Annotated in this window: 65 protein-coding genes (2 of these 65 running past the window's edge); 24 read left to right on the top strand and 41 right to left on the bottom strand. The window is 64.3% G+C overall.

Features of this window, described 5'->3' with window-relative positions:
• From treY to glmS, 5 genes are all read right to left on the bottom strand, one after another.
• Positions 1-1,133: the 5' portion of a malto-oligosyltrehalose synthase gene (treY, locus tag AC1DDH_RS04165; RefSeq protein WP_476954892.1), read on the bottom strand. It extends 1,204 nt beyond the left edge of the window; the window shows 1,133 of its 2,337 coding nt (coding positions 1-1,133); it begins with the start codon at positions 1,131-1,133; its stop codon lies off the left edge, out of view.
• Entirely contained in the window at positions 1,130-3,493 is a 2,364-nt protein-coding gene (glgX, locus tag AC1DDH_RS04160; RefSeq protein ID WP_476954891.1) for a glycogen debranching protein GlgX, read from the bottom strand. The genes treY and glgX overlap by 4 nt, the downstream gene beginning before the upstream one ends.
• Before the next feature lie 91 nt (positions 3,494-3,584).
• Positions 3,585-5,123: an NAD(P)H-hydrate epimerase gene (locus tag AC1DDH_RS04155; RefSeq protein WP_476954890.1), complete on the bottom strand. Its 1,539-nt coding sequence runs from the start codon at positions 5,121-5,123 to the stop codon at positions 3,585-3,587.
• Between the two features lie 68 nt (positions 5,124-5,191).
• The gene (locus AC1DDH_RS04150; protein WP_018773713.1) at positions 5,192-5,539 is read right to left on the bottom strand and encodes a holo-ACP synthase; all 348 of its coding nucleotides are present in this window, start codon (positions 5,537-5,539) and stop codon (positions 5,192-5,194) included.
• Between the two features lie 4 nt (positions 5,540-5,543).
• Positions 5,544-7,436 carry a glutamine--fructose-6-phosphate transaminase (isomerizing) gene (gene glmS / locus AC1DDH_RS04145; RefSeq protein WP_223913835.1) on the bottom strand — a complete coding sequence of 631 codons (1,893 nt, stop codon included), beginning with the start codon at positions 7,434-7,436 and terminating at the stop codon, positions 5,544-5,546.
• 145 nt (positions 7,437-7,581) lie between these two features.
• On the opposite strand from glmS, the gene coaA reads away from it, so the two are divergent.
• A complete protein-coding gene (gene coaA / locus AC1DDH_RS04140) occupies positions 7,582-8,547 on the top strand; it encodes a type I pantothenate kinase (RefSeq protein ID WP_476954889.1) in 966 nt (321 codons plus the stop codon).
• 10 nt (positions 8,548-8,557) lie between these two features.
• On the opposite strand, the gene AC1DDH_RS04135 is transcribed toward coaA, so the two are convergent.
• Positions 8,558-8,932, bottom strand: a complete 375-nt coding sequence (locus AC1DDH_RS04135; protein WP_476954888.1) for a hypothetical protein — start codon at positions 8,930-8,932, stop codon at positions 8,558-8,560.
• On the opposite strand from AC1DDH_RS04135, the gene AC1DDH_RS04130 reads away from it, so the two are divergent.
• Entirely contained in the window at positions 8,922-9,491 is a 570-nt protein-coding gene (locus AC1DDH_RS04130; RefSeq protein WP_476954887.1) for a M15 family metallopeptidase, read from the top strand. The genes AC1DDH_RS04135 and AC1DDH_RS04130 overlap by 11 nt on opposite strands.
• A gap of 178 nt (positions 9,492-9,669) precedes the next feature.
• On the opposite strand, the gene glmM is transcribed toward AC1DDH_RS04130, so the two are convergent.
• A complete protein-coding gene (gene glmM / locus AC1DDH_RS04125; protein ID WP_476887047.1) occupies positions 9,670-11,031 on the bottom strand; it encodes a phosphoglucosamine mutase in 1,362 nt (453 codons plus the stop codon).
• A 196-nt stretch (positions 11,032-11,227) separates the two neighbouring features.
• Here glmM and AC1DDH_RS04120 point away from each other — a divergent pair, with 196 nt between their 5' ends.
• Together AC1DDH_RS04120 and AC1DDH_RS04115 are read left to right on the top strand one after the other, a co-directional pair.
• Entirely contained in the window at positions 11,228-12,466 is a 1,239-nt protein-coding gene (locus AC1DDH_RS04120; protein WP_476954907.1) for a bifunctional glycosyltransferase family 2/GtrA family protein, read from the top strand.
• Complete coding sequence (locus tag AC1DDH_RS04115; RefSeq protein WP_476954886.1) at positions 12,463-14,388, top strand: glycosyltransferase family 39 protein; 1,926 nt, start codon at positions 12,463-12,465, stop codon at positions 14,386-14,388. Before AC1DDH_RS04120 ends, AC1DDH_RS04115 begins: the two co-directional genes overlap by 4 nt.
• Positions 14,389-14,469: 81 nt before the next feature.
• On the opposite strand, the gene rpsI is transcribed toward AC1DDH_RS04115, so the two are convergent.
• On the bottom strand, positions 14,470-14,979 hold the full coding sequence (rpsI, locus tag AC1DDH_RS04110; RefSeq protein ID WP_018773707.1) for a 30S ribosomal protein S9: 510 nt from the start codon (positions 14,977-14,979) through the stop codon (positions 14,470-14,472).
• 36 nt (positions 14,980-15,015) lie between these two features.
• Positions 15,016-15,459 (bottom strand): 50S ribosomal protein L13, encoded by a 444-nt coding sequence (gene rplM / locus AC1DDH_RS04105; RefSeq protein WP_015937805.1) that lies wholly within the window; start codon positions 15,457-15,459, stop codon positions 15,016-15,018.
• A 438-nt stretch (positions 15,460-15,897) separates the two neighbouring features.
• On the opposite strand from rplM, the gene AC1DDH_RS04100 reads away from it, so the two are divergent.
• The 18 genes from AC1DDH_RS04100 (at position 15,898) to AC1DDH_RS04015 (ending at position 32,177) form a co-directional block, all read left to right on the top strand.
• Complete coding sequence (locus tag AC1DDH_RS04100) at positions 15,898-16,482, top strand: prepilin peptidase (protein WP_476954885.1); 585 nt, start codon at positions 15,898-15,900, stop codon at positions 16,480-16,482.
• 268 nt (positions 16,483-16,750) lie between these two features.
• Entirely contained in the window at positions 16,751-16,957 is a 207-nt protein-coding gene (locus tag AC1DDH_RS04095; RefSeq protein ID WP_476931101.1) for a Flp family type IVb pilin, read from the top strand.
• Positions 16,958-17,099: 142 nt separating this feature from the next.
• Positions 17,100-17,828, top strand: coding sequence for a Flp pilus assembly protein CpaB (gene cpaB, locus AC1DDH_RS04090; protein WP_476954884.1), 729 nt, complete (start codon positions 17,100-17,102; stop codon positions 17,826-17,828).
• Complete coding sequence (locus AC1DDH_RS04085; protein WP_476954906.1) at positions 17,825-19,021, top strand: CpaE/TadZ family protein; 1,197 nt, start codon at positions 17,825-17,827, stop codon at positions 19,019-19,021. The genes cpaB (AC1DDH_RS04090) and AC1DDH_RS04085 overlap by 4 nt, the downstream gene beginning before the upstream one ends.
• On the top strand, positions 19,018-20,466 hold the full coding sequence (locus AC1DDH_RS04080; protein WP_476954883.1) for a CpaF family protein: 1,449 nt from the start codon (positions 19,018-19,020) through the stop codon (positions 20,464-20,466). The genes AC1DDH_RS04085 and AC1DDH_RS04080 overlap by 4 nt, the downstream gene beginning before the upstream one ends.
• 8 nt (positions 20,467-20,474) lie before the next feature.
• Entirely contained in the window at positions 20,475-21,419 is a 945-nt protein-coding gene (locus tag AC1DDH_RS04075) for a type II secretion system F family protein (protein WP_476931105.1), read from the top strand.
• A gap of 12 nt (positions 21,420-21,431) precedes the next feature.
• Complete coding sequence (locus AC1DDH_RS04070) at positions 21,432-22,313, top strand: type II secretion system F family protein (protein ID WP_476954882.1); 882 nt, start codon at positions 21,432-21,434, stop codon at positions 22,311-22,313.
• Between the two features lie 80 nt (positions 22,314-22,393).
• Entirely contained in the window at positions 22,394-22,852 is a 459-nt protein-coding gene (locus AC1DDH_RS04065) for a TadE family protein (protein ID WP_476931107.1), read from the top strand.
• Positions 22,853-22,905: 53 nt separating this feature from the next.
• Positions 22,906-24,306 (top strand): pilus assembly protein TadG-related protein, encoded by a 1,401-nt coding sequence (locus tag AC1DDH_RS04060; RefSeq protein WP_476954881.1) that lies wholly within the window; start codon positions 22,906-22,908, stop codon positions 24,304-24,306.
• 270 nt (positions 24,307-24,576) lie between these two features.
• Positions 24,577-24,795, top strand: coding sequence for a Flp family type IVb pilin (locus AC1DDH_RS04055; RefSeq protein ID WP_476954880.1), 219 nt, complete (start codon positions 24,577-24,579; stop codon positions 24,793-24,795).
• A 96-nt stretch (positions 24,796-24,891) separates the two neighbouring features.
• Entirely contained in the window at positions 24,892-25,266 is a 375-nt protein-coding gene (locus tag AC1DDH_RS04050; RefSeq protein WP_476954879.1) for a TadE/TadG family type IV pilus assembly protein, read from the top strand.
• A gap of 2 nt (positions 25,267-25,268) precedes the next feature.
• Positions 25,269-26,228, top strand: coding sequence for a pilus assembly protein TadG-related protein (locus AC1DDH_RS04045; protein WP_476954878.1), 960 nt, complete (start codon positions 25,269-25,271; stop codon positions 26,226-26,228).
• Positions 26,229-26,230: 2 nt separating this feature from the next.
• Positions 26,231-27,007, top strand: a complete 777-nt coding sequence (cpaB, locus tag AC1DDH_RS04040; RefSeq protein WP_476947197.1) for a Flp pilus assembly protein CpaB — start codon at positions 26,231-26,233, stop codon at positions 27,005-27,007.
• A complete protein-coding gene (locus tag AC1DDH_RS04035) occupies positions 27,004-28,194 on the top strand; it encodes a CpaE/TadZ family protein (protein ID WP_476851472.1) in 1,191 nt (396 codons plus the stop codon). Before cpaB (AC1DDH_RS04040) ends, AC1DDH_RS04035 begins: the two co-directional genes overlap by 4 nt.
• Positions 28,194-29,702: a CpaF family protein gene (locus AC1DDH_RS04030; protein ID WP_476873001.1), complete on the top strand. Its 1,509-nt coding sequence runs from the start codon at positions 28,194-28,196 to the stop codon at positions 29,700-29,702. Before AC1DDH_RS04035 ends, AC1DDH_RS04030 begins: the two co-directional genes overlap by 1 nt.
• Positions 29,703-29,709: 7 nt before the next feature.
• Entirely contained in the window at positions 29,710-30,645 is a 936-nt protein-coding gene (locus AC1DDH_RS04025) for a type II secretion system F family protein (RefSeq protein WP_476851474.1), read from the top strand.
• Between the two features lie 7 nt (positions 30,646-30,652).
• On the top strand, positions 30,653-31,537 hold the full coding sequence (locus tag AC1DDH_RS04020; protein ID WP_476851475.1) for a type II secretion system F family protein: 885 nt from the start codon (positions 30,653-30,655) through the stop codon (positions 31,535-31,537).
• Positions 31,538-31,664: 127 nt separating this feature from the next.
• The gene (locus tag AC1DDH_RS04015; protein WP_476851476.1) at positions 31,665-32,177 is read left to right on the top strand and encodes an Hpt domain-containing protein; all 513 of its coding nucleotides are present in this window, start codon (positions 31,665-31,667) and stop codon (positions 32,175-32,177) included.
• Positions 32,178-32,242: 65 nt separating this feature from the next.
• Here AC1DDH_RS04015 and AC1DDH_RS04010 read toward each other — a convergent pair whose 3' ends face one another.
• Positions 32,243-33,010 (bottom strand): response regulator transcription factor, encoded by a 768-nt coding sequence (locus AC1DDH_RS04010; protein WP_476851477.1) that lies wholly within the window; start codon positions 33,008-33,010, stop codon positions 32,243-32,245.
• A gap of 235 nt (positions 33,011-33,245) precedes the next feature.
• Between AC1DDH_RS04010 and AC1DDH_RS04005 the strand changes: the two genes are divergently transcribed.
• The gene (locus tag AC1DDH_RS04005) at positions 33,246-34,895 is read left to right on the top strand and encodes a sensor histidine kinase (RefSeq protein WP_476954877.1); all 1,650 of its coding nucleotides are present in this window, start codon (positions 33,246-33,248) and stop codon (positions 34,893-34,895) included.
• Between the two features lie 155 nt (positions 34,896-35,050).
• On the opposite strand, the gene truA is transcribed toward AC1DDH_RS04005, so the two are convergent.
• The 31 genes from truA to rpsJ all read right to left on the bottom strand — a co-directional run bounded on the left by truA (position 35,051) and on the right by rpsJ (position 53,767).
• Positions 35,051-35,941 (bottom strand): tRNA pseudouridine(38-40) synthase TruA, encoded by an 891-nt coding sequence (gene truA / locus AC1DDH_RS04000; RefSeq protein ID WP_476954876.1) that lies wholly within the window; start codon positions 35,939-35,941, stop codon positions 35,051-35,053.
• Between the two features lie 31 nt (positions 35,942-35,972).
• Complete coding sequence (rplQ, locus tag AC1DDH_RS03995) at positions 35,973-36,545, bottom strand: 50S ribosomal protein L17 (protein ID WP_476858992.1); 573 nt, start codon at positions 36,543-36,545, stop codon at positions 35,973-35,975.
• 76 nt (positions 36,546-36,621) lie between these two features.
• Positions 36,622-37,632 carry a DNA-directed RNA polymerase subunit alpha gene (locus AC1DDH_RS03990; RefSeq protein ID WP_018773683.1) on the bottom strand — a complete coding sequence of 337 codons (1,011 nt, stop codon included), beginning with the start codon at positions 37,630-37,632 and terminating at the stop codon, positions 36,622-36,624.
• 133 nt (positions 37,633-37,765) lie between these two features.
• A complete protein-coding gene (rpsK, locus tag AC1DDH_RS03985) occupies positions 37,766-38,167 on the bottom strand; it encodes a 30S ribosomal protein S11 (protein WP_018773682.1) in 402 nt (133 codons plus the stop codon).
• Positions 38,168-38,219: 52 nt separating this feature from the next.
• On the bottom strand, positions 38,220-38,594 hold the full coding sequence (gene rpsM / locus AC1DDH_RS03980; RefSeq protein WP_028275004.1) for a 30S ribosomal protein S13: 375 nt from the start codon (positions 38,592-38,594) through the stop codon (positions 38,220-38,222).
• A gap of 173 nt (positions 38,595-38,767) precedes the next feature.
• The gene (gene rpmJ, locus AC1DDH_RS03975) at positions 38,768-38,881 is read right to left on the bottom strand and encodes a 50S ribosomal protein L36 (protein WP_009358722.1); all 114 of its coding nucleotides are present in this window, start codon (positions 38,879-38,881) and stop codon (positions 38,768-38,770) included.
• A 69-nt stretch (positions 38,882-38,950) separates the two neighbouring features.
• Complete coding sequence (gene infA, locus AC1DDH_RS03970; RefSeq protein WP_009358723.1) at positions 38,951-39,172, bottom strand: translation initiation factor IF-1; 222 nt, start codon at positions 39,170-39,172, stop codon at positions 38,951-38,953.
• 188 nt (positions 39,173-39,360) lie between these two features.
• Complete coding sequence (locus AC1DDH_RS03965; RefSeq protein WP_476858993.1) at positions 39,361-40,395, bottom strand: P1 family peptidase; 1,035 nt, start codon at positions 40,393-40,395, stop codon at positions 39,361-39,363.
• Positions 40,396-40,516: 121 nt separating this feature from the next.
• On the bottom strand, positions 40,517-41,344 hold the full coding sequence (map, locus tag AC1DDH_RS03960) for a type I methionyl aminopeptidase (RefSeq protein ID WP_476851482.1): 828 nt from the start codon (positions 41,342-41,344) through the stop codon (positions 40,517-40,519).
• Positions 41,345-41,590: 246 nt separating this feature from the next.
• Positions 41,591-42,160: an adenylate kinase gene (locus tag AC1DDH_RS03955; protein WP_173403039.1), complete on the bottom strand. Its 570-nt coding sequence runs from the start codon at positions 42,158-42,160 to the stop codon at positions 41,591-41,593.
• Between the two features lie 5 nt (positions 42,161-42,165).
• Entirely contained in the window at positions 42,166-43,476 is a 1,311-nt protein-coding gene (secY, locus tag AC1DDH_RS03950; RefSeq protein WP_026266474.1) for a preprotein translocase subunit SecY, read from the bottom strand.
• A 187-nt stretch (positions 43,477-43,663) separates the two neighbouring features.
• The gene (gene rplO / locus AC1DDH_RS03945; protein WP_018773677.1) at positions 43,664-44,155 is read right to left on the bottom strand and encodes a 50S ribosomal protein L15; all 492 of its coding nucleotides are present in this window, start codon (positions 44,153-44,155) and stop codon (positions 43,664-43,666) included.
• On the bottom strand, positions 44,156-44,362 hold the full coding sequence (rpmD, locus tag AC1DDH_RS03940) for a 50S ribosomal protein L30 (protein WP_018773676.1): 207 nt from the start codon (positions 44,360-44,362) through the stop codon (positions 44,156-44,158).
• Between the two features lie 3 nt (positions 44,363-44,365).
• Entirely contained in the window at positions 44,366-45,046 is a 681-nt protein-coding gene (rpsE, locus tag AC1DDH_RS03935) for a 30S ribosomal protein S5 (RefSeq protein WP_173403037.1), read from the bottom strand.
• Between the two features lie 26 nt (positions 45,047-45,072).
• Positions 45,073-45,456, bottom strand: coding sequence for a 50S ribosomal protein L18 (gene rplR / locus AC1DDH_RS03930; protein ID WP_018773674.1), 384 nt, complete (start codon positions 45,454-45,456; stop codon positions 45,073-45,075).
• Positions 45,457-45,458: 2 nt separating this feature from the next.
• On the bottom strand, positions 45,459-45,995 hold the full coding sequence (gene rplF, locus AC1DDH_RS03925) for a 50S ribosomal protein L6 (RefSeq protein ID WP_011692797.1): 537 nt from the start codon (positions 45,993-45,995) through the stop codon (positions 45,459-45,461).
• 18 nt (positions 45,996-46,013) lie between these two features.
• On the bottom strand, positions 46,014-46,412 hold the full coding sequence (rpsH, locus tag AC1DDH_RS03920; RefSeq protein ID WP_018773673.1) for a 30S ribosomal protein S8: 399 nt from the start codon (positions 46,410-46,412) through the stop codon (positions 46,014-46,016).
• Positions 46,413-46,508: 96 nt separating this feature from the next.
• Entirely contained in the window at positions 46,509-47,090 is a 582-nt protein-coding gene (gene rplE / locus AC1DDH_RS03915; protein ID WP_018773672.1) for a 50S ribosomal protein L5, read from the bottom strand.
• The gene (gene rplX, locus AC1DDH_RS03910) at positions 47,090-47,449 is read right to left on the bottom strand and encodes a 50S ribosomal protein L24 (protein WP_028275000.1); all 360 of its coding nucleotides are present in this window, start codon (positions 47,447-47,449) and stop codon (positions 47,090-47,092) included. The genes rplE and rplX overlap by 1 nt, the downstream gene beginning before the upstream one ends.
• Before the next feature lie 3 nt (positions 47,450-47,452).
• Positions 47,453-47,821: a 50S ribosomal protein L14 gene (rplN, locus tag AC1DDH_RS03905; protein WP_003803789.1), complete on the bottom strand. Its 369-nt coding sequence runs from the start codon at positions 47,819-47,821 to the stop codon at positions 47,453-47,455.
• Positions 47,822-48,399: 578 nt separating this feature from the next.
• The gene (rpsQ, locus tag AC1DDH_RS03900; protein WP_018773670.1) at positions 48,400-48,708 is read right to left on the bottom strand and encodes a 30S ribosomal protein S17; all 309 of its coding nucleotides are present in this window, start codon (positions 48,706-48,708) and stop codon (positions 48,400-48,402) included.
• A complete protein-coding gene (gene rpmC / locus AC1DDH_RS03895; protein WP_018773669.1) occupies positions 48,705-49,034 on the bottom strand; it encodes a 50S ribosomal protein L29 in 330 nt (109 codons plus the stop codon). The genes rpsQ and rpmC overlap by 4 nt, the downstream gene beginning before the upstream one ends.
• 2 nt (positions 49,035-49,036) lie before the next feature.
• Positions 49,037-49,453 (bottom strand): 50S ribosomal protein L16, encoded by a 417-nt coding sequence (gene rplP / locus AC1DDH_RS03890; protein WP_018773668.1) that lies wholly within the window; start codon positions 49,451-49,453, stop codon positions 49,037-49,039.
• On the bottom strand, positions 49,454-50,296 hold the full coding sequence (rpsC, locus tag AC1DDH_RS03885) for a 30S ribosomal protein S3 (RefSeq protein ID WP_028275116.1): 843 nt from the start codon (positions 50,294-50,296) through the stop codon (positions 49,454-49,456).
• A complete protein-coding gene (gene rplV / locus AC1DDH_RS03880) occupies positions 50,297-50,662 on the bottom strand; it encodes a 50S ribosomal protein L22 (RefSeq protein WP_003803798.1) in 366 nt (121 codons plus the stop codon). It abuts the gene before it with no gap.
• Positions 50,663-50,700: 38 nt separating this feature from the next.
• On the bottom strand, positions 50,701-50,982 hold the full coding sequence (gene rpsS / locus AC1DDH_RS03875) for a 30S ribosomal protein S19 (RefSeq protein ID WP_018773666.1): 282 nt from the start codon (positions 50,980-50,982) through the stop codon (positions 50,701-50,703).
• Between the two features lie 12 nt (positions 50,983-50,994).
• Positions 50,995-51,834, bottom strand: a complete 840-nt coding sequence (gene rplB / locus AC1DDH_RS03870; protein ID WP_026266473.1) for a 50S ribosomal protein L2 — start codon at positions 51,832-51,834, stop codon at positions 50,995-50,997.
• A gap of 29 nt (positions 51,835-51,863) precedes the next feature.
• The gene (gene rplW, locus AC1DDH_RS03865) at positions 51,864-52,169 is read right to left on the bottom strand and encodes a 50S ribosomal protein L23 (protein WP_018773664.1); all 306 of its coding nucleotides are present in this window, start codon (positions 52,167-52,169) and stop codon (positions 51,864-51,866) included.
• Entirely contained in the window at positions 52,166-52,786 is a 621-nt protein-coding gene (gene rplD / locus AC1DDH_RS03860) for a 50S ribosomal protein L4 (protein WP_028275117.1), read from the bottom strand. The genes rplW and rplD overlap by 4 nt, the downstream gene beginning before the upstream one ends.
• Before the next feature lie 4 nt (positions 52,787-52,790).
• Positions 52,791-53,441 carry a 50S ribosomal protein L3 gene (gene rplC, locus AC1DDH_RS03855; RefSeq protein WP_003803812.1) on the bottom strand — a complete coding sequence of 217 codons (651 nt, stop codon included), beginning with the start codon at positions 53,439-53,441 and terminating at the stop codon, positions 52,791-52,793.
• Between the two features lie 17 nt (positions 53,442-53,458).
• Positions 53,459-53,767 (bottom strand): 30S ribosomal protein S10, encoded by a 309-nt coding sequence (gene rpsJ, locus AC1DDH_RS03850; protein WP_003803825.1) that lies wholly within the window; start codon positions 53,765-53,767, stop codon positions 53,459-53,461.
• Between the two features lie 410 nt (positions 53,768-54,177).
• On the opposite strand from rpsJ, the gene AC1DDH_RS03845 reads away from it, so the two are divergent.
• Positions 54,178-54,698, top strand: the 5' portion of a protein-coding gene (locus tag AC1DDH_RS03845; protein WP_476887031.1) for a GH1 family beta-glucosidase. The gene runs 904 nt beyond the window's last position; 521 of the gene's 1,425 nt are visible here — the first part of the coding sequence; its start codon is at positions 54,178-54,180; the stop codon falls past the right edge of the window.

The following is a 54,698-nucleotide window of genomic DNA, read 5'->3' as shown; positions in this document are numbered from 1 at the left end:
AGATAGCTGCGGTAGACCGGGAACGCGGCGATGATCTCGGACAGTGCGTCCGCCGCGGCTTCCTGGCCCAGTCCTGCGGCGGCAGGGACCAGCCGTGCCAGCCGGAGCATCTCCGAGTGCAGGATTCCGTCCGTGATCCGGCGTTTGGTGCCGCGGATCATGTCCTCGTAGTCGGCAGCGCCGCCGCGCAGTTCGGCGTCGAGCGCGTCAAGCGGGGCCTGGCCCGCGGCGTCGACGAACACCCGGTCCACGTCAGCGAGGGCGTCGTAGCCGGTGGTGCCCTCGCACTCGAAGCCGGCCGGCAGGGCCTCGCCCGGCTCCAGGATCTTCTCGATCAGCAGGTAGCTGCCGCCCGTGGCCTCCCGCAGCCGGTGCAGGTATCCCTCCGGATCGGCGAGGCCGTCCGGGTGGTCGATCCGCAGCCCGTCGACGAGCCCCTCCCGGAACCAGCGCACAACCTCCGCGTGGGCTTCATCGAAGACCTCGGGGATCTCCACCCGGATCCCGGCCAGGCTGTTGACGGCAAAGAACCGGCGGTAGTTCAGGTCCGTGTCGGCCCGGCGCCAGCCGATCAGTTCGTAGTGCTGACGGTCGTGGACCTCGCGGGGATCGTCGGCAGTCGAGTCACCTGCGGTATACGTGCCCTCTGCAAGCGGAAAGCGGTGGTCGTAGTAGCGCAGTTCCCCGTCCTTGATTTCCAGCGCGTCGACGTCGGAGTCGTCCCCCAGCACCGGGATCCGCACCCGGCCGCCGCCGAAGTTCCAGTCGACGTCGAACGCCTGCGCGTAGCGGGACTGCTGCCCCTCCTTCAGGAGCGACCACCACCACGGGTTCTGGGCCGGGGTCGCGACGCCGACGTGGTTGGGCACGATATCGACCAGCACACCCATTCCGGCCTCCCGCGCGGCGGCCGACGCCGCCAGCAGGCCGTCCGCGCCGCCCCGGTCCGGATCAATGGCGGAGGGATCGGTGACGTCGTAGCCGTGGTCCGAGCCGCGCTCCGCCGTGAGGATCGGCGAGAGGTAGATCCAGTCCACGCCCAGCGACTTCAGGTACGGCACGGTCTGCGCGGCGTCCTGCAGCGTAAACCCGGGCCGGATCTGCAGCCGGTACGTCGAGACGGGGGTTCTCATTTAGCCCGGCCCTTCGGGGTCTTCGGCTTGTCGGCCCCCGCCTTTTTCGAGCCGGAGGCTTTCGCCGAGCCCTTGGAGGCGCCGGTTGCCGTGGCCTCCGGAGCCGGAGCCGGGTCCGCCGGAGCCGGCGCCTCCGGTGCCGGGTCCGCCGGAGTTTCCGGTGCCGGGACCGCAGAACCTGCATCCGCCGAATCCTCGTGCTCGGCCATCGCGGCGAGGGAGGCTGCCGCGGAGTAGTCCACTTCCACCTCGGGGCCGGAGTGGGCCCGGAGCACCACCATCGACTTTGCCGCCAGCTTCAGCACGGACCCGGCTTTCAGCGGGGCCTCAGTGTCCGCCTGGTCCGCGGTGTCCACCAGCACGTCCCAGAACCGTGAGTACTCCTCGGCCGGCAGGGCGAAGTCCACGTCGCCGTCGTGGGCGTTGAAGCCGAGCAGGAAACTGTCGTCGGTGATCCGGCGTCCGCGGGAGTCCTGTTCCTGGATGCCGTGGCCGTTGTAGAACACACCGATGGTCCGGCCGAAGCCGCTGCCCCAGTCCTCCGGGAGCATTCCGGTGCCGTCGGTCTTCAGCCAGACGATGTCCGGCAGTTTCTCGCCCTCACCGCGGACCACCGGGCGGCCGTCGAAGAAGCGGCTGCGGCGGAACGTCGGGTGGTCGTGCCGGATCTTGTTGACGACGGCGGTGAACTCCACCAGCGGCTGGTCCATCGCGTCCCAGTGGATCCAGCTCAGCTCGGAGTCCTGGCAGTAGGTGTTGTTGTTGCCCTGCTGGGTGCGGCCGAGCTCGTCGCCGTGCAGGAGCATCGGGACGCCCTGCGAGAGCAGCAAGGTGGCGATGAAGTTGCGCTGCTGGCGGGCACGGAGGGTCAGGACCTGGTCGTTGTCCGTGTCCCCTTCCTCGCCGCAGTTCCAGGAGCGGTTGTGGGATTCGCCGTCGTTGTTGCCTTCGCCGTTGGCGTCGTTGTGCTTCTCGTTGTAGGACACGAGGTCGCGCATGGTAAAGCCGTCGTGCGCCGTGACGAAGTTGATCGAGGCCACCGGGCGCCGGGCGGAGCTTTCGTAGAGGTCCGCGGAACCGGTCAGGCGGGAGGCGAATTCGCCCAGGGTCGAGGGCTCGCCGCGCCAGAAGTCGCGGACCGTGTCGCGGTATTTGCCGTTCCACTCGGTCCACTGGGGCGGGAAGTTGCCCACCTGGTAGCCGCCCGGGCCGATGTCCCACGGCTCGGCGATCAGCTTGACCTGGGAGACGATCGGGTCCTGCTGGATGAGTTCGAAGAAGGTGGACAGCTTGTCCACGTCGTAGAACTCGCGGGCCAGGGTGGAGGCGAGGTCGAAGCGGAAGCCGTCGACGTGCATTTCCGTCACCCAGTAGCGCAGGGAGTCCATCAGCAGCTGAAGGGAGTGCGGGTGCCGGACATTGAGGGAGTTACCGGTGCCGGTGTAGTCCATGTAGTGCTTCAGGTCATCGTCCACCAGCCGGTAGTAGGCCTGGTTGTCGATGCCCTTGAAGGACAGCGTGGGGCCGAGGTGGTTGCCTTCAGCGGTGTGGTTGTACACCACGTCCAGGATCACTTCGATGCCGGCCTTGTGCAGCTCGCGGACCATGGCCTTGAATTCCTGCACCTGGTGCCCGACGTCGCCGGAGGAGCTGTAGGTGTTTTGCGGGGCGAAGAAGCCGATGGTGTTGTAGCCCCAGTAGTTGTTGAGGCCCTTCTCCTCGAGCGTGCCGTCGTTGACGAACTGGTGGACGGGCATGAGCTCGATCGCGGTGACGCCGAGCTTCTTCAGGTGCTCAATCACGGCCGGGTGGGACACGCCGGCATAGGTGCCGCGCTGCTCTTCGGGAATTTCCGGGTGGAGCTCGGTCAGGCCCTTGACGTGCGCCTCGTAGATGACCGACTGGTGGTAGGGGATCCGCAGCTGGCGGTCGCCGTCCCACTCGAAGAACGGGTTGATGACGACGCCGTGCATGGTGTGCGGGGCCGAGTCGCTGTCATTGCGCGAGTCGGGGTCGCCGAATTCGTAGGTGAAGAGCGCCGGGTCCCAGTCGATCTGGCCCTGGACGGCCTTGGCGTAGGGGTCCATCAGCAGCTTGTTCGGGTTGAAGCGGTTGCCGTGTTCGGGTTCGTACGGGCCGTGGACCCGGTAGCCGTACTTCTGTCCGGGCTGGACCTGCGGCAGGTAGCAGTGCCACACGTAGCCGTCCACTTCGGTCAGTTCGATCCGGGTTTCGGTGAGGTCGTCAGCGAGGAGGCACAGTTCCACCCGCTCGGCACGCTCGCTGAACAGGGCAAAGTTGGTGCCAGTGCCGTCAAAAGTGGCTCCCAGCGGGTAAGCCGATCCGGGCCAGACTTCCATGTGTACTCCTCGTGCGGAACGAATATTCTCTAGACAGACTACTTGTAAGTAGGGTTAGTATTTGCCCGGGCGCTCGGAGCGCCCCCGTTTGTTACAGCTCCCGCATCACCTCCGGAATGGCACGGGCGATGGCCGTTGCGGTCACTGGCCCCCCGCGGGAAGCCCGGACTCCGGCAAGACCGTGGATGCTGGCTGCCATCGCCGCGATCGCCGCCCATCTGGCGTCGGGGTCGATGTCATATGCACCGAAGCGCCCGACGTCGGCGCCCAACTGGGCCAGCAGCGCGCCGATGACTCCGGCCAGGACGTCGCCGCTGCCTGCCGTGGCGAGCCAGGGCGTGCCTTCGGACTGGCTGAAGAAGTCCTGGAAGGGGGAGGCCACAAGGGTCGTGGCGCCCTTGAGCAGCACGGTGGCTTCAGTCAGGCCCGCAGCCCGCCGCACAGCGCTGAGGGTGGATGCTTCGACGGCGGAGCGGTCCAACCCAGCCCCGAGGCGCTGAAGCAATGCCGACAGTTCGCCGGCGTGGGGTGTCAGGATCACTTGCGGGGCGAGCACATCAGGCAGGGCCGGCAACGCGCCGGCGTCGGCGATCGTCGGCAGGCCCGAGTCTGCGGCGTCACGGGCGCGCTGCAACTGCTCCTCATCGGAGTCATCGAGTCCGGAGCCAACGAGCCACGCCTGAACGTGCGTGTCGGCCACGGCGCCGGCGCTGCACACCACCTCGGGACAGGAACGGCGAACCAGGTCGGCGACGTCCGGCGGCCCCAGGTACCGCACCATTCCGGCGCCGGCTGCCAGGGCGCCCTGGCAGGCCAGCACCGCGGCGCCGGGATAAGCGCCGGAGCCCGCGACCACCCCCAGCACCCCCCGGGAGTACTTGTGCGCCCGCCGCTGCGGGCGTGGCAGGAGGGCGGACAGGTCTGCGGCCTCAAGCCGTCGCAGGGACGGCCATGGCAGCGCCTGCTCGATTCCGATCGGGACCACCCGGATGGCGCCCGCGAAGTCCGCGCCCGGGTCCGCCAGCAGGCCGGCCTTGGCGGCCCCAAAGGTCACCGTCATGTCGGCCGCCAGCACCGGTGCGTGCGCCTCCCCCGTGTCCGCGTCCACCCCGCTGGGGATATCGCAGGCCACCACCAAGGGGGAACGGGAGCCTGGCCGGGAACGCTCCAGGGCCGCGACCAGTTCGGCGGCCGGTCCACGCAGCCCGCCCTGGGCTCCGGTCCCGAGGACTGCGTCGATCACGACGTCGGCGCCGCCGGCCAGCGCGGCGAGTTCGGCCGCGTTGTCACCGGTGAGGGCCACGGCATGCCCGCCGGCCTTCCGGAACGCCGCCAGCCCGGTGTCGTGGGCCGCGCCCGCGGTGAGCACCGCCGTCGTGCGCATGCCGCGGCGGGCCAGCAGCGCGGCGGCGAAGAGCCCGTCTCCGCCGTTGTTGCCCTTGCCCGCCAGCACGGCCACGCTGGAGCCGTACAGCCGCTGCCCGCGGCTCCGCAGTTCGCGGATCACGGCGTTGGCGAGGCCGTACGCGGCCCGCTGCATAAGAACAGCGCCCGCACCGGAGCCCAGGGTGTCGTCGAGAAATGGCTTTTCGGCCTCTCGCACTTGGGTTCCGGTGTAGGCGCTGATCATGGTTTCAGTCCATTCGCGGTCGCTGGGGAATGCTCGGCGCTGGGGCCGGTTCTGCCTGGACGGCCGTCTCAGCCTTCGGCGACAACCGTCGCCGTGGCGATCCCGCCGTCGTGGCTCATGGACAAGTGCCAGCGCTTGACGCCCTTGGACTCCGCCACGGCCAGCACGGTGCCTTTGACCTGGACGGTGGGGCCGTTCTGGTCCAGCCCGATCCAGCAGTCCTGCCAGTTCATGCCGGCCGGCGCCCCCAGCACCTTGGCCACGGCCTCCTTCGCGGCAAACCGCGCGGCGAGGGACCGCGTGTTCAGTTCCCGCTCGGCGGGGACGAACAGCCTGTCGCGCAGCCCGGGGGTGCGCTCAAGCTGGCGCCCGAACCGCTCAATGTCTACGACGTCTACGCCTATGCCAACAATCATGGCGTTATTCTACGGTCACGCTCTTGGCCAGGTTGCGTGGCTGGTCCACGTCGTAACCCTTGGCCGAGGCGAGTGCGAGGGCGAAGATCTGCAACGGAACCGTTGCGAGCAGCGGCGCCAGGAGCGTGGGGGTCTCGGGGATGTAGAAGACGTGTTCGGCGTACGCCTTGACGGCCTCGTCGCCTTCTTCGGCGATCACGATCGTCTTGGCGCCGCGGGCACGGACTTCCTGGATGTTGGAGACCACCTTGGAGTGCAGCGAGTCGCGGCCGCGCGGGGAGGGGACCACCACGAAGACGGGCTGGCCTTCCTCGATCAGCGCGATCGGGCCGTGCTTGAGTTCTCCTGCGGCGAAGCCCTCGGCGTGGATGTACGCGAGCTCCTTGAGCTTCAGCGCGCCCTCCATCGCCACCGGGAAACCGACGTGGCGGCCCAGGAACAGCACGGACTTGGCGTCAGCCATGGACTGGCCGAGTTCCTTGATCTGGGCCTCGTTGTCGAGGATGCGCTGGATCTTGGCCGGGATCTTGCCCAGGTCGGCCAGGATGTCCTTGATCTCGCCCTGGAACTTGTTGCCGCGCAGCTGTGCCAAATAAAGGCCCAGCAGGTAGGCGGCCGTGATCTGGGCCAGGAACGCCTTGGTCGAGGCCACGGCGATTTCGGGTCCGGCGTGCGTGTAGAGCACGGCGTCCGATTCGCGCGGAATGGTGGAGCCGTTGGTGTTGCAGATGGAGACGGTCTTGGCGCCCTGTTCCTTGGCGTAGCGGACCGCCATGAGGGTGTCCATGGTCTCGCCGGACTGGGAGATGGAGACAATCAGCGTGTTCTCGTCCACGATCGGATCCCGGTAGCGGAATTCGTGCGAGAGCTCGACCTCGGTGGGAATCCGGCACCAGTGCTCGATGGCGTATTTCGCCACCTGCCCGGCGTAGGCGGAGGTGCCGCACGCGAGGACGATGATCTTGTTGACGTTCTTGAGCAGCTGCGGATCGACGCGGAGCTCATCAAGCGTCAGCTTGCCGTGGATGTCGGAACGGCCCAGCAAAGTCTGAAGCACGGCATCCGGCTGGTCGTGGATTTCCTTTTCCATGAAGGACGGGAAGCCGCCCTTTTCCGCCGAGGCCGGGTCCCAGTTGACGTGGTATTCCTTGCCCTCGGCGGGGGCGCCGTAGAAGTCCGTGATTTCCACGGAGTCGGCGGTGATCGTGACGATCTGGTCCTGGCCGAGTTCCACGGCACGCCGGGTGTAGTCGATGAAGCCCGAGACGTCGGAGCCGAGGAAGTTCTCGCCTTCGCCGAGACCGACGACGAGCGGGGAGTTCCGGCGGGCAGCGACCACAACGTCGGGCTGGTCGGCGTGGACGGCGAGGAGCGTGAAAGCTCCCTCGAGCCGCTGGCAGGCAAGCTGCATGGCCCGGGTGAGGCCGCCGTTGCCGGCGTCACCGCCGAGCTGGTTCCGGTACACGTCCCCGAGCAGGGCGGCCGCCACTTCCGTGTCGGTCTCGGATTCGAAGGTGACGCCCTTGCGCTGGAGCTCGAGCTTGAGCTCGGCAAAGTTCTCGATGATGCCGTTGTGGATCAGGGCCAGCTTGCCGCCGTCGGACAGGTGCGGGTGCGCGTTCTGGTCCGTCGGGCCGCCGTGCGTCGCCCAGCGCGTGTGGCCGATTCCCGTGAGGGATTCCGGCAGCGGGCGGGCGTCCAGCTCCGCAATGAGGTTGCTCAGTTTGCCGGACTTCTTCCGGGAAGAAATGGTGCCGTCGGCAACCACCGCAATACCGGCAGAGTCGTAGCCCCGGTACTCCAAGCGCCGCAATCCTTCAAGGACAACGTCCAAGGCATTGTGTCCAGCATTTACCCGGCCATCTGAGTGGCCCACATATCCAACGATTCCACACATGGTCATAAGCCTAGCGGGTTTCCGGGAGGGAGGACGTGGGCCGACGAGGCGTGACGGCCCCTGCACGGGGCTGCGGAGGGCCGGCCCCGTCTTCCACCGGCCAGCCCATTTCGCTCTCGGCGTTGTGAAGGGCAGAATCTCTAGGGTGACTTTGCAACGCAATGAAGCGAACGGGGAAGGTGCCTCCCCGTTCGTGGAGCTGGACCGGCAGACCTGGTCCCGGCTCGCTGCCCAGATGGAGCAGCCCCTTAATGAAGAGGATGTGTTCCGCCTTCGCGGCCTCGGGGACCCCCTCGACATCAAGGAAGTGCGCGAGGTCTACCTGCCGCTGTCCCGGCTCCTGCACCTTTATGTGGAAGCCGCGGGCCAGCTTCACGCGGCCACCACCACCTTCCTCGGCGAAAGCACCCAGCGCACGCCGTTCGTGATCGGCGTGGCCGGTTCGGTGGCCGTGGGCAAGTCCACCATCGCCCGCGTCCTGCGCGAAATGCTCCGGCGCTGGCCCGGCACCCCCAACGTGGAGCTCATCACCACGGACGGATTCCTCTACCCGCTCGCCGAGCTCAAGCGCCGGCAACTGCTCGAGCGCAAGGGTTTTCCGGAGTCCTACGACCGCCGTGCCCTGCTGCGCTTCGTGAGCGAGATCAAGGGCGGCGCCGAGGAAGTCCGGGCCCCCTGGTATTCCCACGTCACCTATGACATCGTCCCCGGCAAGGAAGTGGTGGTGCGCCGCCCGGACGTGCTGATTGTCGAGGGGCTGAACGTCCTGGCCCCGGCCCGGCCGCGGCAGGACGGCAGGCAGGGCCTGGCCCTGAGCGACTTCTTCGATTTCTCCATCTACGTGGACGCGAAAACTTCGTTTATCGAGGAGTGGTACGTAGACCGGTTCCGCAAACTGCGGAGCACAGCCTTCGCCCAGCCGGAATCGTACTTCCACCGTTACGCAACACTCTCCGATGCCGAGGCCGAAGAGACCGCCCGTGAGATCTGGAAGCGCATCAACGAGCCCAACCTCGAGGAAAACGTCCTCCCGACCCGGGGCCGCGCGCAACTGGTCCTCACCAAGGACGCCGACCACTCCATCCGCCGGATGCTGCTGAGGAAGGTCTAGCACAGATGTGCTACGACGACGCGGACGGGACGGCGGGACGGCAGGAAGCCGGCCCGGAATCGCCGAGCCGTCGGGCTTTCAGCCGCCTCCTGCTGGCCGGGACGAGCCTCGCGGCGCTGTCCGCCTGCACCCCGGCCCAGTCCTTCACGCCGTCCGGCACGCCGGGGCCGACGCCGGGCACGGGCAGTTCGACGCCGACCGCCGCCGCTTCGACGTCGACCCCGCCGGCAAGCTCATCGTCGGCTTCCGTTTCGGAAAGCACCACTGCGGCGACGCCGGCGCCGTCAGCTGTCCCGCCATCGGCCGCGGCGCACCCTCCTTCGGCCGCGGCGCCGGGGCCGCAGCACTCCCTTTCGGACCCCACCAGCCCGTGGGTGATCGTCAACAAACACCGCCCGCTCTCCCCCGCCACCTTTGTGCCGCCGGATCTGGCCCGTCCGGCCGTCCGTTTGGCGACGTCGGGTGAGGCGGCGCTGGTGAACGGCGCGACGGCGGCAGCGGCTGAGAGGATGTTCGCGGCAGCGGCTGCCGACGGCGTCATCATCACCCTGGCCAGCGGGTACCGTTCGTTCGCGACGCAGCAGGCCACCTACGGCAGCTACGTGAATTCCCGCGGACAGGCGGAGGCAGACACCGCCTCGGCCCGGCCCGGCTACTCAGAGCACCAGACGGGCTGGGCGTTCGACATCGGCGACGGCAGCGGTGCGGACTCTTTCACGCCCCAGTTCAAGGACCGTCCGGCGGCGATCTGGGCAAAGGCGAATGCCCACCGCTTCGGCTTCGTGGTCCGCTACCCGTGGATGCTGCATGAAATAACCGGGTATTTCTACGAGCCATGGCATCTGCGCTTCATCGGCAAGGAGGCGGCCGCGGACATGCGCGCCCGCGGCATCGGCACGCTCGAGGAATACTTCGGCGTGGAAGCCGCCCCGGCGTACTTGTAGGGCGGCGCCCGCCTACCCGTGGGGCAGCGTCGGTCCGCGCGGAATTTCCCCATCTTTGCCACCACGACGCCGGCACACGCCGGCGCAACCGGCCCACACGCCGTCGGACGCGGGCATAGGTGGGGAAACCCGGCGTCGCCGGGCACAGCGATTCGCGGACGAAACGGTTGCCGGCCGGCTACTCGGGGACGAGCTCCAAAGCCAGTTCGGTCCGGACCACCTGGGCCAGTCGCTCCGCGACGCCCTGGGCGGTTTTGTGGTCTGCGGCCTCCACCATTACGCGCACCACCGGCTCGGTGCCCGAGGGGCGCAGCAGGACGCGTCCGGTGTCGCCGAGTTCGGATTCTGCCGCGGATACTGCCTGCGCCACCACCGCATCGCCCTTGACCCGGGTACGGTCCACGCCCTTGACGTTGATGAGGACCTGGGGCAGCTTGGTCATCACCGTAGACAGCTCCTTGAGCGGGCGGCCGGTGAGTGCCACCTGGGCAGCAATCTGCAGTCCCGTCAGTACGCCGTCGCCGGTGGTGGCGTGGTCGGCAAAAATTACGTGCCCGGACTGCTCGCCGCCAAGGCTGTAGCCGCCGTTGCGCATTTCCTCGAGGACGTAGCGGTCCCCCACGCCGGTTTCGCGCAGGCTGATCCCGGCATCGCGCAGGGCGATCTTCAGGCCGAGGTTGCTCATGACGGTGGCCACGAGGACATCATCCCTAAGCTTTCCGGCGTTCTTGAGTGCCACGGCGAGGATGGCCATGATCTGGTCGCCGTCCACCTCGTTGCCTTCGTGGTCCACGGCGAGGCAGCGGTCGGCGTCGCCGTCGTGCGCGATGCCGAGGTCCGCCCCGTGGTCCAGGACGGCCCGCTTGAGCGGGCCGAGGTGCGTGGAGCCGACCCCTTCGTTGATGTTGAGCCCGTCAGGTTCGGCGCCAATGACGATCACGTTGGCCCCGGCGTCCTTGAACACCTGCGGGGAACAGCCGCTGGCCGCGCCGTGGGCGCAGTCGAGGACGACCTTCAGGCCGTCCAGGCGGTGCGGAAGCGTGCCGAGCAGGTGCACGATGTAGCGGTCCTCGGCGTCGGAGAAGCGCTGGATGCGTCCCACCTCACCGCCGACGGGCCGGAAGGGCTCCTTGCCGAGCTGCACTTCGATGGCGTCCTCGACGTCGTCGGGCAGCTTCTGGCCGCCGCGGGCGAAGAACTTGATGCCGTTGTCCGGCGCGGGGTTGTGCGAGGCGGAGATCATGACGCCGAAGTCGGCGTTGAGGTCCGCCACGAGGTAGGCGGCGGCCGGGGTGGGCAGCACGCCGGCGTCGTAGACGTCGATTCCCGAGCTGGAGAGCCCCGCTTCCACGGCAGCCGCGAGGAACTCGCCGCTGGCTCTCGGGTCGCGTGCCACAACTGCGATCGGCCGCTTTCCGGTCGTGTTGCGGTCATGGCCAAGTATGACGGCGGCGGCCTGGGCCAGCTGCAAGGCGAGCTCGGCGGTCAGCAACCCGTTCGCCAGGCCCCGGACTCCATCGGTTCCAAATAATCTAGACATCGGACCAAGCTTAGTCGATGGCCGGCCACACGAGGGGGTGCACGCCATCAATCCGCCGTAGAGGCGACGATCCCGGCACATGGAAATGGCCACCCAAGCCAAGCGGGTTGGCCGACTACTTGGTTTTGAAGTTTCTTGTACTCTACTTTCCCCAAAAACCTACTGCCTTTTCCAGGATGCGTTTAGGCTTCGTGGCATGAAACCTAGCTCTGGGGGCTTGGCGCTCGAAATCGTAGTACCGGTCTTTAATGAACAGGCCGTACTCGAAAGCAGCATCACTAAGCTCGCGAATTACTTATCGCAAGAAATGCCTTCGACGTGGCAAATTACGATTGCGGACAATGCAAGCACGGACAATACTTCTACTATTGCCCAACGCTTAGCGGCGCAGTTGCCAAATGTTGTTCACCGACGGCTTGAGGTCAAGGGACGCGGGTTCGCGCTGAGGGATGCGTGGAGCGCATCCTCGGCCAACGTCGTCGCATACCTCGATGTCGATTTGTCAACGGACCTCGCCGCCCTGCCCCCACTCGTAGCTCCGCTGCTGTCTGGCCACTCGGACATTTCCATCGGAACCAGACTGGGGCAGAGTTCCCGGGTGAGCCGCGGGCCAAAGCGCGAGTTCATTTCACGGTCCTACAACTATCTGCTCCGACGGACCCTTCAGGTGAAGTTCTCCGACGCCCAATGTGGATTCAAAGCCCTCCGCGCAGACGTAGCTAGGAGGATTCTCCCCCACATCGAGGACAACGGCTGGTTTTTCGACACGGAAATGCTGATCATCGCCGAGCGCTCCGGCCTGCGGATCCACGAGATTCCCGTGGACTGGATTGACGACCCCGACAGCCGAGTCGATATCAAACAGACCGCGTTGGATGATCTGCGTGGTCTGGTACGCGTTGCCGGAGCTCTTTTCAAGGGGACCATCCCGGTTCAAGCCATCTATGCAGAACTGGGTCGCAGGCCGATCGCCCCTCCGGGACGGCCCAGCTTCTTTGGCCAAGTACTCCGGTTCGGAATCGTCGGGGCGCTGTCCACCATCGCCTTTGCGCTGCTGTACCTTGTCCTTCAGGCTCCATTCGGTGCGCAGCAGGCAAATTTCATGGCCCTGTTGCTGACCGCCATCGGCAACACAGCGGCCAACCGCCGTTTTACGTTTGGCATTAGCGGGCCGGTCAAGCTATTCACACAGCAAATCCAAGGTCTGGTCGTGTTCCTGCTCGCGTGGACCATGACGTCGTCGTCGCTGGCCATCCTCCACACGGTCAACGCCGACGCCCCTCCGAACCTTGAACTGATAATCCTTACCGGGGCAAATATTCTCGCAACCCTGATGAGATTCGTGCTGCTGCGAGTCTGGGTATTCCGCGACAGCCGCAGCGGCGGCCGGACCGCCGCACTCGCCTTGGCGCCCGCCCAAGGAGCAGCCCAGTGAGCCGCATCGCGGCTGACACCGCGGGTGCAACCGGTACACGCGGCGTCGGGTCCCAGCATCGGACGCCGGAACTTGTGGCCAGAGTTATTCGCGGCCGGTTGGCGGATCCAGTCTGGGAGCGGCCGGCACTGCTGATTCTCCTTACTTGCACAACGCTGCTCTACACCTGGGGGCTTGACCGTAACGGGTGGGCGAATTCGTTCTATTCAGCGGCTGCGATGTCCGGCTCGCGCGACTGGACCTCGTTCCTCTTCGGTTCGTCCGATCCGAACAACGCCATAAGCGTGGACAAGCCCCCGCTCAGCCTCTGGGTCATGTCACTTTCGGTCCGGATGTTCGGGCTCAACTCCTGGAGTTTGCTCCTCCCGCAGGCCGTCATGGGCGTCGTCAGCGTCTATCTCCTCTACCGCATGGTCCGCAAGCGCTTCGATGCCGCGACATCACTTTTGTCCGGCACATTCCTGGCAGTCATTCCAGTTGCCACGGTGATGTTCCGCTACAACAACCCAGACGCGCTGTTGACGCTGCTCATGATTGGCATTGTCTATTTGACACTCGAAGCTGTGGACAGCTCCCGGATTCGGTGGCTCCTGCTGGCTGGAGTCCTTACGGGCGCGGCGTTCCTGACCAAACAACTCCAAGTTCTCCTGGTGTTGCCGGCCGTGGGGATGACCTACCTGGCCTTTGCGCGCGTTCCTGCGGTTAAGCGTTGCTGGCAACTTTTGGGCGCACTCGGGGCTGCCGCCGTGACCGGGGGATGGTGGCTGCTTGTGGTCCAGCTGACGAGCCCCTCCCAGCGACCGTTCATCGGGGGATCAAGGAACAATAGCGTCATCGAACTGACCCTTGGCTACAACGGGCTGGACCGCCTCACTGGCGCGGATGCCAGCAGGACAATGGCTCCTGGTGCGGGGACCGCCGACAAACTGGACGCTGGCTTCCAACGGTTTCTCCAGCCGCAGTTCTCCGGTCAAAGTGGTTGGTTCCTTCCGTTGGCCATTGCGGGGCTCTGCCTGGCCGTCTGGTATCTGAGGCGGCGCCAAGGGCGGCCCGGGGCACGCGCGCTTCTCCTGGCCTGCGGCATCTGGTTTGTCTGCGCAGCAACTGTGCTGGCCTTCATGTCGGGAATCGTGCATCCCTACTACGTACTCACGGCAGTGCCGCCCCTGTGCGTCCTGGCCGCGGTTGCCTTGATGCACTTCCTTCGTGGCCTGCAGCGGACCAGAATTCGGATTCTGACCGGCCTCACCTTGATCGTGAGCATGGCCTTTGCCTGCATCACCGCCGCCTATTCGGTGCAGGAGATTCCGTGGATGCCGGTCGTCATGCTCTGTCTATGGGGCCTAGCCATCGCTGCAGTCTTCGTTCGGGCCCCGGGGCCCCGAGTGGCAAAAGCGTCCTCACTTCTTCTCGTGGCCACGCTGTTCACCGGGCCCGTCATCTGGTCGATGAATACAGTTCTGAACTCTCACACAGGAGCAGGAGTTAACGCCGGACCCAGCATCTTCGGATTTCGGACAGATGACCGGTCCCGCTCGTCCCCCGATACGCCCTCAAGCCTCCTGACGGTTGTGTTCGGTGACGTGCCGTCACCGGCACTGTTGGAACGCCTCCGCCAGTCGCCCTCGTCCGCTGCGTGGGCGGCAGCCGTGGTGGGTTCAGAGTCGGCGGCCAACTATCAACTGGGGCTGGGCCGGGCAGTCCTGCCACTCGGCGGCTTCGATGGCACAGACCCTTTCCCGACCCTCGAGCAGTTCAAAGTCTTTGTCATGGAGGGCCGCATAGGATCCGTCGTGATCCAGGGTCTGCCGCCGCTCACTGTTGAAGGGCGCGGCGAGTCAGCTCGAATCGTCGAATGGGTCAGGCAGCGGTTCGTTGCCGAGGACATCGACGGAGCACAGTACTTCCAACTCACCAAATAAGGGGCCCTTGAAACGGCGAAAGCCCGTCCCGCCGAGTGGCGGAACGGGCTTTCGGAGGGGCGCTTTGCGCCCCAAGCGGGATTAGCGCTTGGAGTACTGCTGAGCCTTGCGAGCCTTCTTGAGACCAGCCTTCTTACGCTCGATGACGCGGGCGTCACGACGCAGGTAACCGGCCTTCTTCAGGGTGGCGCGGTTGTTCTCGGTGTCGATCTCGTTCAGCGAACGGGCGATGCCGAGGCGCAGGGCACCGGCCTGGCCGGAGATGCCGCCACCGTGGATACGGGCGATGACGTCGTAGGCGCCGTCAAGATCGAGGATCTTGAAGGGCTCGTTGACATCCTGCTGGTGCAGCTTGTTCGGGAAGTAGTTCGCCAGCTCGCGGCCATTGATGGTCCACTTGCCGGAGCCCGGCACAACGCGAACGCGTGCGACGGCTTCCTTGCGACGGCCAACTGCAGCGCCGGCAACGGTCAGTGCCGGGCGTTCCTTCTTCGGCGCAGCTGCTTCCGCAGCACCGCTCTCCGAGGTGTAGCTGGTCAGGTTTTCCTCAGCCTCAACGGCTTCGGTGGTCAGTTCTTCGTTCTGAGCCACGATTCTCCTTGATAAAAAGTTGGTTGGTGGCCAGGACTACTGGGCGACCTGGGTGATTTCGAAAGTCTTGGGCTGCTGGGCGGCGTGGGGGTGCTCTGCACCGCGGTACACCTTCAGCTTGCCCAGCTGCTGTGCAGCGAGAGAGTTCTTCGGGAGCATGCCCTTGATGGCCTTCTCCACGGCGCGAACCGGGTTGGACTCAAGCAGCTCCGCGTAGTTGACGGAGGTCAGGCCGCCCGGGTAGCCGGAGTGGCGGTATGCGCGCTTCTGCTCCAGCTTGGCGCCGGTGAGGGCAACCTTTTCAGCGTTGATGATGATGACGAAGTCGCCCATGTCCATGTGGGACGCAAAGGTGGCCTTGTGCTTGCCGCGCAGCAGGATTGCGGTCTGGCTGGCAAGACGACCAAGGACAACGTCGGTGGCGTCAATGACGTGCCACTGGCGGTTGATATCGCCGGGCTTCGGGGTGTACGTACGCACGGTGTTTGCCTCGTTCTTGTTCTGGCGTTCTTGTTTTAGGCGTCACTCTTACGGTGCACCTACTATCTATGCGCTACCGGAACAGAGGTGAGGGCTCTATGTAACCAGTCATCCTGAGGTCTCGAATGTGCACGTTGAGTAGCTATCCTGCAACCGGATTCTCAAGCGGGCACGCACCATCGAGATAGGACACGCACAACGACTACCAAGAATAGCCGACTGCGGCCTCTTGGGTCAAAATGGGGTGTCCGGATGCATCCTGTCTGCCCCTCTCGTTGCGCAGACTGTCCCATGCCGGCCCGCCGCATCCCTGGAGGAACCGTGTCCCACCCCGTCACCGCCGGCTCCATCTCCCTGCTCTCCGTGCAGCCGACCGGACCGTCAACCGGGATCCTCTTTATAGCCGGCATTGGCCTCCTGGGAGCGTGCCTGGGCCAGTTGGCAGAGCTCCTCATCGGGCGCGTACTCCCCCATGTCAGCGGACCGCTGACGGTACGACTGAGAATTACGACGGCGGCGGCCACTTTTGCACTCTCGGCCCTGCTGGCCTGGCGCTTCGGGCCCTCCCCCGAGCTCCCCGCCTATGTCTTACTGGCGGTTGCCGGCGTCCAGCTGGCGCGAATCGACCTTTTGCACCATTTACTGCCCAACCGGATGGTTTTACCCCTATTGGGAGCCGGAATTGTGCTTCTTGGGATCGCCGCAGGGATGTCCGGCGAGGCAGGTAGCCTGCTACGCGGAGCTGCCGGCGCCTTAATTTTGTTCGTTTTGTACCTCTTTCTTGCCCTGACCAGCCGAAACAGCCTCGGAATGGGTGATGTGAAGCTCGCCGCGCCGCTTGGCCTGTACTTGGGCTACCTAGGCTGGCCCCACTTGTTCTACGGCGGAGCACTGGGATTCGTCGCCGGAGGTCTCGCCTCGGCCGTCATTATGCTGAAAAACCGCGGAAACAAGCCAAAGGAAGTGGCCTACGGGCCCTCCATGCTGGCAGCCGGCCTGGCCGTTATCCTGCTGCTGCCCTAGGTAGCCTCCGCACGCGCAAAGGTGCCGATTAAGTAAGACGCCTTATTAAACCAAGTAATCGGGCCCCGCCCCTACTTGGAAACTGAGTACACCTCTCAAATGCGGGCAGGTGGTGTCCACATTTTCCTTCCAAAAGTCGAGTATCGAACTTCATTGCCGTGCCGTTTGCGGCCGTGCAAATGTTGTTCCAACGAAGCTCCAGCAAATACGCAAAGGGGATTTGCCGGAAATTCGTTCACTATTCAAATCTCTGGAAAAGGAAAAGAAAATGACTGGTCTCATGGTCTCAATGCTCGCTTTTGTCTCTGGAATCAAGAACCGCCTCTCGGACGAGGAAAAGGGCGCCACCGCCGTTGAATACGGAATTATGGTGGCCCTCATCGCGGTGGTCATCATCGTCGCGGTGACCACCCTGGGCACCAACCTCAACTCGGCCTTCCAGAACATCGTCAACAAGACGACTCCTGTCGGTTAGCCCGAAGCCACCACTCTGCCGGCTGTTCCCTGCATCGGGGCAGCCGGCAGAGGCGTTAGTGGGCGGGCAGCCGCACACAACCCTGACGCCAGCGCGTGCGTCCACGCATTGTTGAGGTGTATCAAGAGGTGAGGAAGTAACCATGAAATCCCGACTACTCGCAGGGCTAGCTGCGCTGGTCTTGGCGATCGCCGGCACACTGATGCTGGTCAACTACGTATCGAATGCCGACCGCCGGGCACAGGAATCACTCGAACCTGTTGACATCGTCGTCGTCGACACTCCGGTTCCAGCCGGAACAAAAGTGGAAGACCTGGCCTCGCATGTCCAGGTCCGGTCCATCCCCAGTGCGGCTAAGGCCGAAGGTGCGCTGACTTCGCTTGACGGTTCCAGCGGGCAAGTCACGTCCGTCGCATTGGAACCCGGGGAGCAGGTCCTTGCGAGCCGTCTCGTCGATCCGTCGCAACAGACCACGCCTGGAGCTGTTAAAGTCCCTGACGGCATGCAGGAAGTCACTATCCTCCTCCCGCCGGAAAGCGTGGTGGGCGGCACTCTCCGGGCTGGTGACCTTGTGGGCCTCTACGTCACCCAAATTGACCCGGCGTCGTCACAGATGGCCAGCACGCAACTGGTTTTCGACAAAGTACTCGTCACCGCTGTCCAGCAGGCCCCGCCTAGCGATGGAGCTGCAGAGAAGGGGATGTCTGCCGTTCCCAACGGCTCATCGTTCGTCACCCTGGCCCGCAATTCCACTGACTCGGCCAAAATCATTCTGAGTGCCCGCGTCGGCAATATTTGGTTGACCAAGCAGTCAGTGAAGACCCCGGCCAGCGACCGCACGCCAGTCAGCACGATCGGCATCTTCAAATGAGCCGCTTTCTAGCCCTTACCGCAGCAGCCGAGTTCGAGCACCGGCTCGCCACGTCGCTGGGAACAGCCCATGAGCTCCAGGTTGCCGAACCCGCAATGCACGGCGAAACCCCCGCTGGAGTGCTTGCCCGTAACAAAGGCGGCGCCGTCGATGTCATCATCTTCGGTCCCGACGCGAACGCCGAGCATGCGTTGTCCCTGGCTGCCAGCCTGGATCAGCTGTACCCCGACATAGTGATCGTCCTAGCGGGGGGCTCGACGCCCGAACGGACACTGGCCGCCATGCGGTCCGGCATTCGGGACGTGATTAGTCCTGATGCGGAACCGGACCAAATGCGCCTGGCACTAGAACGCGCAGCCCTTGCCTCCAGCACCCGCAAACTCGCGGCTGCCGAGGAAGCTAGTCAGCCACGCGCCCGCGGACGGGTGATCCCCGTGATGTCGCCTAAGGGCGGCGTGGGGAAAACCACCGTCTCGACCAACGTTGCCGTGGGCCTGGCCAAACTGGCCCCGATGGGCGCCGTAATTGTTGACCTCGACCTCCAATTCGGAGATGTCGCCTCCGGCATGGGGCTGGAACCGGAGTACACCATCAGCGACGCGGTGACGGGAGAGGCCTCGAATGATTCCATGGTGCTGAAGGCCTTTCTCAGCAGGCATCCGTCGGGTGCCTACGCCATGTGCGCCCCAAAAAGGCCTGCGGAAGCGGACCTGGTCAAGCCGGTGCACGTGACTACGCTGATAAACCAACTCTCGCTGGAGTTCCCCTACGTAATTTTGGACACCGCACCAGGCCTCGGCGATGTGGTCCTGGCCGTCCTGGAGCTGGCGACCGACGGCATTTGGGTATGCGGCATGGACATCCCCAGCATCCGAGGACTGAACCACGGGCTGGAAGTCCTGCGTCAACTGGACCTCATGCCACCGTCGAACACCATCGTTCTGAATTTCGAAGACAAGCGAAGCGGCCTGACTGTGCAGGATGTCGAGGCCACGGTCGGCCTTCCCGTTGACATCCTGCTGCCTCGCTCCAAGACGCTGCCGTTCTCAACGAATGTCGGGGTCCCACTGCTTCATAACAATCGGAGGGATCCTGCCCTAAAGGGCCTCAGAAACCTGGTGGACCGGTTGCAAACGGGTGCTGGGTCGTCACTTTCCGGTAAGAACGTCCCCCGAAGGGCGGATATCTCATGAGTCTCATCAACCGGCTGGAAGCCGCAGGCATGACTGCCGAGGGCCGCATGCCAACAGGCCATCCACAAGGCAAGCCGGCACCGCTAGCTGCACCCGTGCCTTCGAAAAGTGGTGGTGGGCACTTCGAGGACTCCTCAAAGGCGCCGCTGATCGCGACCCCGGACGCACTCGCCGGCATCAAGAAACGCGCCGCGGACGAGCTCACCACCCGCCTGGGCGGCCGGATTACGGATAACAGCCTCGACGAAGGCGACGTCCGGCGGATGGTCCGGGAGGCCCTCGGGGCATTCATCGACGACGAGCAGGTCCCCCTGACGCCCGAGGAACGACGCCGCCTGATCCGCGAGATCGTCGACGAAATCCTGGGTTTTGGCCCCCTGCAACGGCTTCTGGATGACCCCCTGGTATCGGAAATCATGGTCAACGGAGCCAACAGAATCTATGTGGAGCGCGGCGGCCGGCTGCACTTGACCGGCACCACCTTCAGCTCGGATGCCCATCTGCGGCGGGTTATTGAACGCATTGTTTCGAGGATCGGGCGCCGCATCGACGAGTCGTCGCCGCTGGTTGATGCCCGTCTTCAGGACGGTTCCCGCGTCAACGCTGTCATTCCGCCGCTGGCGGTGGACGGCCCGTCCTTGACCATCCGCAAGTTCTCGGCTGCCCCGCTGACCGTGAACGACCTGATCACGTTTGATTCCATCTCTCCGGCCATGGCCCAGGTGCTGGATGCGTGTGTCAAGGCCCGTCTGAACATCATCGTGTCCGGTGGCACCGGCACCGGAAAAACCACTCTGCTCAACGTCCTGTCCTCCTTCATTCCCGACGACGAGCGAATTGTCACTATCGAAGACGCCGTGGAATTGCAACTGCAGCAGGATCACGTGGTCCGCTTGGAAAGCAGGCCGGCAAATATTGAAGGCCGAGGAGCCGTCGATATTCGGGATCTCGTGCGGAACTCCCTGCGTATGAGGCCGGACAGGATCGTGGTGGGCGAAGTCCGCGGCGGTGAAGCGCTGGACATGCTCCAGGCCATGAACACCGGCCACGACGGATCTATCTCCACCGTGCACTCGAATTCGCCGCGGGACGCCATCGCCCGGTTGGAAACCCTGGTGCTCATGGCAGGGATGGATCTTCCGTTGAGGGCTATCCGCGAGCAAATCGCGAGCGCTGTCCACGTGATCGTGCAATTGAGCCGGCTCAAGGACGGAACACGCCGAGTGACCCACATCACGGAAGTCCTGGGCATGGAAGGTGACGTCGTGACGCTTCAGGACGCTTTCGTCTTCGACTACGCTGCCGGAGTCGACGCCGACGGACGGTTCATCGGAAAGACCGTGGCCACCGGTGTTCGACCGCGTTTCGTTGAAAAATTCGCCGAAATGGGGATCGCCCTGCCGGCAGAGATGTTTGCCCCCATATCCCGGGTTCAGGGGCGGTGAGGACAGTGATGACGGATACTGCGCTGCTTTCGGGAACGGCCCTCATCCTCCTGGCGGCCGTCCTCGCCCTCTTTGTCGCGTTCAAGCCACGCTACGCGGACATCCAGCTCAGCCGGAGGAGGCCGTACGCGCCTCAAGGAAGCACTTCGGTCATTTCCAGGCTGAGCGGGGTTACAGTCGCCGCCGTTGAGCGCAGTGTTCGTTCGGGGCACAGTGGGCCGTTCGGCCGTGAAGCGCTCAGCGGAGCCGGCTTGAAGTCAACCCCGGCGGAGTTCATCGTCCTGGTGCTTGCTGGCAGCCTCGCCCTAGGGACCACCGGGCTCATGGCCCAGAACTTCTTGATGGCCGTTCTGCTGGCCGCCACGGCTCCGGTGGGTGCGCGGATGTTCGTGGCCATCAGGACCGGACGTCGCCGTGCCGCATTTGAAGGCCAGCTAAGCGACATGCTGATGTCGCTTTCGGGCAGCCTGCGCGCCGGCCACGGCATCGCGCAGAGCCTCCACAGCGCCAGCGTGGAGATGCCCGCCCCGATGTCAGAAGAGCTCGCCAGAATCGTCAACGAGCAAAGGGTCGGCCGAAGCGTCTCGGAATCAATGGCCGAGGTAGCCAAGGGAATGCGCTGCGAGGACTTCGAGTGGCTCAGCCAGGCGATCGAGATCAACCGTGAGGTTGGGGGCGACTTGGCAGGTGTCATCGACCATGTAGCCGACACGGTGCGGGAGCGGGCCCAGATCAAGGGACAGGTCCGTGCGCTGGCAGCAGAAGGAAAGTTTTCCGCCTACATCCTGATCGCACTGCCATTTTTCGTCGCAGCTTTCCTGCATCTGACCAATCCGGCATATGTGGGCACCCTGACGGAGTCCGTCCTTGGGTGGATCTTCATCTCCGTCGGCGTGATCATGATGGCGATCGGTTCCTTCTGGATCAGCCGCATGGTCAAGATCGTTTTCTAGGGAGTAGAAACCATGACCGCAACAGTATGGCTACTGATCGCCACCGTCGTTCTTCCGCTGTCCTATTTCACCTGGTCGATTATCTCTATCGACCGCGTCTCCGGCCGGATGATCCAGTCGAGGCTCACCGCCGTCTCGAGCCACCAGGCCGGCGTCACCCAGAAGGCGCCGCGCCTGATGACCATGCTCGGCCGGACACTGACACCGGCCGCCTATGTCGCCCGTTTGGACCGGCTCTTGGCTAATGCGGGACGACCCGCATCCATGCCGTTGGACCGCCTGCTGACATTGAAACCGCTCGCAGCCCTGGGCGCCGCGCTCTTTGCCATCGCTCTGGGAGCTGCCAGGAGCCCGCAAGGCGGTTTGCTTGGCTTCGGTCTCGCAGCTGCCTGCTACTTCCTACCCGACCTGCTGACGTACAACAACGGCACCAAGCGCCAGGCGAGAATCGGGCTCGATCTGCCCAATGTGCTGGACCAGTTGCTGATATCGGTCGAAGCGGGCCTGGGCTTCGAGGCCGCAGTTGCCCGCGTCGGGGCGAGCGGCAAGGGTCCGTTAGCCGAGGAAATGGTCCGCACGCTGCAGGACATCCAGGCCGGCCGAACCCGGCGTGAGGCTTACAAGGCCTTGTCCGAGCGGTCCACGGTGCCAGAGTTGAAAAGTTTTGTGTCGGCCATTATCCAGGCCGACGTGCAGGGCCTGTCGATAGCCCGCGTGCTGAAGCCCCAGGCGGACCAGATGCGCATAAAACGCCGTCTTCGTGCCGAGGAGAAAGCCATGAAGCTTCCCGTAGCTGTGGTATTTCCCTTGCTCCTCTTCATTTTTCCGACTCTATTTATCGTCATTCTTGGTCCCGCGGTCATCAACGCCATCAGCACGTTTTCCGGTCGTTGAGCACTATTTCAGAACCGTAAGGCAATGGACCCGACGCCCGGGAGGGCCGGGATTCACCGGCCACATTGAAGGAGGAGCACATGTTTAGGTTTCCGGCACCCATCCCAAAGAATCGGGATGGTCGGCAGCGGGGGGCGGCAGCTGTTGAGTTTGCCCTCGTTGTCCCCGTCCTACTGTCCATGCTTCTCGGGGTGATCGACTTTGGGATGGCGTACGGCCAAACCATCAATCTTCAGGGAGCTGCGCGTGAGGCCGCGCGGCAGGGAGTCACAGAAGGCGACGTCCTCGCATCCGCCAACAATGCCCGGGGAGGCGAACTGGACAACAGCAAACTCCAGGTGAAGTTTGCCGTGGACACTTCCGGGGGAGCTCCCGGCGTCATGGTTGTCTGCCTGCGCTACCCACAGTCTTCATTGTCGGGTTTCTACTCCTGGGCCCTGGCCGGGGTCTTCGAAGCGAAGGCCGTTATGAAAATGGAAAGTACCGTAGCCGTGACTTCGGGGGCACAGAACTGGGGCGGCGGGTCATGCACTCCGTAACGCCAGCATCGAACCAGGCTCCAGAGTGTCACGTCGAGCGAAATGAGAAGCACATGGGCACTGTAAAGCCTCGTAAGCAGGCAACCGGTGAACGCGGAGCGACGGCGGTCCTGTTCGCCCTCCTCGTGCCCGTGCTCTTCGGGGTGCTGGCCATGGCCCTCGATATCGGCAAGCTGGTCTCCGAGCACCAGCACCTTAGCAATGCGCTGGATGCTGGCGCACTCGCTGGCGCATCCTCGCTCCCGGACGACCCTGCCGCCGCCCGGAATGCCGCGATAGCATACGCCAAAGCCAATGACGCCCAGGCGGACCCCGCGGTCACATTCTGGTGTGTGGTCGCTTCTACCGGGGCTGCCAAGACCGTGGCCAGCGGCCAAGTCCCCAGTGTTTGCAACCCAGGAACCACGGCCGGGGCAAGATGCAGCGAAACGATCTGTGCCATTCCGTGCATTACGGGGGGCGGCCGAACGTGCAACACGATCACCGTGACCGACGACAAGGATGTCCCTTTCTCGTTCGGCCCCGCGATCGGCATCAGCACCGGAAACACAGGCTCGCTGGCGGCCAACGCCTGCAAAGGCTCCTGCGGGGCGCAGTCCCCGAACCCCATGGACGTCGCACTGGTGGCGGACCGTACGGGCAGTATGAGCGACACTGACCTTGCCAGTATGAGAACCGCCATTCAGACCACACTCAAGACCATGACCAAGGACCAACAGTACGTAGCCTTGGGCACAATCGGCCGCAGCAGCTCCACCACCGGCTGCATCACCACCCCATCGGGTTCGGCTACCAGTGGCCCTTGGATTCCCGTCCCGTTCTCCAACGACTACACCACCACAGGCGCACCACCTGCGCTCAACAACAGCAGCGCACTCGTCAAGGGTGTGCAGTGCCTGGCGCACTCGGGCAGCGGCACGTACTTGGCCTCGCCCATGAAGGCCGCGGCCCGGTATCTGCTTGGTCTGGATGCCAACAACCTGGGGAGCCTGCCGTCGCGCGCAGGAACACCCCGTAAGGCAATTGTCCTGGAGACGGATGGTCAACCGAACGAGACTGGCGTAGGGGGCTCCACCTTGGTGAGCGACCCTGCCGACGTCAAGAACTCAGACGGAGCGCTTGCCTGTAACAATTTGAAAGCCGTTGCAGCCGACGCAAAGTTGCGGAATATCCTCATTGTCACCGTCGCGTACAACGCAGCAACGTCAGCCCGATGCGGGGGGACTGGCTCAGCGTACGTGCGCGACGTCCTCGCTGCCGCTGCCTCCGAGAAGTCCTCAGGCATCCCAAGCACCGCAAGCAACGACTGTTCGACGCCGGCTCTGGCGGCTGCGGAGAACTCCGACGGAGATTACTTCTTCTGCGCCTCAGACGGAGCGGACCTCGGCCCGATCTTTGTCTCAGCGATCAATGCGATCAGCTCGAACTCCCGGCTGATACGTATTCCCGGCTGACCACTCGATCGGCCGAGCACGGGGCCGCCAGCCGCGGCTCATGCCCCAGATACCGGACCCCCTTGGACCAGAGCCAAGGGGGTCCCTTGGTGCGGACGATGTATGGAATGCTGCAAGCGCAGTATGGGCGCAGGGAATGTACAGGAATCGTGCAGTTTGGGAAGCCTTGGCACAGGATGCGTCAAGCACGAATCCCCGGCGTGTCGTCGATTGCTAAGTTCCTCTCAGCGCTGGTGCAGGACCAGCCTCCCAACTCGCTCAGGAGTCTCAATGCGTTCCTTCCTCTCCGCTTTCGCAACCCGTCTTCGCCGCGATCAGCGCGGCGCCACCGCCGTCGAATACGGCATCATGGTCTCCCTCATCGCCGTCGTCATCATCGTCGCAGTCGGCCTCCTGGGCGGACAGCTGAACTCCACCTTTGAGTCTGTGACCTGTTCGATGAAGGGCGGCACCATGTCGACGGCGACTCCTCCGGTCTGCTCGAAGTAGGAGCCCAGTGCGACCGGACAGGGTTGGGGAGGACTCTGATCTTCCCCAGCCCTGTCCGGTTAAGGCATCAATCCGAGAGGCAGGAAGGCGGTCCCAATGCCCAAAACATCGGAACGGGGCGCCGTCGCGGTGGAATTCGCTCTTCTCGCCCCGGTCCTTGTGATGATTCTGCTGGGCATCATGGAATTTGGCCGTGCCTACAACGTGCAGATTTCGCTCTCCAGCGCGGCCCGCGAGGGCGTACGCGTGATGGCCATCAACAACAGCGCCTCCTCAACGCGTACGGCAGTCAAGAATGCCGCAACCGGCCTCCAACCGGTCCTGGCCGACTCCAACATCACGATCAACCCCACGCCCTGCACCTCCGGGGCGCAGGTAACGGTCAAGATCACCTACTCGCTCTCCACCATGACCGGCATCGCAGGCCCGTTCACTTTGGAAGGCAAAGGAGTCATGCTGTGCGGCGGCTAAGAATGATAACCACCGACGGCGAGCGCGGGGCCGTCAGCGTGCTGGTCGCAATCCTCATGGTGACTTTGTTGGGGTTTGCCGCGCTGGCGGTCGACGTCGGGATGCTGTACGCGGAGAGGACCCAGGATCAGAACGGCTCTGATGCTGTCGCTCTCATGATCGCCCAAAAGTGCGCGAAAAACATCAACGACGCCGACTGCTCCCCCACTTCAACACTCGCCCGAAGCCTGGCCAACGGCAACGCCAGTGACGGCGCGAGCAACATCGCGGACCTCGTACTGGATAAGGCCGCCCGCACCGTGAAAGTAACGGTGGGGGCCCAGGAAGCAGGAAAGCCGCCCAACCGGGTTTCCCTCTTCTTCGCCCGGGCCTTGGGCCTTTCAACCGCCGAAGTAACCGCTACATCCCGCGTGGAGTGGGGAACACCGTCCACGGGCACGATCCTTCTGCCCCTGGCCATTGCCCAATGCAAGCTCAACCTGCCGCCAGGTTCGCTGGCTGGCGCCGAACAGGTCCTGGACATGGATTCCGGCGGCTGTGGCGAGATCCCGGGTGGCTTCGGCTGGATTTCGGACAGCGATGCAAAATGCGGAGTCACCCTGTCAGCCGGACAAGCAAACAACTCTGGCGTTTGGTTTTCCAGCAACACGGGCGCGAGCGCACCAGGCGAATGCACCGCTGCGGACTTGAGCAAGATGAACGACCAAACAGTCCTTTTCCCGCTGTACGACGTGGCGACCGGCAACGGCTCCAGCGGCAAGTACTACGTGAAGGGATTTGCCGCCTTCCATGTCACGGGTTACCACTTTGCCTCTAACAGCTGGTCATTAGGCGGGACGCTCAAGAACAAGACCATCAGGGGCTACTTCGTGCGATATGTCTCTTTGTCCGACGCCTTCGCACTCGGCGCAGCACCGGACTACGGGACCTCAATAGTCCGCCTTACCATTGGAGTGCCCTAACAGTGAAGTCACGCTTATTGGCAGGAATCGCGGCCCTGGTGCTGGCCGTCGTCGGAGCCATCCTGGTAGTCAGCTACGCGCAGGGCGCCGACAGCAGGGCGGTGCAGGGCCTGCAGCCCGTCACCGTTCTCGTGGTGTCGAAAGCTGTGCCGGCCGGCACGTCGGTCGCGGCCTTGAAAGCATTCGTGACCAGCCAGGATCTTCCCGGAAAAGCCGTCTCGAAGTCGGCTCTCACGAACCTGGACGGGCTGGCCGGCAAAGTCACCGCCGTCGACCTCCTCCCTGGCGAACAGCTCGTCGCCGAGCGGCTGATTGAGCCGGAGGCACTAAAGGCGAGCGGAGCGATTGAAGTGCCTAAGGGCCTGCAAGAGGTTTCCTTCCAGCTCGAGCCCCAGCGGCTCGTCGGCGGCCGTCTCGCGGCGGGCGACCATGTGGGTGTCTTCATCAACCTCAAGGACGGCGGCCTCGAGGCGAAGGCAGACAAAGAGACTACCCAGCTGACGGTACACAAGGCTCTCGTGACGGCTGTCCAGCGCGCCCCGGTGGTGGCCCCGTCCCCGCAGCCCTCTGCCGCCGGCTCCCCCGCGGAAGCCGAGGACACGTCGCTCCCCACCGGCTCCATGATCGTTACGGTCGCCGTGAATGATATGGACGCCACAAAGATTGTCTATGCCGCAAACTTCACGGAATCGGCCAGCATCTGGCTGAGCAAGGAACCGCTCAACGCCACGGACAGCGGCCGCCCCGGCATCGTAACGCGACCAGAGGTGTACAAATGAGCCGCTTTGTCCTGATTTCGCCGAACACTGATTTCGATGCCCGCGTCCGCCAGGCCCTGGCCGGCGGCCTTCCGGGCGGCCTGCAGACCTTCGCGTTCGTCAATCCCGCGAACCCGGCGGAGCTCTTCGCCAGCCTCAACCAGGAACGGCCCGAGGTCTTGATCCTGGGACCGGATGTGCCGGTGGAGGACGCCCTGCGCCTGGCGACGGTATTCGACGTCCAGCTTCCCGAGCTCAGCGTCATCCTGGTCGGCGAGGCCGATCCGAACTTCGTCCTGCTGGCCATGCGGGCCGGCATCCGCGACATCCTCAGCCCGGCGGCGGACCCGGCCCAGATCCGGGTGCTGCTGGAGCGGGCCTGCCAGTCGTTCGCCACCCGCAACCGAACCACGGCGGCCAGCCAGCCTGACAGCGCCAGGGGGTTGGTGATCGGCGTCTTCTCCCCCAAAGGCGGGGTCGGCAAAACCACGATCGCCACCAACATCGCCATCGGACTCGGCAAAGTGGCGCCCATGGGCGTGGTCATTGTGGACCTGGACCTGCAGTTCGGGGACGTGGCCTCAGGCCTGTACCTGCACCCGGAGCACACCGTGACCGACGCCGTCTCGTCCGCGGCCAGCCAGGATTCCCTCGTCCTCAAAGCCTTCCTCACCGTCCATCCCGGGAGCATCTACGCCCTCTGCGCCCCCCGGACGCCCGAGGAGGCCGACGACATCACACCCCAGCAGGTCACGCGCCTGCTAGAACAACTGGCCGAACAGTTCCAATACGTCGTGGTCGACACCGCACCCGGGCTCCCGGAGGTCGGGCTGGCCGCCCTCGAGCAGTGCACCGACGCCGTCTGGGTGACTGCCATGGACGTGCCGAGTATCCGCGGGCTGCGCTCCGGCCTGGATATCCTCCGGCGCCTGGACCTGCTGCCCGAGACCCGCCACGTGGTGCTGAACATGGCGGACTCGAAGTCCGGGTTGAGCGTCCAGGACGTCGAGGCGACCATCGGCGCGCCCGTGGACGTCAGCATCCCGCGGTCCAAGGCAGTGGCGTTCTCCACCAACCGCGGCATCCCGGTCCTCCAGGACGGACGCAAAGATCCTGCCATCAAGGGACTGAAACAGCTCGTCAACCGGTTCGATCCCGCCTGGCGCGCCACCGCCCAGAAGAAACTGCACCGCCGGGTGGTGGTCTGATGAAACTGTCCGAACGGCTCCGCTCCGCCGAGGGAACGATTGCGTCCGCCCCACGGGCCGAATCCCCGCAGGCCGCATCTCCGTTGGCCATGTCCCCCACCGGAGGAAGCGCGACGACGGCGGCAGCGCCGGCCGCCGTCGTGCTCCAGAAGACTGACCGCCCACCGCTGCCGGCTTTCCCGGAGCACCAGGACTCCCGCGCCCGGGGCCAGCAGCCCGTCGACGCTTTCGCCGCCCTCAAACAGCGGGCCGCCACTGCGTTGTTCGAGCGCATGGGAACCCGCTTCAACGATTCGGCAACCACGGAAGAGGACCTCCGCACCTCCGCGCGGGAGGAGCTGACGCGCATCATCGACGCCGAACAGGTCCCCCTGTCCGCCGAAGAGCGCTCCCGGCTGGTCCGCGACGTGGCCGACGACGTCCTGGGCTACGGCCCGTTGCAGCGCCTCCTGGACGATCCCGCCGTCACGGAAATCATGGTCAACCGGATGGACCAGATCTACGTGGAACGCAACGGCAAACTGACCTTGACGGAGTCGCGGTTCAGCTCCGAGGACCACCTCCGCAAGGTGATCGAGCGCATCGTTTCCAAAGTGGGCCGGCGCATCGATGAGTCCTCGCCCCTCGTGGATGCTCGGCTCGAGGACGGGTCCCGCGTCAATGCCGTTATCCCGCCGCTCGCCGTCGGCGGTTCGTCGCTGACCATCCGAAAGTTCAGCAAGGTGCCGCTGACTGTCCGGAACCTCATCGAGTTCGGCACGTTGACGCCGGAAATGGCGGAACTGCTGAACGCCTGCGTGAAGGCCAAGCTCAACATCATCGTCTCGGGCGGCACCGGCACCGGCAAAACGACACTGCTGAATGTCCTTTCCTCGTTCCTGCCCCACGACGAGCGGATCGTGACGATCGAGGACGCCGTCGAACTCCAGATCCAGCAGGAACACGTGGTGCGGCTGGAAAGCCGGCCGTCGAACACTGAGGGCAAGGGCGAGGTGACCATCCGCGAACTGCTGCGGAACTCCCTGCGCATGCGACCGGACCGGATCGTGGTGGGCGAGGTCCGCGGCGGCGAATCGCTGGACATGCTCCAGGCCATGAACACAGGCCACGACGGGTCGCTCTCGACCGTGCACTCCAACTCGCCCCGGGATGCCGTGGCCCGTCTGGAGACGCTGGTGCTCATGGCCGGCATGGACCTGCCGCTGCGCGCCATCCGGGAACAGATCGCCTCGGCCGTCAACCTGATTATCCAGATCTCCCGGCTGCGGGACGGCACCCGGCGGATCACCCACGTCACGGAGGTCCAGGGCATGGAGGGCGACATCGTCACGCTTCAGGACGCCTTCGTGTTCGACTACGGCGCCGGCGTCGACGCCCACGGCCGGTTCCTTGGCAGGCCCGTCCCCACCGGCATCCGCCCGCGTTTCATCGACCGTTTCGAGGACCTGGGCATCCATGTCTCCCCCGCTGTGTTTGCCGCGCCGCTGACCCCGGCTGGAAGGGCGTGATCTGTCCATGACTCTGCTGCCCATCGGCGTCGGCCTGCTCTTCAGCGCAGTGGTGGTCCTGGGATTCGCGCTGCTCTCCCCCGGCGGGGCCAGTGTCCCCCTGGACCGGCGCAGGCCCGTCCAGGGTCAGGCCGACTCGCAGCTGACGCGGTTCGCCGGCTCGGCCGTCCACCTGGTCGACGGATTCTTTTCCGGCCGCAAAGTCCGGCTCTTCAACCGCGAGTCGCTGGAACAGGCCGGCCTGCGCCTGGGCCAGGCCGACTTCTACGTCCTGCTCCTGGCCGGAGCGGTTGCGGGGGGCCTCGCCGGGTTCGTCGTCGCGGGCCCGTTGCTGGCGGTCCTTCTGGTGCTCCTGGCGCCGGTCGTGGGCCACCTCGTGCTCCGCATCCTGGCCGGCAAGCGCCGCACCAAGTTCGACCAGCAGCTCGGCGATACCTTGCAGCTGCTGTCCGGCGGCCTCCGGGCCGGGCACAGCATCATGCGCGCCATTGACGCCGCCGCGTCCGAATCCCAAAGCCCGACGTCGGAAGAGATGCGCCGCGTGGTTACAGAGACCAGCCTGGGTCGGGACCTCCTGGACTCCCTGAGCGACACCGCGGACCGGATGCGGAACGAGGACTTCGTCTGGATCGCCCAGGCCATCCAGATCAACCGCGAAGTGGGCGGGAACCTGGCCGAAGTCCTGGACCAGGTCAACGAGACCATCCGCGAGCGCAGCGAGATCAAAGGACACATCAAATCCCTCGCCGCCGAGGGAAAGTTTTCCGCGTACATCCTCATGGCCATGCCGATCGGGATCGTGGTGATGCTGATGCTGGTCAATCCCGGCTACATGAACCCGATGTTCACGCACCCGCTGGGCTGGGGCATGATGGCGGCCTCCGTCATCCTCATGACCATTGGCGGGCTGTGGATGCGAAAAATCATCGACCTGAAGTTCTGAGGCGGCTATGGCACCTGCTGTACTACTTGCCACGCTGCTGGTGGCGTTGCCGCTCGGGTATCTGGCGTGGTCGCTGCTCTCCGTCGACCGGAGGTCACAGCGCGCCATGCGGGAGATGCTCGCGCATGGCACCGACCCGGCCGAGCTCACCCATCGGGAGCGCAGCAGCCTGCTGGAACGGGCCGGCTACCGGCTGACTCCCCCGGCGTACGTCCGCAAACTGGACCGGCTGTTGTCCCTCGCCGGGCGCCCCGCGTCACTGCCGTTGGGCCGCGTGCTCGCGGCCAAGCCGCTCCTTGGGCTGCTGGGCGCCCTGCTGGGCTTCTGGATCAGCGCCAACAGCCCGACGCCGGTCCTCAAGCTCGTGGGAATCTTTGTGTTCCTGCTCGGCTACTTCATCCCCGACCTCCTGCTCTACAGCAGAGGGCAGGAACGCCAGAAGACCATGCAGCTGGAACTGGCCAACACGCTGGACCAGATGCTGATCTCCGTGGAAGCGGGCCTGGGCTTCGAAGGCGCCATGGCCCGGGCCGGCGAGAACGGCAAGGGCCCCCTGGCGGAGGAACTTATCCGGACCCTGCAGGACATGCAGGTAGGGCGCAGCCGGCGCGAGTCATACGTGGCACTGGCGGAACGGACCAACGTGCCCGAGCTGCGCAGCTTCGTCCAGGCCGTGGTCCAGGCCGACACCTACGGCATTGCCATCAGCCGGGTGTTGCGGGTGCAGGCGAAGGTCATGCGGGTCAAGCGCCGGCAACGGGCCGAGGAGAAGGCCATGAAGCTGCCCGTCACCATCCTGTTTCCCCTGCTGTTCTTCATCTTCCCCGTGCTTTTCATCGCCATCCTGGGCCCGGCCGTCATCAACGCCATCGACACGTTCAGTGGCCAGTAAACGGCCGCCGACACGGCCACGGCCGGCACCAGCGGCAGGGATTGGTTCCCCTCGGGAAAGCCTCAGGGTTTCCGCAGGATAGACCGGGCTGCAAGGCATCGGCCGCATCAGCAAGTAGCGTGGTCACATGTCCCTTCCAAGCGCTTGCCCCGACGACGGAGATGCGGGCATTGCCCTCGCTCCCACCACCTCTCCGGGACTGCCGGCGCCTGCCCTCACGGCATCCAGCGCGGCAGCGGCCTTCCCAGAGGTCTTCCCGGAGGTCCTCCCCGAGGACCTGCCGGCGGCCCCGCTCGTGGACCCTGCCGCGCTTCAGGACCTGGGTGCACAGCTGGAAAATCCGGCCGTGGCGAAGGGATTTGCCAGGGACTACACCCGGATGTGGGACCAGCGCTACCGCTCGCTGGCCTCGGCCCTCGAACGCGGGGATCTCGCGGGCTCGATGGACGCTGTGCTGAGCCTGAAGACGTCCTCGGCCATGGTCGGAGGCCTGCGCCTGGCCCAGCTCGCCGGCGAACTGGAGAACGCCCTCAGGGCCGGAGACATTGGCCGCGCACTGTCGCTCCTGCGCGACGTCGCCGCGCGCGGCGGGGAAACCGTCGACGAGCTCCAGTTCAGCTACGTCCTGTGGGACAGCTAGGACCGGCGGGACCGCTGCCGCCTACAGGTTTCCCGGGCGCCGGGCGCCGGAAGCCCTTCCAGGGGCTACCGCGCCGGCGACAGCCGGTAGCCCACGCCGCGGACGGTCTGCAGCCAGCGCGGCTGCACGGGGTCCTCGCCGAGTTTCCTCCGCAGGTTGCCGATATGCACCTCGACGGCGCGTTCGTCGGATTCGCTGATGTAGGCGTCCGCCCGGTAGTAATCGCCCCGGACCACGCGCACCAGCTCGGTCTTGGACCGCACGGCGCCGGCGCCCTTCAGGAGCGCCTGCAGGAGGTCGAACTCACTGCGGGTCAGGCTGACCGCCACGCCGTCGACACTCACGGACCGGGTCTCGGGGTTCAGGTCCAGGCCGTTGTGGTGCAGCACCGGACTCTGGGACGCTACCGGGGCGGCGGCCGCCCCAGAATCCACCGCGGATCCGTCCGCGGCGCCGAGGTCCTGCCGGGGCCGGCGCATCATGGCACCCACACGGGCGCGCAGCTCCCGCGGCCGGAATGGCTTCGCCAGGAAATCATCAGCCCCGGTATGAAACGCCGTCAGGGTGTCCAGTTCGTCGGTTCGCGCTGTCAGCATGACCACGTACGCGTCACTGAACTGCCGGATCCGGCGCAGCACCTCGAAACCGTCGATGTCGGGAAGCCCGACATCGAGGGTGACCACGCTTGCCTCCCGTGCCCTGACGACGTCGACCCCTTCACGTCCGCCGGCCGCCGAGTGGACTTCGAACCCTGCCTGGCTCAATACGGCTTCGACAAGGTTCCGAACATCTTCGTCGTCTTCTACAACGACGGCGACTCCCATGTCGGTCATGGCCCCCCTCATGTGTCACGCTACGCTGCCGTTCGCGGATGCGGCGGCAGCAATTATCTCGCCGGCCCCCACCAGCAATGTCAGAATACCCACCCTAAGGGGCAAATTCGCGGCTGCCCGGTAACAGAAATGGCAAAACTTCGATTTATGTCAAATTTGCGTGACACAGGGTGTAAAACTGGAGCAACGGGAAGGGGGCACGGCGTCTTTGCTTAGACAGCGGCTGATCCGCAGTGTGGATCGACACGGGAAGGCTTTGGGGCCGCGCGGGCGGGTCCTCGTATGCCAGTTGCCGCTGGCCGTGATGCTGGCCGCAATCGTCATGGCTGCCCCGGCCGCCTGGCCCGGCCTTCCGGACAGCATCCTGTGCCGGTACGCCTTTGCCCTGCAGGCCGCCCTCCTCGTGGCCTGCGTACTGGTCCCCTGGCAGCGTTTTGGGCCGTTGGCGCCGCTCGTCATCCCTGTCCTGGACCTGGTTGCGATTGGGTTGCTCCGGGATGGCACCTCCGCCGGGCTGCCGGATCCAGGTGTGCTCTCCGTCTTGCCCGTGGTGTGGATTTCGGCGTCCAGGCTCTCCGCCCCCGCGAGCCTTTCATTGAGTTTCTCGGTGCCCCTCCTGGCCGCCCTGCCCTGGCTCCTGGCGGACCGGCCGGCACCGCTTGCGGCCCGCACGGCCGAAGCCCTGCTGGTGCCCCTGATGATGCTCGCGGTCTCCCTGGCCATGCGTTTCGCGCGGGCGCGCCTGCGGCGCGAGCAGCGGCGGATCAAGTCCAAGGAAGCCGAGCTGGAGGTCCTGCTCGCGGACAGCCGGGAGCGCGAACGGCTCCTGAACACCATTCTTGACACCGTCGACGTCGGGATCGTGGCAGTGGATGCCAGCGGCCGCCGGCTGCTCACGAACACGTGGCAGGCCGAACTCGAGGAATCCGCGGCCGCGGCGCCCCGTCCTACGGCCGAACCGGCGAGGGAAGTACTGCCGGAGGAAGAGGGCCGGCTCGTGCTGACCGGTCAGGACCGAAGCACCCCCCTGCCGCTGGAGCGCCGTCCCATCCGGCGGGCGCTGGCCGGCGAGTCGTTTGCCGACTACCTTGTCTGCTTCGGTGAGGCGGCGGCCAGCCGCGTGGTCTCTACCGGGGCCCGGCCCCTGAAGAACGACGCCGGCGACTTCCGCGGCGCCGTGGTGGTCTTCAACGAGGTCACCGGCCTGGTGGACGCCCTGGCAGCGAAGGACGAGGTCGTCTCCACTGTCTCCCACGAATTCCGCACGCCGTTGACGTCCATCATCGGCAACCTGGACCTGGTGCTCGCCGACACCGAGGGCCTGGACAGTCCGGTGGTCCGCCGCGTCGAAGTGGCGCAGCGCAACGCGGAGCGGCTGCTGGCCCTGGTCTCGGACCTTCTCATGTCCGCCAGCGCCGCCGTCCATGTCCATCCGCGCCGCACCGACCTCGCCGGCATCGTGGAGGCGAGCCTCGGCTCGGCCCAGGCCCACGCCCAGGCGTCCCGCGTCTGCCTCGCCACGGACGTCCAGGGTCCGCTCTGGGCCCACGTGGACCCGCTCCGGATCAGCCAGGCCCTGGACAACCTCGTTTCCAACGCGATCAAGTACTCGCCCGACGGCGGATCGGTGCGGGTCTCCGCCAGCTCCGGCGACGGCCTGGTGCGCCTTCACGTCGAGGACACCGGGATGGGCATGACCGCCGCCGACGCCGGGCGGGTCTTCACCCGTTTCTTCCGCAGCCCGGCCGTCCGGGACGGATCCATTCCGGGCGCCGGCTTAGGGCTGTCCATCACCAAGGCCATCGTGGAAGGGCACGGCGGATCCATCTCGTGCCGCACCAGTCCGGGCCACGGCAGCACTTTCACCCTCGAGCTTCCCGCCTAATTTAGGCCCGCAGGCCCACCGCCTTTTCGTGCCCACATGGCTGTGGTGGCGTCAGAGATTCCCCACCTTTGGTGGCCGACGCCGGCGTGTTGCGCCGACCCGCCGGCGTAGAGCGGCCTCGCTCCGGCAAAGGTGGGGAAAATCGGTGGCGCAGTTTAGGCCCGCAGTGCCCGCGTCAGTTCGGCCCGGGCCAGCATGCCGCTCTCTGTCGGGTAGGCCACTTCCTCGAGCACCAGCGGGTGCGGGGCTGCGAGAACGGAGCGGGCGTCGCGCTGCCGGGCGAGGAGCCGCTCGTAGAGCCATTCCGGGGCCTCTTCGCCCTCCCCCACGTACAACGCCGAGCCCACCAGGGAGCGGACCATGTTGTGGCAGAACGCGTCAGCCTGAACGGTGACGACAATGACGCCGTCCGCGCCGCGCTCGAATTCGAAGCGCTGCAGTTCACGGATGGTCGTGGCCCCCTCGCGGGGCTTGCAGTACGAGCGGAAGTCCTGCAGGCCCAGCAGCGGCGCGGCGCCCTCGTTGAGGAGACCGACGTCCAGCGGAACCTTGTGCCACAGCGTCGAGGCGCGTCCCAGCGGGTCCCACAGCGCGGGGCCGTCCGCGATCCGGTACGAATAGCGGCGCCAGAGGGCGGAGAACCGGGCATCGAAGCCAACGGGTGCCGTGCTCACCCGGTGCACCTCGATGGCGCCGCTGAGGTCGCCCAGGCCACGGCTCAAGGCACCGCGGATGCGGCGGAGCAGGGCGACGGCGGGATCCAGTTCGGCGCCCCGGTTCAGGCCCAGCCACTCCGCCTCGCTGAGGTCCAGGTGGACCACCTGGCCGCGGGCGTGCACCCCGGCGTCGGTGCGCCCGGCAACCGTAACCCGGACGGGGCGTCGGATCAGCAGCGCGAGGGCCTCCTCCAGGACGCCCTGGACGGTGCGCAGTCCCGGCTGCACGGCCCACCCGCTGAACGGGCCGCCGTCGTACGCCACATCCAGCCGGATACGCAAAAACCCGCCGCCCCCCAAGACGGGGGCAGCGGGTTTGAGCTCGTTCATAGACTTAAGTCTATAAGAAAGATTTAGCGAATTACTTCGCGTCCTTCTCGGACTCAGCGGCTGCTTCCTCAGCGGCCGGAGCCTCTTCGGTAGCGGCTTCGGTCTCAGCGACTGGAGCCTCTTCGGTCTCAGCAGCCTCTTCGGTCTCGGCAACCGGAGCTGCGTCGGCCTTTTCGGCGTCCTTCTTGTCAGCGTCGCGCTTGGCAGCAGAGGTAGCCTCGGCTACCACGGCCTGCTTTGCGGAAACCGGCTCGAGAACCAGTTCGATGACAGCCATGGGAGCGTTGTCGCCCTTGCGGTTGCCGATCTTGGTGATGCGGGTGTAGCCGCCATCGCGGTTTTCCACTGCCTGTGCAATGTCGGTGAACAGCTCGTGGACGACGCCCTTGTTGCTGATCAGGCCGAGTACACGACGGCGGGACGCGAGGTCGCCACGCTTGGCGAAAGTCACCAGGCGCTCGGCGTACGGCTTCAGGCGCTTGGCCTTGGTCACCGTGGTGGTGATCCGCTTGTGCTCGAAAAGTGCGGCGGACAGGTTCGCGAGCATAAGACGCTCGTGAGCCGCTCCGCCTCCGAGGCGCGGACCCTTAGCGGGGGTAGGCATTATAGTTTCTCCTCATTGGAAGCCGTTGGGCTGCGCACACCAGGGTGCATCCAGCCAGCCGGCCAAGATCTGTTGGTTAGAGCTCGTCGTCGCTGAACGCGGCGTCGTCCTCTTCGATGGCTGCGGCACGTGCTGCGAGATCGAAACCGGGAGGGGAGTCCTTGAGGGACAGGCCCAGTTCGACCAGCTTGGCCTTGACCTCATCAATGGACTTCGCGCCGAAGTTGCGGATGTCCATGAGGTCAGCCTCGGAGCGGGCAACGAGTTCACCCACGGTGTGGATGCCCTCACGCTTGAGGCAGTTGTAGGAACGGACCGTCAGGTCCAGATCCTCGATCGGCAGTGCCATGTCGGCTGCCAGGGCAGCGTCCGTCGGCGACGGACCGATCTCGATACCTTCAGCTGCGGTGTTCAGCTCGCGGGCCAGACCGAACAGTTCCACCAGGGTGGTACCTGCCGAAGCAACGGCGTCGCGCGGGGCGATTGCCTGCTTGGTCTCGACGTCGACAATGAGCTTGTCGAAGTCAGTGCGCTGCTCAACACGGGTAGCTTCCACGCGGAAAGTAACCTTCAGAACCGGCGAGTAGATCGAGTCGACCGGGATGCGGCCGATCTCGGAGTCGCCGGACTTGTTCTGAGCTGCCGAAACGTAGCCGCGACCGCGCTCGATGGTCAGTTCGAGTTCGAACTTGCCCTTCGAGTTCAGCGTGGCAATGTGCAGATCCGGGTTGTGGAATTCGACGCCGGCCGGCGGAGCGATGTCCGCGGCGGTGACGACTCCCGGTCCCTGCTTGCGCAGGTAAGCAACAACCGGCTCGTCGTGCTCGGAGGAAACCGACAGGTTCTTGATGTTCAGGATGATCTCAGTGACATCTTCCTTGACACCCGGAACCGTGGTGAACTCGTGCAGCACGCCATCGATCCGGATGCTCGTTACAGAGGCACCGGGGATGGAGGAGAGCAGGGTACGGCGGAGGGAGTTTCCGAGGGTGTAACCAAAGCCCGGCTCAAGCGGTTCGATGATGAACCGTGAGCGGTTTTCGGAGACGACCTCTTCGGAGAGGGTGGGGCGCTGTGCAATGAGCACTTAGGTTTCCTTTCGGCGAGCATCCGCTATATGACGCAACACAGGTGGTGGAAAGATCGGTCTGAAGACTTAACGCGGCCGGGCCTGCCCGGACCGGTGAGGGTCCGGGCAAGCTCCTGGGCGCTGGAAAGCCTTAGACGCGGCGGCGCTTCGGCGGACGGCAGCCGTTGTGGGCGCTGGGGGTGACGTCCTGGATGGAGCCAACCTCGAGGCCAGCGGCCTGCAGCGAGCGGATGGCGGTTTCGCGTCCGGAACCCGGTCCCTTGACGAACACGTCAACCTTGCGCATGCCGTGCTCCTGTGCACGCTTTGCGGCGGCTTCGGCGGCCATCTGGGCAGCGAACGGGGTGGACTTACGCGAGCCCTTGAAGCCAACCTCACCGGACGAAGCCCAGGAGATGACAGCACCGTTCGGGTCCGTGATGGACACGATGGTGTTGTTAAAGGTGCTCTTGATGTGCGCCTGGCCCAGCGCGATATTCTTCTTGTCCTTCTTACGCGGCTTGCGAACCGCGCCACGAGTCTTCGGGGGCATTTTTTCTCCTACAGAAAGTTATCGGGGGAAAACCGAGTTAATCCCTCAGGGATTAACGGGCCTTCTTCTTGCCTGCGACGGTGCGCTTCGGACCCTTGCGGGTACGCGCGTTCGTCTTCGTACGCTGACCGCGCACTGGCAGGCCCTTGCGGTGGCGAATACCTTCGTAGCTGCCGATTTCAACCTTGCGGCGGATATCAGCGGCTACTTCGCGGCGAAGGTCACCCTCAACCTTGTAGTTGCCTTCAATGTAGTCACGCAGCTCAACCAGCTGCGCGTCGGTCAGGTCCTTGACCCGAACGTCAGCGCTGATGCCGGTAGCAGCCAGGGTTTCGTGTGCACGGGTCTTGCCCACGCCGTAGATGTAAGTAAGCGCAATTTCCAGCCGCTTTTCGCGGGGAATGTCTACGCCAGCGAGACGAGCCATATTGGCAGTACTCCTTGTATAAACCGGAGGTCGTAGGCAGTACACCCGCATGTTCAGTGCGGCCCCAGCCTCCGACCGGGGGTTAGCTGTCCGGGCTCATACGTCCCAGTTCAGCTTGTGCTGCCTTTATTTACTTGCGTGGGTTAGCAACCCAGGATTTCCCGTGAAGGAAATTAGCCCTGGCGCTGCTTGTGGCGCGGGTTCTCGCAGATCACCATGACCCGGCCATTACGGCGGATCACTTTGCACTTTTCGCAGATCTGCTTGACGCTCGGCTTGACCTTCATGGCGTTCCTTTGCGTGTTGCAGTTGGTCAGCTGGACCGGCCCTCGGCTGTTGCCCTGGCCGCCCAGTGTTTACTTGTAGCGGTAGACGATACGACCACGTGTCAGGTCGTAAGGGCTCAGCTCCACCACTACGCGGTCCTCGGGGAGGATCCTGATGTAGTGCTGGCGCATCTTTCCAGAGATGTGTGCCAGAACGATGTGCTTGTTGGTGAGCTCAACGCGAAACATCGCATTGGGCAGCGCCTCGGTCACAACGCCCTCGATCTCAATGACCCCGTCCTTCTTGGCCATACCCTCCGCTAACTGTTGTTGCCGCAGCCTCCCGGTTTGCACCGGTCATGACCGCGGACGTTTTTGATTGATTGGCTGGTGCCACCCGACCCCAAAAGGGCACAACGGGGCAGACAACCAACAGACAACACTACGCCATCGCGGCCCGATTGTTAAATCCGAAGTTAAATCCGCCCATCGTAGCGCACTCAGCGTCCGTACGCACCTAGCGTCCCGGCCGCCGTCGTCACTGCCTCCGCCTGCGAGATCCCGTCGAGGATGGCCAGCCGGACGACGTCGGCGGCCGCGCTCTGCAGGGTAATGAGGCTGATCTGCCGGGCCGCCGGCGTGCTGCGGTCAAGCGCGACGGCGCCCGTCGCCAGCGCGAACACGGTATCGCCGTCGGCGAGGGTGTGGCTTGGATTCAAAGCCCGGGCCAGTCCGGCATGGGCCGCCGAGGCGGTGCGTTTGCAGTCCGCCTTGTCCAGGACGGCGTCCGTGGCGACGACGACGAGCGTGGTGTTGAGCGGCGGGGGCGTACCGCCAACGCCGTAGTCTGCGGCTTCGGCCTCACCTCCCGCCCCAACAGCCGAAACCCTCTGCGTGCTCGCTCCTTCGTCGCTTAGACGCACGCTGCCGGGTTCCGCCTGCTGCGGCGATGTGCCCCACGGCAGTCCGAGCGCGTTGACGACCGCAATGGCGCCGACGGTCACCCCGTTTTCTAAGGTGAGGGAGGCTGTGCCCACTCCCCCTTTGTACGTGCCCCTGCCGATTGCCGCTCCTGTGCCGGCGCCGACGTTGCCGCGTTCGACGTCGTGCCCTTCCGGCTGCCCGGCGGCGGCGGCCGTCGCCGCGTAGCCCATCGCCTCTCCGGGGCGGGCGGAGAAATCGCCGCCGCGGCCCAGGTCGAAAATCGCGGCCGCCGGCACGATCGGAACAAGCCCGCCGGGGACCGTGAAGCCTCGGCCGTTCTCCTCGCACCAGCGCATGGCGCCGCCCGCGGCTGCGAGGCCAAAGGCGCTGCCCCCGGTCAGGACCACGGCGTCCACGGTCTGGGACAGCGTGGTGGGATCCAGTGAGTCCGTCTCATGCGTCGCAGGCCCGCCGCCCCGGACGTCGACCGAGCCGACGGTGCCCGGCGGCGGGAGAACCACAGTCACTCCGCTCAGCCAGCCGTCGCCGGACTTCTGGACCTGGCCTATCCGGATGCCGGCCACGTCTGTGATGGCTCCTGTTGCTCCCATGGCTCCATTGTGCGCCCCGGCTGACCTGCGACACGCAAAATCCCTGGCGCTACCGTATTCCGGTGTCGCCAGGGATTTTGCGCGTCGCCAGAAATCCCGCGAGTCGCCGTGTGAGTCGGGCCTAGGGAATCGGGACGGGCACGACGCCGAGCGGCGCCAGTTTCGCCGCTCCCCCGTCAGGTGCCGAGAGGACCCAGATCCCCTTCTCGTGCACGGCCACCGAGTGCTCCCACTGGCAGGAGCGCTTGCCATCCGTGGTGACGACGGTCCAGTCGTCGTCCAGGATTGCGGTCTCGATGCTGCCCCGGACCAGCATGGGCTCGATTGCGAGGCACAGCCCCGGGCGGATCTTCGGCCCGCGGTGGCCGGTGCGGTAGTTCAGCACGTCCGGCGCCATGTGCATCTCGGAGCCGATTCCGTGCCCTACATAGTCCTCCAGGATGCCCAGCGGTTTGCCCGGCACGGAGGAGACGTAGTCGTCCACGGCGTTGCCGATATCACCCACGAATTTCCCGGTGGCCAGGGCTGCGATGCCACGCCACATGGCTTCCTCGGTAACCTCGGAGAGGCGAACGTCTTCGGGATCGGCGGTGCCGACAATCACGGTCCGCGCCGAATCGGAGTGCCAGCCGTCCACGATCGCGCCGCCGTCGATCGAGATGATGTCGCCGTCCGCCAGGACCCGGCCGCCGGGGATGCCGTGCACCACCTCTTCGTTCACCGAGGTGCAGATCGTGGCCGGGAACCCGTGGTAGCCGAGGAAGTTGGACTTGGCGCCGGCGTCCTGAAGCACGGCGGCGAAGACCTCATCCAGCCGGGCAGTGGTGACGCCGGGGGCCGCGGCGGCCACCGCCGCATCCAGTGCCCGGCTCAGGACCAGTCCGGCCTCGTGCATCGTGCGCATCTGGGCGTTGGTCTTGTATTCAATGCGTGCCTGGCCGAATGCCATCGCTACCTCAAAATTTTCTCTCGCGGTCCGGGCGGGCTGGATCCCGGACCTCCACCATGGGTCATCAACCCAAGTCTTCAAGCTCTATTCTCCCGTACCGGTTCAACGGTTCGGAACGGCCTCGCTGCGGGGCCGCCCAACGCCGAAGGGCGCGTTCCGTACCCGATGGTACGGAACGCGCCCTTCTGCACTGCGTCTCTGTTCTGCGTCAGCCGCAATGAGCATGCGTGGATCAGGGGGTGAGGATCAGGCGGCCTGGGCCGACTTGATCGCTTCCATGACGCGCTCGGTGACTTCGTCGATGGCACCGATGCCGTCCACCTGGGTCAGGATGCCACGTTCGGCATACTTGGCCACCACAGGTTCGGTCTGCTCGTGGTACAGGTCCAGCCGGTGACGGATAACGCCTTCGTTATCGTCGCTGCGGCCGGTTTCCTTGGCACGGCCCAGGAGGCGGGTAACCAGTTCCTCGTCGTCAGCGGTGAGCTGGAGCACGACGTCGAGCTTCTGGTCAGCGCCAGCGAGGATGTCTTCGAGGTAGTCCACCTGCGCGGTGGTGCGCGGGTACCCGTCGAGCAGGAAGCCTGCCTCGACGTCGTCCTCATTGAGGCGGTCGCGCACCATCTTGTTGGTGACGCTGTCCGGGACGAAGTCGCCGGCGTCCATGTACTTCTTGGCTTCGACGCCGAGCGGAGTCTCACCCTTGACGTTGGCGCGGAAGATGTCTCCGGTGGAGATCGCAACGACGCCGAGGCGTTCTGAAATGCGTTCCGCCTGCGTTCCCTTGCCGGACCCGGGAGGTCCGATAATCAACATTCTCGTCATCGCAAAAGCCCTTCGTAGTGACGTTGCTGTAGTTGCGCATCAATCTGCTTCACGGTCTCCAGACCGACGCCCACCATGATCAGGATCGAGGTGCCGCCGAACGGGAAGTTCTGGTTCGCGTTAATCAGGACCAGTGCAACCAGCGGGATCAATGCCACGAAGCCGAGGTAGAAGGCGCCGGGCAGGGTGATCCGGGATAGGACGTACTGAAGATAGTCCGCGGTCGGCTTGCCGGCGCGGATGCCCGGAATGAAGCCGCCGTACTTCTTCATGTTGTCCGAGACCTCTTCGGGGTTGAAAGTAATCGCAACATAGAAGTAGGTGAAAAACACAATCATGGCGAAATACAGTGCCATATAGATCGGGTGGTCGCCCTTGGTGAGGTTGTTGTTGATCCACTCAACCCAGGGCTGTACCGGCTCGCCGGCCTTGGGCTGGTTGAACTGTGAGATCAGCCCCGGCAGGTAGAGCATGGACGAGGCGAAGATGACGGGCACGACGCCGGCCATGTTCACCTTGATGGGGATGTAGGTGCTGGTTCCGCCGACCGTGCGGCGGCCGATCATCCGCTTGGCGTACTGCACCGGGATCCGGCGCTGGGACTGCTCCACGAAGACCACGAGCGCCACGGTGAGCAGGCCGATGATCAGGACCAGGAAGAACGTGCCGGGGCCCTGGGCCTTCCAGATCGCACCGAGCGAGCCGGGGAAGCCTGCGGCGATGGACGTGAAGATCAGCAGGGACATGCCGTTGCCGACGCCCTTTTCCGTCACGAGCTCGCCCATCCACATGATCAGGCCTGTGCCGGCCGTGAGCGTGATGATGATCAGGACCGTGGTGACGATCGAGCTGTCCGGGATGATCGGAAGCTGGCAGTTAGGCAGCAGCTGGCCGGAGCGTGCCAGCGACACCAGTGTCGTGGCATTGAGCAGGCCAAGTGCGATCGTGAGGTAGCGGGTGTACTGGGTCAGTTTCGACTGCCCTGACGCGCCCTCCTCATACAGCTGCTGGAAACGGGGAATGACCACCCGGAGCAGCTGGACGATGATGCTGGCGGTGATGTACGGCATGATGCCGAGGGCAAAGATGGACACCTGCAGCAATGCACCGCCGCTGAACAGGTTGACGAGCTGGTAGATCCCGCCCGAGGTCTGACCGTTCTGCAAGCATTGCTGGACATTCTGGTAGCTCACACCAGGCGAGGGGATGAAGGCACCCAAGCGGAAGATTGTGATGATTCCCAGCGTGAACAACAACTTGCGTCGCAGATCAGGCGTGCGAAAGGCCCGGCCAAATGCGCTAAGCAAGCGTCCTCCTGAGTAATAAGTAAAGTCGTGTGAGACAGGTCAAATAAACCCAACAACCGAGTCTAACGGGTGGATGCGCCCCGCGAACAATCGGCGGGGCCCGGAAAATGAAAAAAACTCCCGGCACCGGGGGCCTGAGCCCCTGGTACCGGGAGTTTCAACAACGGGCAACTGCCCCGCCGCCTCGTTAGAGGGCGGTGGTGCTTCCGCCTGCTGCAGCAATCTTGTCAGCAGCGCTGGCCGAGAATGCGTGGACGGTGACGTCAACCTTGACGGTGATGTCGCCGGTGCCCAGCACCTTGACGGGCTGGTTCTTGCGAACGGCACCCTTTTCGACCAGGTTCTCCACGGTGACAGCGCCACCTTCCGGGAACAGCTCGTTGAGCTTGTCCAGGTTTACAACCTGGTACTCAACCCGGAACGGGTTCTTGAAGCCGCGCAGCTTCGGCAGGCGCATGTGCAGCGGCAGCTGGCCGCCGGCAAAGCCAGCCTTGATCTGGTAGCGGGCCTTCGTACCCTTGGTACCGCGACCAGCGGTCTTACCCTTGGAACCTTCACCACGACCAACACGGGTCTTGGCGGTCTTGGCACCCGGGGCGGGACGCAGGTGGTGAACCTTCAGTGCGTTCTGCTTCTCAGCGGCGCCCTGTGCCTTTTCGGCGGTGTTCTTCTCTGCCATTTACTTCGCCTCCTCTACCTTTACCAGGTGCGGAACCGTGTTGAGCATCCCGACGGTCACGGCGTCGGCGGTGCGGACAACGGTGTGTCCGATCCGCTTCAGGCCGAGGGACCGCAGGGTGTCGCGCTGGTTCTGCTTGCCGCCAATGGCGGACTTGATCTGAGTGATCTCCAACTTTGCGTCGGAGACAAGCACGTTCTTAGCCATGACTCAGACACCTGCCTTCTGGTTCAGGAGCGCCTTGACCATTGCCGGCGGGGCGATCTCGTCGAGCGGCAGGCCGCGGCGTGCTGCCACTGCTGCCGGCTCTTCGAGGCGCTTCAGCGCGTCAACGGTCGCGTGAACGATGTTGATGGCGTTGGAAGAACCGAGCGACTTGGAGAGGATGTCGTGGATGCCCACGCACTCCAGTACTGCACGGACCGGGCCACCGGCAATAACACCGGTACCGGCGGAAGCCGGGCGCAGCATGACGACGCCTGCGGCGGCCTCACCCTGAACGCGGTGCGGGATGGTGCTGCCGATGCGGGGAACGCGGAAGAAGGACTTCTTGGCCTCTTCAACGCCCTTCGCGATAGCGGCAGGAACTTCCTTTGCCTTGCCGTAGCCGACGCCGACCATGCCGTTGCCGTCACCGACGACGACGAGGGCGGTGAAGCTGAAGCGACGACCACCCTTGACGACCTTGGAAACGCGGTTGATGGTTACGACGCGCTCTACGAACTGGCTCTTCTCGGCCTCGCGGCCGCCGTCACGGCCACCACGGCCGCCACGGTCGCCACGGCCCTGGCCGCGGTCGCCACGCTCGCCACGACGAGCGCCACCACGGCGGTCGTCAGTGGTAGCAGGCGCAGCGGTCTCAGTTGCCGGAGCAGCTACAGCTTCAGTCACCTGAATGTCCTTTTCGTTATTTTCGGTCACAGTGCCAGCCCACCTTCACGTGCGCCGTCAGCGACGGCGGCGATCCGGCCGTGGTACTTGTTACCACCGCGGTCGAAGACAACTGCTTCGATACCGGCAGCCTTGGCACGCTCGGCGACCAGTTCGCCAACGCGCTTGGCCTTGGCGGTCTTGTCACCGTCGAATGCACGAAGGTCGGCTTCCAGTGTGGAGGCGCTTGCCACGGTCAGGCCCTTGGTGTCATCGACAACCTGGACGAATACGTGACGTGCGGAGCGGTTGACGACCAGACGCGGGCGTACAGCCGTTCCGGAGATGCGCTTGCGGATACGAAGCTGGCGGCGGCTGCGCTGGGCAGACTTGCTCTTGTTCGTACGCTTCTTGTTAATTGCGATCGCCATGGTTACTTACCAGCCTTTCCGACCTTGCGGCGGATGACTTCGCCTGCGTAACGGATGCCCTTGCCCTTATAGGGGTCCGGCTTCCGCAGCTTGCGAATGTTGGCAGCAACCTCGCCGACCTGCTGCTTGGAGATACCTGAAACAGAGAGCTTGGTCGGGGTCTCAACTGCAAAGGTGATGCCGTTCGGTGCCGAGACGTTGACCGGGTGGCTGTAGCCCAGAGCGAACTCCAGGTCAGAACCCTTGGCCTGGACGCGGTAACCGGTACCGACAATCTCAAGCTTCTTCTCGTAGCCTGCGGTGACACCCTGGATCATGTTGGCGATCAGGGTGCGGGTCAGGCCGTGCAGCGAACGTGAGGCGCGCTCGTCGTTCGGGCGGGCGACAGTCAGGGTGCCATCTTCCAGGGAAACCTCGATCGGGCTGGCCACAGTGTGGCTCAGCTCGCCTTTGGAACCCTTGACGCTGACGACAGAGCCGTCAACCTTGACCTCAACGCCGGCAGGAACGGTGATGGGGAGACGTCCAATACGTGACATTATTCTCTTCCTTTCCCGTTACCAGACGTAAGCGAGGACTTCGCCGCCCACGCCCTTCTTGCCGGCCTGCTTGTCAGTCAAGAGGCCGGAAGAGGTGGACAGGATTGCGACACCCAGGCCACCGAGCACGTGCGGCAGGTTGGTGGACTTTGCGTAAACGCGCAGTCCCGGCTTGGAAATACGACGAACGCCAGCGATTGAACGCTCGCGGTTCGGACCGAACTTGAGCTCGAGGGTCAGCTTCTTGCCAACCTCAGCGTCTTCTTCTTTCCAGGAGGCGATGTAACCTTCAGCCTTCAGGATGTCGGCAACGCGTGCCTTGAGCTTGCTGTACGGCATGGTCACGGAATCGTGGTATGCCGAGTTAGCGTTGCGCAGACGCGTAAGCATGTCTGCGACGGGATCTGTCATTGTCATGTGGGCTCTTGCCCTTCCTCATAACGGTTTCCGCCGTGCTGGTTGTCCCGAACAGAATTCGGAAAGGAGCGCGGGCGGACCTTTTACGTAGCTAGATTAGTCTTCGGTCTTGAACGGGAAGCCAAGCGCCTTCAGCAGCGCGCGGCCTTCGTCGTCGGTCTTGGCAGTGGTCACGACGGTGATGTCCATACCGCGAACGCGGTCAATGGAATCCTGGTCGATCTCGTGGAACATAACCTGCTCGGTCAGACCGAAGGTGTAGTTGCCGTTGCCATCGAACTGCTTGCCGCTGAGGCCACGGAAGTCGCGGATACGCGGCAGGGCCAGCGTGACCAGACGGTCCAGGAATTCCCACATGCGGTCCCCACGCAGAGTTGCGTGTGCACCGATCGGCATGCCTTCGCGCAGCTTGAACTGTGCGATCGACTTGCGGGCCTTGGTTACCTGCGGCTTCTGGCCGGTGATCAGGGTCAGATCGCGGACAGCGCCGTCGATCAGCTTGGAGTCCTTGGCGGCATCTCCAACACCCATGTTCACAACGACCTTCACCAGGCGGGGAACCTGGTTGACGTTCTGGTACTTGAATTCCTCAGTCAGCGTGTTCTTGATGGAATCGGCGTACTTGGTCTTCAGACGAGGAACGATCTTGCTTGCCGGAGTCTCGAGAGTCTCAGTCATTAGATGTCCTTCCCTGAGCTCTTGGCCACGCGGACGCGCACGTCACGCTTCACGCCATCGCGCTCAACGGTCTCGGTGCGGAAACCGACGCGGGTGGGCTTCTTGGTGGACGGGTCAACCAGAGCCACGTTGGAGATGTGGATCGAAGCCTCGACGACCTCGATGCCACCGGTCTTGGTGCCGCGCTGCGACTGACCGACCTTGGTGTGCTTGGTTACGCGGTTAATGCCTTCAACCAACACGCGGTTGGTCTCCGGGTACACGCGCAGAACCTTGCCCTGCTTACCCTTGTCGCCGCCGCGCTCAGCCTTGGCGCCAGTGATGACCTGAACGAGGTCACCCTTTTTGATCTTAGCCATGGACTAGAGCACCTCCGGAGCCAGAGAAACGATCTTCATGAACTTCTTGTCGCGAAGTTCACGACCAACCGGTCCGAAGATACGGGTACCGCGGGGGTCACCGTCGTTCTTCAGGATGACGGCTGCGTTCTCGTCAAACTTGATGTAGGAACCATCCGCACGGCGGCGTTCCTTCTTGGTACGGACGATGACAGCCTTGACGACGTCGCCCTTCTTTACGTTGCCGCCCGGAATTGCGTCCTTGACGGTAGCGACGATTACGTCGCCAATGCCTGCGTAGCGACGGCCAGATCCACCGAGAACGCGAATGGTAAGGATTTCCTTAGCACCCGTGTTGTCGGCGACCTTGAGTCGCGACTCCTGCTGAATCACTATTTACTCCTTGCGTCGCGCTGGTTCTCAGACCGAAAATCTTCCTACGGAATGAGCCTTGCGGAACGGTTGATCGGGGTGTCTCTTGACCTGCCTGGATTTTGCCAGACCAGGCCTAAACGCCCGTGCCAAAAACATTTGCTTCCCAGGCGGTTCCCGACGAGTCGGGGCGCAAGAGGGCACTATGCCGTGGCACGATTGTTTACGAGGTTGATGACGGCGCGCAAAAGGCGCCATACAAACTCAAAATCTTAGCACGTTTTGGGCGTATCCCCATATCACAGCCATGGAGCCCGCACACCCCTCCCGCGCAGCCGCGACGCCGCCACGCCGGACAGGCTTTGGGCCCGCCCGCCGCCGCGCACCCCGGGAACCCGGCCCGCCGGCGTCGTAAGCCCCCAGTCGTAAGCCCCCAAAGGCTGCTTCGCGTGACGGGCACGGTAAACGGCTGCCGCCAGTCGCAGGCTGCCGGCTGCGGCGGCTGCCGGCTGCGGCGGCTGCCGGCAACGCAGAAGCCCCCGCTCCCCCAAAGGGGAACGAGGGCTTCTGCTGTATCACCAGACAAACAGGTGCAGGTGTTACTTGGCCTTCTCGAGGATCTCGACCAGACGCCACCGCTTGGTAGCGGACAGCGGGCGGGTCTCGGCGAGGAGCACCAGGTCGCCGATGCCGGCGCTGTTCTCTTCGTCGTGAGCCTTGATCTTGGCGTTGCGGCGGATGACCTTGCCGTAGAGGGCGTGCTTCACGCGGTCTTCGACCTGGACAGTGATGGTCTTTTCCATCTTGTCCGAGACGACGTAGCCGCGCTTCGTCTTACGGTAACCGCGCTCGTCAGCCTTGGCTGCGTCGGAAACAGTTTCCGTCACGTTCTCGTCCTTTTCACTCACTTGGCATCCTCCTCGGATTCAACCGTTTCAGCCTTCTCAGCCTTCTTGGTTGCAGCCTTCTTGGACTTCTTCTCTTCCTTGGCTTCCACAACCGGTGCGGCAACCTCGGCACGAATGCCGAGCTCGCGCTCACGGAGAACGGTGTAGATGCGGGCGATGTCCTTCTTTACCGCGCGCAGACGACCGTGGTTCTCCAGCTGACCGGTGGCGGACTGGAAACGCAGGTTGAACAGCTCTTCCTTGGCCTTGCGGAGTTCTTCAACGAGACGCTCGTTGTCGAAACCGTCCAGCTGTGCGGATGCAAGTTCCTTGGATCCTACTGCCATTTCTACTCACCACCTTCGCGACGCACAATGCGTGCCTTCAACGGCAGCTTGTGGATTGCCAGGCGCAGGGCCTCGCGAGCTACCTCTTCACTGACACCGGAGAGTTCGAAGAGAACCCGGCCCGGCTTGACGTTTGAGACCCACCATTCCGGAGAACCCTTACCGGAACCCATGCGGGTTTCGGCCGGCTTCTTCGTCAGCGGACGGTCCGGGTAAATGTTGATCCAGACCTTTCCGCCACGCTTGATGTGGCGGGTCATCGCGATACGGGCAGATTCGATCTGACGGTTCGTGACGTAGGCCGGGCTCAGCGCCTGGATGCCCCACTCACCGAAGGAGACCTGGGTGCCGCCCGTAGCAGCGCCGGAACGACCCGGGTGGTGCTGCTTACGGTGCTTGACTCGACGTGGGATAAGCATTTAAGCCTGTCCTCCTTCTACTGACTGTGCCGTGCCTGCGGCACCGGCTTCGACAGCCGGAGCTTCGGCGGCAGGTGCTGCCTCGGCTGCGGGGCGGTCGGGACGACGGCGGCGGTCACCACGGTCGGCGCCACCCGGGCGGCCCGGGCGGTCGCCGGCACGGCCACGGGACGGAGCAGCAGCTGCCTGCTGAGCCAGTTCCTTGGCAGTGACGTCGCCCTTGTAGATCCAGACCTTCACGCCGATGCGGCCGAAGGTGGTCTTGGCCTCGTAGAAGCCGTAGTCGATGTTCGCACGCAGGGTGTGCAGGGGCACACGGCCTTCGCGGTAGAACTCCGAGCGGGACATTTCTGCGCCGCCCAGTCGACCCGAGCAAGCGATCCGGATGCCCTTGGCACCGGCGCGCTGTGCGGACTGCATGGCCTTCTTCATCGCACGGCGGAAAGCCACGCGGGAAGTCAGCTGCTCAGCAACGCCCTGGGCAACAAGCTGGGCTTCCATCTCGGGGTTCTTGACCTCGAGGATGTTCAGCTGAACCTGCTTGCCCGTGAGCTTCTCAAGCTCGCCGCGGATGCGGTCTGCTTCAGCGCCGCGGCGGCCGATGACGATGCCCGGACGTGCCGTGTGGATATCCACGCGGACACGGTCGCGGGTGCGCTCGATTTCGACCTTGGCGATACCGGCGCGCTCCATGCCCGTGGACATGAGCTGGCGGATACGGATGTCTTCGCGAACGAAGTCCTTGTACCGCTGGCCGGCCTTGGTGCTGTCGGCGAACCAGTGCGATACGTGATCGGTGGTGATGCCGAGTCGGAACCCGTGCGGGTTAACTTTCTGTCCCACTTAGCGAGCCTCCTCTTTCTCCGGGGTAGCGACTACCACGGTGATGTGGCTCGTGCGCTTCTTGATCTGAAATGCACGACCCTGGGCTCGCGGCTGGAACCGCTTCATGGTCGGGCCTTCATCAACAAACGCTTCGCTGATGATGAGGTCACCTTCGTCAAACGCCACGCCGTCGCGGTCCGCGAGGACCCGGGCGTTGGAGATTGCCGACTGAACTACCTTGAATACCGGCTCCGAAGCTGCCTGGGGGGCAAACTTCAGAATTGCCAGAGCCTCATTCGCTTGCTTACCACGAACAAGGTTGACGACGCGCCGGGCCTTCATAGGCGTTACGCGGATGTGACGCGCAATTGCCTTGGCTTCCATTGCTTTCCTTCTCTCGTCTTTGACGTAAGTGCAGGCGCCTAGCGGCGCTTGCCCTTACGGTCGTCCTTGACATGGCCGCGGAATGTCCGCGTGGGAGCGAATTCGCCGAGCTTGTGCCCGACCATCGACTCAGTGACAAACACGGGGATGTGCTTGCGTCCGTCGTGTACGGCGATCGTGTGGCCGAGCATGTCGGGGACGATCATCGAACGGCGGGACCAGGTCTTGATGACGTTCTTGGTGCCCTTTTCGTTTTCCCTGGCTACCTTTACAAAGAGGTGCTGGTCAACGAAAGGACCTTTTTTCAGGCTGCGTGGCATGTGTCCAGGCTCCTATCGCTTGTTCTTGCCAGTACGACGGCGACGAACAATAAGCTTGTCGCTCTCTTTGTTGGGACGGCGGGTGCGGCCTTCGCGCTTACCGTTCGGGTTGACGGGGTGACGTCCACCGGACGTCTTACCCTCGCCACCACCGTGGGGGTGGTCAACCGGGTTCATGGCGACACCACGGACGGTCGGGCGAACGCCCTTCCACCGCATACGGCCGGCCTTGCCCCAGTTGATGTTCGACTGCTCGGCGTTGCCGACCTCGCCGACGGTTGCGCGGCAGCGCACGTCAACGTTGCGGATTTCGCCGGAAGGCAGACGCAGCTGGGCGAAACGGCCTTCCTTTGCAACGAGCTGGATCGATGCGCCGGCGGAGCGGCCCATCTTGGCGCCGCCACCCGGACGCAGTTCGACTGCGTGGATTACGGTACCGACCGGGATGTTGCGCAGCGGAAGGTTGTTGCCGGGCTTGATGTCAGCGTCGGCGCCGGCCTCTACGAAGTCGCCCTGGGACAGCTTGTTCGGGGCGATGATGTAACGCTTGGTGCCATCAACGTAGTGCAGGAGGGCGATCCGAGCCGTGCGGTTCGGGTCGTACTCGATTTCGGCAACGCGGGCGTTGACGCCGTCCTTGTCGTGGCGACGGAAGTCGATCAGACGGTACTGGCGCTTGTGTCCACCACCCTTGTGACGGGTCGTGATCTTACCGGAGTTGTTACGGCCACCCTTTTTCGGGAGGGGACGTACCAACGACTTTTCCGGCGTCGACCGCGTGATTTCAGTGAAGTCCGCTACGCTCGAGCCGCGACGGCCCGGGGTAGTCGGCTTGTATTTACGGATTCCCATAATTTATTTCCTCGTTAAAGTGGTCTCCGCTACGAAAGCGGACCGCCGAAGATGTCGATAGTGCCTTCTTTGAGGCTCACAATTGCACGCTTGGTGTTCTTGCGGGTACCCCAGCCGAATTTGGTGCGCTTGCGCTTACCGGCACGGTTGATGGTGTTGATCGATTCGACCTTGACGGAGAAAATCTTCTCCACGGCCAGCTTGATCTCGGTCTTGTTCGAGCGGGGGTCCACCAGGAAGGTGTACTTGCCCTCGTCGATCAGGCCGTAGCTCTTTTCCGAGACAACGGGTGCAAGCACGACGTCGCGCGGGTCTTTGATGGTGGCTGCACTCACTTGGCATCCTCCTCGTTCTTTGCAACCTTGTCAGCAACGAATGCTTCGTAGGCAGCCTTGGTGAAGACTACGTCGTCGGAAACGAGAACGTCGTAGGTGTTCAGCTGGTCTGCGTACAGAACGTGAACTTCCTCGAGGTTGCGCACGGACAGTGCAGCAACATCGTTGGCGCGCTCAATGACAACGAGCAGGTTCTTGCGCTCGGAAACTCCGCGCAGGGTTGCCAGTGCTTCCTTGGAGGACGGCGTGGAGCCGGCAACCAGGTCAGCAACGACGTGGACGCGGCCGTTGCGGGCGCGGTCCGAGAGTGCGCCGCGCAGTGCAGCAGCAATCATCTTCTTGGGGGTGCGCTGGCTGTAGTCACGCGGCGTGGGGCCGTGGACAACGCCACCACCGGTCATGTGAGGAGCACGGATGGAACCCTGACGGGCGCGGCCGGTGCCCTTCTGCTTGAACGGCTTGCGACCTGCACCGGAAACCTCGGCGCGGGTCTTGGTCTTGTGGGTACCCTGGCGAGCAGCAGCGAGCTGGGCAACGACGACCTGGTGCAGCAGCGGCACGTTGGTCTGTACGTCGAAGATCTCTGCAGGCAGGTCAACCTTGACAGTGCTAGTCATTGAACTAGGCTCCCTTCACGGCGGTGCGTACGAGTACGACCTGGCCGCGGGCGCCGGGAACGGCGCCCTTGATCAGGAGCAGCGACTTCTCGACGTCAACCGCGTGGACCGTGAGGTTCAGCGTGGTGTGACGAACGGCGCCCATGCGGCCGGCCATTTTCATGCCCTTGAAGACGCGGCTCGGGGTGGATGCGCCACCGATTGAACCGGGCTTACGGTGGTTCTTGTGGGCACCGTGGGAAGCTCCAACGCCGTGGAAGCCGTGACGCTTCATAACACCGGCGAAGCCCTTACCCTTAGTGGTGCCAACGACGTCGATCTTCTGGCCGGCTTCGAAGAGCTCTACGGAGAGCTCCTGGCCCAGCTCGTAAGAGTCAGCATCTGCAGTGCGCAGTTCTACGACGTGGCGGCGAGGCGTGACGCCTGCCTTTTCAAAGTGACCAGCCAGCGGCTTGGTGACCTTGCGGGGATCGATCTGGCCGTAGCCGATCTGAACGGCGACATAGCCATCAGTTTCTGCGTTGCGCAGCTGCGTGATGACGTTCGAGTCAGCCTGGACCACAGTGACGGGGATGAGCTTGTTGTTCTCGTCCCAGACCTGGGTCATGCCGAGCTTCGTGCCCAGCAGGCCCTTTACGTTACGGGTTGCGGTCATAGTCTCTCAGCACCTCCCTACAGCTTGATTTCGATGTTCACGTCGGCCGGCAGGTCGAGACGCATGAGCGAATCAACAGCCTTGGGCGTGGGGTCGATGATGTCGATAAGACGCTTGTGCGTGCGCATTTCGAAGTGCTCGCGGCTGTCCTTGTACTTGTGCGGAGAGCGAATAACGCAGTAAACGTTCTTCTCCGTCGGCAGCGGCACGGGGCCAACTACAGTTGCGCCTGCGCGCGTGACCGTCTCAACGATCTTCCGTGCTGAAACGTCAATGACCTCGTGGTCATATGACTTCAGCCGGATGCGGATTTTTTGTCCCGCCATGTCGCCTGACTCTCTTTCAGTCTGTGCTTCCCCTGATTAGGGCTGCCCTGTTCACTTACTAGTTGTATGGCTGCCGAAGCATTTGAAGTCGTGACTACCACCCGCCGCACAAGCTGAATCCGGAAAGATCCGGGTTCCTCAACCTGCCGACGCAACCGACCCCCGCGGTCGGGCGTGTCGCATGTTTTCACACGTACGCGTCCGCAATTCCATGGGGAGTGGGTTATGTTTGGTCTCTTACTTGGACCCTGGCATCCGGCATTATCCGGATCGGGACGCGAAAGAGCGCTTGAACAACTCATCTAGTATGCCGGAATTTGCGGGCAGAAGCGAATCAGCCCTCTGCACGGCGGTGCAATCACTGCCGGAGGGCCATTGTCCTGAATCGCCGTCGAATGGATGATAGGGGCATGACTGTGCAGGACTCTGTAGCAGTTCAGGCCCTCGCCGCACGCCTGAGCCCGGGATTCACCCTGGGTGTTTCCTCCGCGGCATTCCAGATCGAGGGCAGCCTTGCCGCCGGCGGCCGCGGGCCCTCCGGCTGGGACGCCTTTGCCGAAAAGCCCGGCAACATCCTGCACGGGCACTCCCCCGCCGTGGCCTGCGACCACTACAACCGCGCCGAGGAAGACATCGAACTGATGCGGGATCTCGGGATCGATTCCTACCGCTTTTCGATCTCGTGGCCGCGGGTCCAGCCCGAGGGCAGCGGCCGCTTCAATTCGGCCGGGCTGGACTTCTACGACCGCCTGATCGACCGGCTCCTCGCCGCCGGCATCTCCCCCATGGCCACTCTCTACCACTGGGATACGCCGCTGCCCCTCGAGCACCGGGGCGGCTGGATGAACCGTTCGACGGCGGAACGGTTCGCCGAGTACAGCGCGGCCGCCGGCAAGCGGTTCGGCGACCGCGTGGCGCAGTGGGTGACGCT

The sequence above is a fragment of the Arthrobacter sp. 10T425 genome, assembly GCF_056393985.1.
The sequence above is the reverse complement of the archived record's forward strand: the minus strand, read 5'-3'. Positions and strand labels throughout refer to the sequence as shown.

What these genes read in the sequence shown, in the direction of transcription:
- glgX (WP_476954891.1), bottom strand. Translation starts at nt 3,493, where the DNA reads ATGGAAGTCTGGCCCGGATCGGCTTACCCGCTGGGAGCCACTTTTGAC.
- AC1DDH_RS04155 (WP_476954890.1), bottom strand. Translation starts at nt 5,123, where the DNA reads ATGATCAGCGCCTACACCGGAACCCAAGTGCGAGAGGCCGAAAAGCCA.
- AC1DDH_RS04150 (WP_018773713.1), bottom strand. Translation starts at nt 5,539, where the DNA reads ATGATTGTTGGCATAGGCGTAGACGTCGTAGACATTGAGCGGTTCGGG.
- glmS (WP_223913835.1), bottom strand. Translation starts at nt 7,436, where the DNA reads ATGTGTGGAATCGTTGGATATGTGGGCCACTCAGATGGCCGGGTAAAT.
- glmM (WP_476887047.1), bottom strand. Translation starts at nt 11,031, where the DNA reads ATGTCTAGATTATTTGGAACCGATGGAGTCCGGGGCCTGGCGAACGGG.
- AC1DDH_RS04120 (WP_476954907.1), top strand. Translation starts at nt 11,228, where the DNA reads ATGAAACCTAGCTCTGGGGGCTTGGCGCTCGAAATCGTAGTACCGGTC.
- AC1DDH_RS04095 (WP_476931101.1), top strand. Translation starts at nt 16,751, where the DNA reads ATGACTGGTCTCATGGTCTCAATGCTCGCTTTTGTCTCTGGAATCAAG.
- cpaB (WP_476954884.1), top strand. Translation starts at nt 17,100, where the DNA reads ATGAAATCCCGACTACTCGCAGGGCTAGCTGCGCTGGTCTTGGCGATC.
- AC1DDH_RS04085 (WP_476954906.1), top strand. Translation starts at nt 17,825, where the DNA reads ATGAGCCGCTTTCTAGCCCTTACCGCAGCAGCCGAGTTCGAGCACCGG.
- AC1DDH_RS04080 (WP_476954883.1), top strand. Translation starts at nt 19,018, where the DNA reads ATGAGTCTCATCAACCGGCTGGAAGCCGCAGGCATGACTGCCGAGGGC.
- AC1DDH_RS04075 (WP_476931105.1), top strand. Translation starts at nt 20,475, where the DNA reads ATGACGGATACTGCGCTGCTTTCGGGAACGGCCCTCATCCTCCTGGCG.
- AC1DDH_RS04070 (WP_476954882.1), top strand. Translation starts at nt 21,432, where the DNA reads ATGACCGCAACAGTATGGCTACTGATCGCCACCGTCGTTCTTCCGCTG.
- AC1DDH_RS04065 (WP_476931107.1), top strand. Translation starts at nt 22,394, where the DNA reads ATGTTTAGGTTTCCGGCACCCATCCCAAAGAATCGGGATGGTCGGCAG.
- AC1DDH_RS04060 (WP_476954881.1), top strand. Translation starts at nt 22,906, where the DNA reads ATGGGCACTGTAAAGCCTCGTAAGCAGGCAACCGGTGAACGCGGAGCG.
- AC1DDH_RS04055 (WP_476954880.1), top strand. Translation starts at nt 24,577, where the DNA reads ATGCGTTCCTTCCTCTCCGCTTTCGCAACCCGTCTTCGCCGCGATCAG.
- AC1DDH_RS04050 (WP_476954879.1), top strand. Translation starts at nt 24,892, where the DNA reads ATGCCCAAAACATCGGAACGGGGCGCCGTCGCGGTGGAATTCGCTCTT.
- AC1DDH_RS04045 (WP_476954878.1), top strand. Translation starts at nt 25,269, where the DNA reads ATGATAACCACCGACGGCGAGCGCGGGGCCGTCAGCGTGCTGGTCGCA.
- AC1DDH_RS04035 (WP_476851472.1), top strand. Translation starts at nt 27,004, where the DNA reads ATGAGCCGCTTTGTCCTGATTTCGCCGAACACTGATTTCGATGCCCGC.
- AC1DDH_RS04030 (WP_476873001.1), top strand. Translation starts at nt 28,194, where the DNA reads ATGAAACTGTCCGAACGGCTCCGCTCCGCCGAGGGAACGATTGCGTCC.
- AC1DDH_RS04025 (WP_476851474.1), top strand. Translation starts at nt 29,710, where the DNA reads ATGACTCTGCTGCCCATCGGCGTCGGCCTGCTCTTCAGCGCAGTGGTG.
- AC1DDH_RS04020 (WP_476851475.1), top strand. Translation starts at nt 30,653, where the DNA reads ATGGCACCTGCTGTACTACTTGCCACGCTGCTGGTGGCGTTGCCGCTC.
- AC1DDH_RS04015 (WP_476851476.1), top strand. Translation starts at nt 31,665, where the DNA reads ATGTCCCTTCCAAGCGCTTGCCCCGACGACGGAGATGCGGGCATTGCC.
- AC1DDH_RS04010 (WP_476851477.1), bottom strand. Translation starts at nt 33,010, where the DNA reads ATGACCGACATGGGAGTCGCCGTCGTTGTAGAAGACGACGAAGATGTT.
- truA (WP_476954876.1), bottom strand. Translation starts at nt 35,941, where the DNA reads ATGAACGAGCTCAAACCCGCTGCCCCCGTCTTGGGGGGCGGCGGGTTT.
- rplQ (WP_476858992.1), bottom strand. Translation starts at nt 36,545, where the DNA reads ATGCCTACCCCCGCTAAGGGTCCGCGCCTCGGAGGCGGAGCGGCTCAC.
- rpsK (WP_018773682.1), bottom strand. Translation starts at nt 38,167, where the DNA reads ATGCCCCCGAAGACTCGTGGCGCGGTTCGCAAGCCGCGTAAGAAGGAC.
- rpsM (WP_028275004.1), bottom strand. Translation starts at nt 38,594, where the DNA reads ATGGCTCGTCTCGCTGGCGTAGACATTCCCCGCGAAAAGCGGCTGGAA.
- rpmJ (WP_009358722.1), bottom strand. Translation starts at nt 38,881, where the DNA reads ATGAAGGTCAAGCCGAGCGTCAAGCAGATCTGCGAAAAGTGCAAAGTG.
- infA (WP_009358723.1), bottom strand. Translation starts at nt 39,172, where the DNA reads ATGGCCAAGAAGGACGGGGTCATTGAGATCGAGGGCGTTGTGACCGAG.
- AC1DDH_RS03965 (WP_476858993.1), bottom strand. Translation starts at nt 40,395, where the DNA reads ATGGGAGCAACAGGAGCCATCACAGACGTGGCCGGCATCCGGATAGGC.
- map (WP_476851482.1), bottom strand. Translation starts at nt 41,344, where the DNA reads ATGGCATTCGGCCAGGCACGCATTGAATACAAGACCAACGCCCAGATG.
- AC1DDH_RS03955 (WP_173403039.1), bottom strand. Translation starts at nt 42,160, where the DNA reads ATGTTGATTATCGGACCTCCCGGGTCCGGCAAGGGAACGCAGGCGGAA.
- rplO (WP_018773677.1), bottom strand. Translation starts at nt 44,155, where the DNA reads ATGGCAGAGAAGAACACCGCCGAAAAGGCACAGGGCGCCGCTGAGAAG.
- rpmD (WP_018773676.1), bottom strand. Translation starts at nt 44,362, where the DNA reads ATGGCTAAGAACGTGCTTGTCTCCGACGCAAAGTTGGAGATCACTCAG.
- rplR (WP_018773674.1), bottom strand. Translation starts at nt 45,456, where the DNA reads ATGGCGATCGCAATTAACAAGAAGCGTACGAACAAGAGCAAGTCTGCC.
- rplF (WP_011692797.1), bottom strand. Translation starts at nt 45,995, where the DNA reads ATGTCACGTATTGGACGTCTCCCCATCACCGTTCCTGCCGGCGTTGAG.
- rpsH (WP_018773673.1), bottom strand. Translation starts at nt 46,412, where the DNA reads ATGACAATGACAGATCCCGTCGCAGACATGCTTACGCGTCTGCGCAAC.
- rplE (WP_018773672.1), bottom strand. Translation starts at nt 47,090, where the DNA reads ATGACTGAGACTCTCGAGACTCCGGCAAGCAAGATCGTTCCTCGTCTG.
- rplX (WP_028275000.1), bottom strand. Translation starts at nt 47,449, where the DNA reads ATGGCTAAGATCAAAAAGGGTGACCTCGTTCAGGTCATCACTGGCGCC.
- rpmC (WP_018773669.1), bottom strand. Translation starts at nt 49,034, where the DNA reads ATGGCAGTAGGATCCAAGGAACTTGCATCCGCACAGCTGGACGGTTTC.
- rplP (WP_018773668.1), bottom strand. Translation starts at nt 49,453, where the DNA reads ATGCTTATCCCACGTCGAGTCAAGCACCGTAAGCAGCACCACCCGGGT.
- rplV (WP_003803798.1), bottom strand. Translation starts at nt 50,662, where the DNA reads ATGGAAGCCAAGGCAATTGCGCGTCACATCCGCGTAACGCCTATGAAG.
- rpsS (WP_018773666.1), bottom strand. Translation starts at nt 50,982, where the DNA reads ATGCCACGCAGCCTGAAAAAAGGTCCTTTCGTTGACCAGCACCTCTTT.
- rplB (WP_026266473.1), bottom strand. Translation starts at nt 51,834, where the DNA reads ATGGGAATCCGTAAATACAAGCCGACTACCCCGGGCCGTCGCGGCTCG.
- rplD (WP_028275117.1), bottom strand. Translation starts at nt 52,786, where the DNA reads ATGACTAGCACTGTCAAGGTTGACCTGCCTGCAGAGATCTTCGACGTA.
- rplC (WP_003803812.1), bottom strand. Translation starts at nt 53,441, where the DNA reads ATGACCGCAACCCGTAACGTAAAGGGCCTGCTGGGCACGAAGCTCGGC.
- rpsJ (WP_003803825.1), bottom strand. Translation starts at nt 53,767, where the DNA reads ATGGCGGGACAAAAAATCCGCATCCGGCTGAAGTCATATGACCACGAG.